At 61.3% G+C, this 57,671-nt stretch carries 46 protein-coding genes, 3 tRNA genes and 4 pseudogenes (1 of these 53 running past the window's edge); 41 read left to right on the top strand and 12 right to left on the bottom strand.

Annotated elements, in window-relative coordinates; all coding sequences use genetic code 11:
• Both murB and L4G42_RS16865 read left to right on the top strand, forming a co-directional pair.
• Positions 1–516, top strand: the 3' portion of a protein-coding gene (gene murB, locus L4G42_RS16870) for a UDP-N-acetylmuramate dehydrogenase (RefSeq protein WP_237253054.1). 504 nt of this gene lie to the left of the window's left edge; the window shows 516 of its 1,020 coding nt (coding positions 505–1,020); its start codon lies beyond the left edge, outside the window; its stop codon occupies positions 514–516.
• Between the two features lie 73 nt (positions 517–589).
• Entirely contained in the window at positions 590–1,186 is a 597-nt protein-coding gene (locus L4G42_RS16865) for a nucleotidyltransferase family protein (RefSeq protein ID WP_237253053.1), read from the top strand.
• A 99-nt stretch (positions 1,187–1,285) separates the two neighbouring features.
• Here the strand turns inward: L4G42_RS16865 and rne are convergent, their stop codons facing one another.
• Positions 1,286–4,630 carry a ribonuclease E gene (gene rne / locus L4G42_RS16860; RefSeq protein WP_474001585.1) on the bottom strand — a complete coding sequence of 1,115 codons (3,345 nt, stop codon included), beginning with the start codon at positions 4,628–4,630 and terminating at the stop codon, positions 1,286–1,288.
• Positions 4,631–5,343: 713 nt separating this feature from the next.
• On the opposite strand from rne, the gene rluC reads away from it, so the two are divergent.
• The 3 genes from rluC to L4G42_RS16845 are packed head-to-tail and all read left to right on the top strand — an operon-like array spanning position 5,344 to position 7,970.
• A complete protein-coding gene (gene rluC, locus L4G42_RS16855; protein WP_237260959.1) occupies positions 5,344–6,300 on the top strand; it encodes a 23S rRNA pseudouridine(955/2504/2580) synthase RluC in 957 nt (318 codons plus the stop codon).
• Positions 6,290–6,970, top strand: coding sequence for an HAD-IA family hydrolase (locus L4G42_RS16850; protein ID WP_237253050.1), 681 nt, complete (start codon positions 6,290–6,292; stop codon positions 6,968–6,970). The genes rluC and L4G42_RS16850 overlap by 11 nt, the downstream gene beginning before the upstream one ends.
• A gap of 7 nt (positions 6,971–6,977) precedes the next feature.
• Positions 6,978–7,970: a S49 family peptidase gene (locus L4G42_RS16845; protein ID WP_237253049.1), complete on the top strand. Its 993-nt coding sequence runs from the start codon at positions 6,978–6,980 to the stop codon at positions 7,968–7,970.
• A 74-nt stretch (positions 7,971–8,044) separates the two neighbouring features.
• On the opposite strand, the gene L4G42_RS16840 is transcribed toward L4G42_RS16845, so the two are convergent.
• Entirely contained in the window at positions 8,045–8,623 is a 579-nt protein-coding gene (locus L4G42_RS16840) for a Maf family protein (RefSeq protein WP_237253048.1), read from the bottom strand.
• A 106-nt stretch (positions 8,624–8,729) separates the two neighbouring features.
• On the opposite strand from L4G42_RS16840, the gene L4G42_RS16835 reads away from it, so the two are divergent.
• The 31 genes and pseudogenes from L4G42_RS16835 to L4G42_RS16685 all read left to right on the top strand — a co-directional run bounded on the left by L4G42_RS16835 (position 8,730) and on the right by L4G42_RS16685 (position 37,385).
• Positions 8,730–9,257, top strand: a complete 528-nt coding sequence (locus L4G42_RS16835) for a YceD family protein (protein WP_133777399.1) — start codon at positions 8,730–8,732, stop codon at positions 9,255–9,257.
• A gap of 13 nt (positions 9,258–9,270) precedes the next feature.
• The gene (gene rpmF, locus L4G42_RS16830) at positions 9,271–9,453 is read left to right on the top strand and encodes a 50S ribosomal protein L32 (protein ID WP_003179396.1); all 183 of its coding nucleotides are present in this window, start codon (positions 9,271–9,273) and stop codon (positions 9,451–9,453) included.
• Positions 9,454–9,457: 4 nt separating this feature from the next.
• Positions 9,458–10,465, top strand: coding sequence for a phosphate acyltransferase PlsX (plsX, locus tag L4G42_RS16825; RefSeq protein ID WP_237259735.1), 1,008 nt, complete (start codon positions 9,458–9,460; stop codon positions 10,463–10,465).
• Between the two features lie 138 nt (positions 10,466–10,603).
• The gene (gene fabD / locus L4G42_RS16820) at positions 10,604–11,542 is read left to right on the top strand and encodes an ACP S-malonyltransferase (protein ID WP_237253046.1); all 939 of its coding nucleotides are present in this window, start codon (positions 10,604–10,606) and stop codon (positions 11,540–11,542) included.
• Positions 11,543–11,557: 15 nt separating this feature from the next.
• The gene (gene fabG / locus L4G42_RS16815; RefSeq protein ID WP_237253045.1) at positions 11,558–12,295 is read left to right on the top strand and encodes a 3-oxoacyl-ACP reductase FabG; all 738 of its coding nucleotides are present in this window, start codon (positions 11,558–11,560) and stop codon (positions 12,293–12,295) included.
• A 186-nt stretch (positions 12,296–12,481) separates the two neighbouring features.
• Complete coding sequence (gene acpP, locus L4G42_RS16810; RefSeq protein WP_016973676.1) at positions 12,482–12,718, top strand: acyl carrier protein; 237 nt, start codon at positions 12,482–12,484, stop codon at positions 12,716–12,718.
• A 107-nt stretch (positions 12,719–12,825) separates the two neighbouring features.
• The gene (fabF, locus tag L4G42_RS16805) at positions 12,826–14,070 is read left to right on the top strand and encodes a beta-ketoacyl-ACP synthase II (protein ID WP_065993132.1); all 1,245 of its coding nucleotides are present in this window, start codon (positions 12,826–12,828) and stop codon (positions 14,068–14,070) included.
• The gene (gene pabC / locus L4G42_RS16800; protein ID WP_237259746.1) at positions 14,070–14,885 is read left to right on the top strand and encodes an aminodeoxychorismate lyase; all 816 of its coding nucleotides are present in this window, start codon (positions 14,070–14,072) and stop codon (positions 14,883–14,885) included. The genes fabF and pabC overlap by 1 nt, the downstream gene beginning before the upstream one ends.
• 3 nt (positions 14,886–14,888) lie before the next feature.
• Complete coding sequence (gene mltG / locus L4G42_RS16795; RefSeq protein WP_237253044.1) at positions 14,889–16,112, top strand: endolytic transglycosylase MltG; 1,224 nt, start codon at positions 14,889–14,891, stop codon at positions 16,110–16,112.
• 43 nt (positions 16,113–16,155) lie between these two features.
• A complete protein-coding gene (gene tmk / locus L4G42_RS16790) occupies positions 16,156–16,800 on the top strand; it encodes a dTMP kinase (protein WP_237253043.1) in 645 nt (214 codons plus the stop codon).
• Positions 16,793–17,779 (top strand): DNA polymerase III subunit delta', encoded by a 987-nt coding sequence (locus tag L4G42_RS16785; RefSeq protein ID WP_237259734.1) that lies wholly within the window; start codon positions 16,793–16,795, stop codon positions 17,777–17,779. The genes tmk and L4G42_RS16785 overlap by 8 nt, the downstream gene beginning before the upstream one ends.
• A 43-nt stretch (positions 17,780–17,822) precedes the next feature.
• Positions 17,823–18,179: a PilZ domain-containing protein gene (locus L4G42_RS16780; RefSeq protein WP_037011754.1), complete on the top strand. Its 357-nt coding sequence runs from the start codon at positions 17,823–17,825 to the stop codon at positions 18,177–18,179.
• 14 nt (positions 18,180–18,193) lie between these two features.
• Positions 18,194–18,979 (top strand): TatD family hydrolase, encoded by a 786-nt coding sequence (locus L4G42_RS16775; protein WP_237253041.1) that lies wholly within the window; start codon positions 18,194–18,196, stop codon positions 18,977–18,979.
• Between the two features lie 466 nt (positions 18,980–19,445).
• Positions 19,446–20,132, top strand: a complete 687-nt coding sequence (locus L4G42_RS16770; RefSeq protein ID WP_237253040.1) for a TetR/AcrR family transcriptional regulator — start codon at positions 19,446–19,448, stop codon at positions 20,130–20,132.
• 117 nt (positions 20,133–20,249) lie between these two features.
• Positions 20,250–20,855 (top strand): DUF4823 domain-containing protein, encoded by a 606-nt coding sequence (locus tag L4G42_RS16765; RefSeq protein ID WP_237253039.1) that lies wholly within the window; start codon positions 20,250–20,252, stop codon positions 20,853–20,855.
• Positions 20,856–20,865: 10 nt separating this feature from the next.
• Complete coding sequence (locus L4G42_RS16760) at positions 20,866–21,429, top strand: DUF1285 domain-containing protein (protein WP_237253038.1); 564 nt, start codon at positions 20,866–20,868, stop codon at positions 21,427–21,429.
• Positions 21,430–21,526: 97 nt separating this feature from the next.
• Positions 21,527–22,537: an aspartate-semialdehyde dehydrogenase gene (locus L4G42_RS16755; RefSeq protein WP_237253037.1), complete on the top strand. Its 1,011-nt coding sequence runs from the start codon at positions 21,527–21,529 to the stop codon at positions 22,535–22,537.
• Positions 22,538–22,653: 116 nt separating this feature from the next.
• The gene (locus tag L4G42_RS16750; protein ID WP_237259733.1) at positions 22,654–25,470 is read left to right on the top strand and encodes a FimV/HubP family polar landmark protein; all 2,817 of its coding nucleotides are present in this window, start codon (positions 22,654–22,656) and stop codon (positions 25,468–25,470) included.
• A 211-nt stretch (positions 25,471–25,681) separates the two neighbouring features.
• On the top strand, positions 25,682–26,506 hold the full coding sequence (truA, locus tag L4G42_RS16745) for a tRNA pseudouridine(38-40) synthase TruA (RefSeq protein ID WP_237253120.1): 825 nt from the start codon (positions 25,682–25,684) through the stop codon (positions 26,504–26,506).
• A gap of 59 nt (positions 26,507–26,565) precedes the next feature.
• Positions 26,566–27,186 carry a phosphoribosylanthranilate isomerase gene (locus L4G42_RS16740; protein WP_237253035.1) on the top strand — a complete coding sequence of 207 codons (621 nt, stop codon included), beginning with the start codon at positions 26,566–26,568 and terminating at the stop codon, positions 27,184–27,186.
• Positions 27,187–27,513: 327 nt separating this feature from the next.
• Positions 27,514–28,434 carry an acetyl-CoA carboxylase, carboxyltransferase subunit beta gene (accD, locus tag L4G42_RS16735; protein WP_237253119.1) on the top strand — a complete coding sequence of 307 codons (921 nt, stop codon included), beginning with the start codon at positions 27,514–27,516 and terminating at the stop codon, positions 28,432–28,434.
• A pseudogene (gene folC / locus L4G42_RS16730) lies at positions 28,431–29,737 on the top strand (bifunctional tetrahydrofolate synthase/dihydrofolate synthase). Before accD ends, folC begins: the two are co-directional and overlap by 4 nt.
• Positions 29,721–30,419, top strand: coding sequence for an SPOR domain-containing protein (locus L4G42_RS16725; protein ID WP_237253034.1), 699 nt, complete (start codon positions 29,721–29,723; stop codon positions 30,417–30,419). The pseudogene folC and the gene L4G42_RS16725 overlap by 17 nt, the downstream one beginning before the upstream one ends.
• Positions 30,420–30,853: 434 nt before the next feature.
• Positions 30,854–31,441: a CvpA family protein gene (locus L4G42_RS16720; protein ID WP_037011737.1), complete on the top strand. Its 588-nt coding sequence runs from the start codon at positions 30,854–30,856 to the stop codon at positions 31,439–31,441.
• Positions 31,442–31,453: 12 nt separating this feature from the next.
• Positions 31,454–32,962: an amidophosphoribosyltransferase gene (gene purF / locus L4G42_RS16715; RefSeq protein ID WP_237253033.1), complete on the top strand. Its 1,509-nt coding sequence runs from the start codon at positions 31,454–31,456 to the stop codon at positions 32,960–32,962.
• A 21-nt stretch (positions 32,963–32,983) separates the two neighbouring features.
• On the top strand, positions 32,984–34,195 hold the full coding sequence (locus tag L4G42_RS16710) for an O-succinylhomoserine sulfhydrylase (RefSeq protein ID WP_237259732.1): 1,212 nt from the start codon (positions 32,984–32,986) through the stop codon (positions 34,193–34,195).
• A 162-nt stretch (positions 34,196–34,357) separates the two neighbouring features.
• Positions 34,358–34,433, top strand: a tRNA-Val gene (locus tag L4G42_RS16705).
• Between the two features lie 74 nt (positions 34,434–34,507).
• Positions 34,508–34,584 (top strand) — tRNA-Asp (locus tag L4G42_RS16700).
• 122 nt (positions 34,585–34,706) lie between these two features.
• Positions 34,707–34,783: transfer RNA gene (locus L4G42_RS16695), tRNA-Asp, on the top strand.
• Between the two features lie 196 nt (positions 34,784–34,979).
• Entirely contained in the window at positions 34,980–36,245 is a 1,266-nt protein-coding gene (gene aroA / locus L4G42_RS16690; RefSeq protein ID WP_237253031.1) for a 3-phosphoshikimate 1-carboxyvinyltransferase, read from the top strand.
• A 261-nt stretch (positions 36,246–36,506) separates the two neighbouring features.
• On the top strand, positions 36,507–37,385 hold the full coding sequence (locus L4G42_RS16685; protein WP_237253030.1) for a DUF2242 domain-containing protein: 879 nt from the start codon (positions 36,507–36,509) through the stop codon (positions 37,383–37,385).
• Positions 37,386–37,629: 244 nt separating this feature from the next.
• Here the strand turns inward: L4G42_RS16685 and ilvA are convergent, their stop codons facing one another.
• The 3 genes from ilvA to L4G42_RS16670 form a co-directional block, all read right to left on the bottom strand.
• Positions 37,630–39,183, bottom strand: coding sequence for a threonine ammonia-lyase, biosynthetic (ilvA, locus tag L4G42_RS16680; RefSeq protein ID WP_272904008.1), 1,554 nt, complete (start codon positions 39,181–39,183; stop codon positions 37,630–37,632).
• A gap of 760 nt (positions 39,184–39,943) precedes the next feature.
• Positions 39,944–40,984 carry an AraC family transcriptional regulator gene (locus L4G42_RS16675; RefSeq protein WP_237253029.1) on the bottom strand — a complete coding sequence of 347 codons (1,041 nt, stop codon included), beginning with the start codon at positions 40,982–40,984 and terminating at the stop codon, positions 39,944–39,946.
• A 3-nt stretch (positions 40,985–40,987) separates the two neighbouring features.
• Complete coding sequence (locus L4G42_RS16670) at positions 40,988–42,139, bottom strand: carbon-nitrogen hydrolase family protein (RefSeq protein WP_237253028.1); 1,152 nt, start codon at positions 42,137–42,139, stop codon at positions 40,988–40,990.
• 349 nt (positions 42,140–42,488) lie between these two features.
• Between L4G42_RS16670 and L4G42_RS16665 the strand changes: the two genes are divergently transcribed.
• Positions 42,489–44,528: an NADPH-dependent 2,4-dienoyl-CoA reductase gene (locus L4G42_RS16665; protein ID WP_237253027.1), complete on the top strand. Its 2,040-nt coding sequence runs from the start codon at positions 42,489–42,491 to the stop codon at positions 44,526–44,528.
• 83 nt (positions 44,529–44,611) lie between these two features.
• Here the strand turns inward: L4G42_RS16665 and L4G42_RS16660 are convergent.
• The 6 genes and pseudogenes from L4G42_RS16660 to L4G42_RS16635 form a co-directional block, all read right to left on the bottom strand.
• Positions 44,612–45,250 (bottom strand): annotated as a pseudogene (locus tag L4G42_RS16660) (DUF2931 family protein).
• Positions 45,251–45,347: 97 nt separating this feature from the next.
• Positions 45,348–45,986, bottom strand: a complete 639-nt coding sequence (locus L4G42_RS16655; RefSeq protein WP_237253026.1) for a DUF2931 family protein — start codon at positions 45,984–45,986, stop codon at positions 45,348–45,350.
• Positions 45,983–46,345, bottom strand: coding sequence for a hypothetical protein (locus L4G42_RS16650; RefSeq protein ID WP_237253025.1), 363 nt, complete (start codon positions 46,343–46,345; stop codon positions 45,983–45,985). The genes L4G42_RS16655 and L4G42_RS16650 overlap by 4 nt, the downstream gene beginning before the upstream one ends.
• A gap of 298 nt (positions 46,346–46,643) precedes the next feature.
• Entirely contained in the window at positions 46,644–47,282 is a 639-nt protein-coding gene (locus L4G42_RS16645; protein WP_237253024.1) for a DUF2931 family protein, read from the bottom strand.
• Positions 47,279–48,094 (bottom strand): annotated as a pseudogene (locus tag L4G42_RS26390) (phospholipase effector Tle1 domain-containing protein); the annotation flags it as partial. The gene L4G42_RS16645 and the pseudogene L4G42_RS26390, both read right to left, overlap by 4 nt.
• 774 nt (positions 48,095–48,868) lie before the next feature.
• Positions 48,869–51,211: pseudogene (locus L4G42_RS16635) on the bottom strand (type VI secretion system Vgr family protein); the annotation flags it as partial.
• 241 nt (positions 51,212–51,452) lie between these two features.
• Between L4G42_RS16635 and L4G42_RS16630 the strand changes: the two are divergent.
• From L4G42_RS16630 to L4G42_RS16615, 4 genes are all read left to right on the top strand, one after another.
• Positions 51,453–52,481: a 1-aminocyclopropane-1-carboxylate deaminase/D-cysteine desulfhydrase gene (locus L4G42_RS16630; RefSeq protein WP_237253023.1), complete on the top strand. Its 1,029-nt coding sequence runs from the start codon at positions 51,453–51,455 to the stop codon at positions 52,479–52,481.
• A gap of 150 nt (positions 52,482–52,631) precedes the next feature.
• Positions 52,632–53,972, top strand: coding sequence for an MFS transporter (locus tag L4G42_RS16625; RefSeq protein WP_237253022.1), 1,341 nt, complete (start codon positions 52,632–52,634; stop codon positions 53,970–53,972).
• Between the two features lie 151 nt (positions 53,973–54,123).
• Positions 54,124–55,353, top strand: coding sequence for an MFS transporter (locus L4G42_RS16620; RefSeq protein ID WP_237259731.1), 1,230 nt, complete (start codon positions 54,124–54,126; stop codon positions 55,351–55,353).
• Complete coding sequence (locus tag L4G42_RS16615) at positions 55,347–56,630, top strand: arsenic transporter (RefSeq protein ID WP_237260957.1); 1,284 nt, start codon at positions 55,347–55,349, stop codon at positions 56,628–56,630. The genes L4G42_RS16620 and L4G42_RS16615 overlap by 7 nt, the downstream gene beginning before the upstream one ends.
• Here the strand turns inward: L4G42_RS16615 and L4G42_RS16610 are convergent.
• Positions 56,593–57,579, bottom strand: coding sequence for a DUF1853 family protein (locus L4G42_RS16610; RefSeq protein WP_419789381.1), 987 nt, complete (start codon positions 57,577–57,579; stop codon positions 56,593–56,595). The two genes, L4G42_RS16615 and L4G42_RS16610, sit on opposite strands and share 38 nt — an antisense overlap.
• Positions 57,580–57,671 lie beyond the last annotated feature (92 nt).

The raw sequence follows: 57,671 nt of genomic DNA, 5'->3' as shown, positions 1-57,671 counted from the left end.
CTGTTCAAGCATCAGCCGAACCGCTGGCTGATCCTGCGGGTTCGCTTCAAGCTCAGCTACTCGGCGAGCCTTCATCTCGATTACGGTCCGGTGCGTCAGCGGCTGGAAGAGCAGGGCATCAAAGAGCCTTCGCCGATGCACGTGAGCCGGGCGATCTGCGCCATTCGCAGTGAAAAACTGCCGGACCCCTCGACGCTGGGCAATGCGGGGAGCTTCTTCAAGAACCCGCTGGTGTCCGCCGAGCGTGTTGCTGTCATCAAACTCACGCACCCTGGCGTGGTCGGCTACCCTCAGGCCGATGGCCAGGTAAAGCTGGCGGCCGGCTGGCTGATCGAGCAAGCGGGCTGGAAAGGCTTTCGTGATGGCGACGCTGGCGTTCATGCGCTGCAGTCGCTGGTGCTGGTCAATTACGGCGAGGCATCGGGCGGGCAATTGCTCGGCCTCGCGCAGCGGATTCAGACGGACATCCTCGAGCGCTTCGGTGTTGCGCTCGAAATGGAACCTAACCTGTACTGATCGAAGACAGGGATCGGAGATCGCCTTTCCCCGGTCTGAGTTTCAGTCAGCGTGTATCCCATGGGGGTTGAACATGAGTGAAACCCTGTGTGCCATCGTGCTGGCGGCGGGCCTCGGCAGCCGTTACCGAAAGGTGGCGGGCAACCATCGCAACAAGCTGCTGGCGCAATGCCTCGGGCGTGACGGCACGGAGCGATCGGTGCTGGAGCAGGTGCTTGCCAACGTAAAATCCCTCGCCGATAAAACCGTTCTGCTGACCCGAGCCGACTACTGCAGCGTTGCCGAGATGGGCCTGCGCCACGGCTGTGAAGTGGTGGTGCTGGACTCACCCGGCATGGGCGACAGCATTGCCGCCGCCGTTTCGGCCGAGCCTGCCCATCGCGGCTGGTTGATTGCGTTGGGCGACATGCCTTTTATCAATGCAGAAACACTTGAACGCGTGGTCCGCTCGGTGGAGGACGACGCCATCAGCGTGCCGGTCCATGGCGGACGGTATGGGCATCCGGTCGCTTTTGGCCGAACGTTCGGGCCAGCGCTCATGGCGCTGGCCGGGGAGAAGGGCGCCAAGCGGCTTTTCCAGGGCGCGCGGATCAAGGAAATCGAGGTCGACGATCCGGGCGTGTTGTGGGACGTGGACGTGCCTGCTGCGTTGATCTTTCAACCGCGCTGATCTCGATCAAGCCAATCCGCGCTAAATGCCACACCCTAACCGCCAGACACAAAAAAGCCCCACCTGCTCACACAGGTGGGGCTTTTTGGTTACGGCCGATTAGACGAGCGGTTTAGGCTCATCCGAGGCTTGCGCCTCTTTCTGCTGACGCTCGGCTTCCAGACGACGGCGGCGCACTTCACGAGGATCGTTTGGTGCACGGCCATTGCTGGCAACCGGCAGCGCAGGCGCCTCTTCGGCGACAGGTTCTGCAACCGGTGCCTGAGGAGGTTCGACAGCCACTGGCGCAGCGACGATTTCCGGTGCTGCGGTCTGAGCGGCTGCTTCGCCGGCTGGCGCGATGAACGGATCAGCGGCCGCAGGCTGTTGAACAACCGGCTCGACCACTTTCGGCGCCTGAATTTCCGACGCCCTGGTCTGCGCTGGCTCTTCAGCCTGAGCCGGTTCAGCAATCTGAACGAGCTCAGAAGCGCTGGCAGGCTCGGCAGCCTGAACAGGCTCAGCCGCCTGGACGCGCTCGGTTTTAACAGGCTCAACAACGTGAACCGGCTCAGCGACGGCTACTTCAACCGCCTCATGCACCAGCGCAGGAGTCGGCATAAAGGCCGGAGCTTCCACGACCGCTGGCGCTTCAACAGCGACCGGGGTCTCGGCATCCGCTGGCGCGTCGGTCGATTCGGCTTCCGCGGCTGCTTTCACCTGACGTTCGAACGGGCTCAGCGAGGCGTCGAATGTTGCCACTTCCACTTCCGGCATCACCGAACGCTTGGTTTCAGGCGCAGGGGTTTCGACGACCGGCGCTTCTGGCGCTGCTTCGTAGCCTTGGGCGACCGGTGCTGCTTCAGTCGCGCTGGCTTCAACGGACGTGTTCGCACTTTCAGCCTGACGGTGGGCATCGGCTTCGGCGGTGGCGCTGATCACGCGCTCCGCGACAGCAGCAACGCTTGCACCGGTGGCGACATCGCCACGGTCGGCGTTCGCGTGCACGTCGTCATGGGACTCATGACCGTGCTCGTTGCCTTCGCCGTCAATGGCTTCAGAACCTTCTGAGCCCTCAACGCCTTCGCTGCCTTCGATCTCATTGCCGTTGGCATCACGCTGACGCTCGCGACGGTTGCTGCGACGACGCTGACCGCGTGAACGACGACGAGGGCGATCGCCTTCGGCGTGCTCCTGGTTGTCATCCTGTTGCTCTTCAGTGGTCAGCAGGGTTTCGTCTTCGGCAGCAACAGCAGCCTGTTCAACGCGTGGTTGACGCTCTTCACGCGGCGCACGTGGCTGACGCTCTTCACGCGGAGCGCGCTCAGGGCGTTCTTCGCGGGGCAGGTCGACAGCCGGTGCAGCGTCGATCGGCTCACGCAGTTCACGCACACGCTCTTCACGAGGCTTGCGGTCTTCGCGTGGGGCACGTGGCTGACGCTCTTCCCGTGGCGCACGGGCCGGACGCTCTTCGCGCGGTGCGGTGGTTTCTTCACGGGCTTCACGCGGTGCACGCTCTTCACGAGGCGCGCGTTCCTCACGTGGGGCACGTTCTTCACGCGGTGCGCGTTCTTCGCGATCGGCACGCGGCGCACGTTCTTCACGCGGCTTGCGTTCTTCGTCACGACGGCCGTTACGGCTGCGACTCTGCTGACGGCCATTACGGCGCTCGTCGTTGCGCGCAGGACGCTCGGCAGCCGGTTTTTCGACCACAGCGGCAGGCGCGGCAGCAGGCTCTTCCTTGGAAGCGAACAGGCTGACCAGCGACTTCACCAGACCCTTGAACAGGCTTGGCTCATGGGCGACCGGTGCGGGCGCAGCGGCAACTGGCGCAGCGGCTTCAACCGGAACCGGTGCATTGGCGCGGGCCGGTGCGGTTTTGACTGCTGCTTCCTGGCGAACCAGGGTGCGGGTAGCGGCGGCAGGCGGTGCAACTTCTTCCACTTCAGCAGCGGCTGCAGCGATTTCGTAGCTGGTCTGCAGGTTGTGCGCTTCCGGACTGTCATCACGCAGACGCTGCACTTCGAAGTGCGGGGTTTCGAGATGGTCGTTCGGCAGAATGATGATGCGCGCGCGGGTGCGCAGTTCGATCTTGGTGATCGAGTTGCGTTTTTCGTTGAGCAGGAACGCAGCGACCGGGATCGGCACTTGAGCGCGCACTTCGGCAGTGCGGTCTTTCAGCGCTTCTTCTTCGATCAGACGCAGGATCGCCAGCGACAGTGACTCAACGTCACGGATGATGCCGGTGCCGTTGCAACGCGGGCAGACAATGCCGCTGCTCTCGCCCAGTGAGGGACGCAGACGCTGACGGGACATTTCCAGCAGACCGAAGCGCGAGATGCGACCGACCTGAACGCGGGCACGATCGGCCTCGAGGCTTTCACGGACCTTTTCTTCCACGGCGCGCTGGTTCTTGGCCGGGGTCATGTCGATGAAGTCGATGACGATCAGGCCGCCGATGTCGCGCAGACGCAGTTGACGGGCGATTTCCTCAGCCGCCTCAAGGTTGGTCTGCAGGGCGGTCTCTTCGATGTCGCTGCCTTTGGTGGCGCGCGCCGAGTTGATGTCGATGGACACCAGTGCTTCGGTCGGATCGATGACGATGGAGCCACCGGAAGGCAGTTCGACGACGCGCTGGAAGGCGGTTTCGATCTGGCTTTCGATCTGGAAACGGTTGAACAGCGGAACGCTGTCTTCGTAGAGCTTGATCTTGCTGGCGTACTGCGGCATCACCTGACGGATGAACGTCAGCGCTTCTTCCTGGGCTTCGACGCTGTCGATCAGCACTTCGCCGATATCCTGGCGCAGATAGTCGCGGATGGCGCGGATGATGACGTTGCTTTCCTGATAGATCAGGAACGGCGCGGAGCGGTCGAGGGAGGCCTCTTTGATCGCGGTCCACAGTTGCAGCAGGTAATCGAGGTCCCACTGCATTTCTTCGCTGCTGCGGCCAAGGCCGGCAGTACGAACGATCAGACCCATGTCGGCAGGGGCGATCAGGCCGTTCAGCGCTTCACGCAGTTCGTTGCGCTCTTCGCCTTCGATACGACGCGAAATGCCGCCGGCGCGCGGGTTGTTCGGCATCAGGACCAGATAACGGCCTGCGAGGCTGATGAATGTGGTCAGGGCAGCGCCCTTGTTGCCACGCTCTTCTTTCTCGACCTGAACGATGACTTCCTGGCCTTCGCTCAGCACGTCCTTGATGTTGACGCGGCCTTCGGGCGACTTCTTGAAGTATTCGCGGGAGATTTCTTTCAGCGGCAGAAAGCCGTGACGCTCGGAGCCGAAGTCGACAAACGCGGCTTCAAGGCTGGGTTCGATACGCGTGATCCGGCCTTTATAGATGTTGGCCTTCTTCTGTTCGCGGGCCCCGGATTCGATGTCCAGGTCGTAGAGGCGCTGGCCGTCTACCAGCGCAACACGCAACTCTTCGGGTTGAGTTGCGTTTATCAGCATTCTTTTCATGTAGTACCGTCGGTTTCCGGGCTGCCGGAAACGGCGTTCGGCACACACGACTTCTCACGGTCGGTGTCAGGGCACGTCAGGAGTGCTTGAACACTCCAGTGTCTAACGAGGTTCGGCCAGCGGGGCCGAGTCGCGACGACGTTCCTGCTTGCTGTGGTGACAAATGACACCCTGTCAGCAAAAGCTTGGTCAGGAGGAGGAATCAACCATCGGTAGCGGACGATATGAAGCGTCTTGAATAAAGCCTTGTGCTACACAGTCCGACGGTTGTGCGTCTCCACCCCACACGTATCCCTGATAATTCGGGTGCTGCCGCGCGCTGAATCCGCAGCGGGTTGCATTTATCGCAATCTTCCATGGGAAGTTCGCGCGTCATGGCTCAAATAAGGCATGGTTTCCGAAGCATTCGCCCGGAGCGACTGCCAGCGACTGCACTTTGTGAACTGGCCTTGAACGTGGGCCTCGATGGCGAGTGACTCACTCTGCGATCGGGCTTGTTTCAGGCCTCATGTCACCTGCGCTCGTTACGCTTGCATATCTTCCGTTGTCACCGAAAGCCCCGTAGGACGGCCTCGCGCCCTCGTGAATTGCGTTGGGCAGGGCCGGCTGTCATACCGTTTGTCCGCTGTCCAGGCCGCTTTTGGCGGCGTTCGCGACTATAGCAGCAATCATTAAGTGCTTCAAATCCATAAAAAATTGTTATGATTTGCGCCATGACAAATCTCACCCCCCCAACCCCCGGCGTCCGGCTGGTAGAGGTTGCGCCGGAATTTGCCGGTCAACGCATCGATAACTTTCTGATCACGTACCTCAAGGGCGTTCCCAAGACCTTGATTTACCGCATTTTGCGCAAGGGCGAAGTGCGTGTGAACAAGGGTCGGATCAAGCCCGAGTACAAGCTTCAGGCGGGCGATGTCGTGCGCGTCCCACCGGTTCGAGTGCCTGAGCGCGACGAGCCGGTGCCGGTTGCCCAGGGTCTGCTGCAGCGCCTTGAAGCCGCCATTGTCCATGAAGACAAAGGCCTGATCGTCCTCAACAAGCCTGCTGGCATCGCGGTTCACGGCGGCAGCGGCTTGAGCTTTGGCGTCATCGAAGCCTTTCGTCAGTTGCGGCCCGACGCCAAGGAGCTGGAGCTGGTCCACCGTCTGGACCGTGACACTTCCGGGCTGTTGATGATCGCCAAGAAACGCAGCATGTTGCGTCACCTGCACGAGCAGTTGCGCGGCGACGGCGTGGACAAGCGTTACATGGCGCTGGTCCGTGGAAGCTGGCCGACCGCGCAGAAGCAGGTCCGCGCGCCGTTGCTCAAAAGCAACCTTCGCTCCGGCGAGCGCATGGTCGAGGTCAACGAAGAGGGCAAGGAGGCGCTGACCCTGTTCAAGGTCCTGCGCCGCTTCGGAGAATTCGCCACCCTGGTCGAAGCCCGGCCGATCACTGGCCGTACCCACCAGATTCGCGTGCACGCCTTGCATGCCGGCCACTGCATTGCCGGTGACCCCAAGTACGGTGATGAGGATTTCAGTCGCGAAATCCGTGACCTCGGCGGCAAGCGGCTGTTCCTGCATGCGTATGCCCTGACCGTGCCGCTGCCGGATGGTGGCGAGCTGAAACTCGAAGCGCCCGTCGACGAGATGTGGGTCAAGACCGTGGAGCGACTGCTTGCGCCCTGATTACGAACTGCTGATCTTCGATTGGGACGGCACGCTGTCCGATTCCATCGGTCGTATCGTCGATGCGATGCAGGCCGCCGCGCAGCATGCCGGTCGCCCGGTGCGTGATGATGAGGCAATCAAGGGCATTATCGGGCTGGGTTTGCCGGAGGCGATTCGCACGTTGTACCCGGACATCACGGCCAATGACCTGATCGATTTCCGGCAATACTACGCCGACAGTTACATGGCCATGGACGTTGAGCCTTCGAAGCTGTTCGATGGGGTGCATGAGTCACTGGAGGCGTTTCGTGCCGAGGGCTATCGTCTGGCGGTCGCCACCGGCAAGGCCCGGCGTGGTCTGGACCGGGTCCTCAAGGCCCATGGCTGGCTCGACTTCTTCGACGCCACGCGCGCAGCGGACGAGACGGCCAGCAAGCCCGATCCGCTGATGCTCAATGAAATCCTGCAGCACTGCGGCGTCAGGCCTGAAAAGGCGCTAATGGTTGGCGATGCTTCGTTCGATCTGCTGATGGCGCGCAATGCCGGAATGGATTCAGTGGCTGTCGGGTACGGCGCGCAAGCGCTAGGCTCTCTGCTTCAGTACCAGCCACGCCTGGCGATCGAGCATTTTTCCGAACTGCGCACCTGGTTGGGTGCGCGGACTGCTGAAACTTCGTTGTTGGGGTAACTGATCTATGTCGGACGAATGGAAGTCCCCGTCTTCGCCAGAGCGCGACGACGCAGGGGATGCAAAGAGCTGGAAACTGCTGGAAAAGACCCTGCTCGCCAGCGTGCAGGAGCAGCGTCGGTCGCGGCGCTGGGGGATCTTCTTCAAATCCCTGACTTTTCTTTATCTGTTCGGCGCACTGGCGTTGTTCTCGCCGCTGATGGATTTTGGTAAGGGCGCCTCTCGCAGCACCAGCCACACGGCGCTGATCGAAGTGAAGGGCATGATCGCCGACACCGAACCGGCCAGCGCCGACAATATCGTTGGCAGCCTGCGGGCAGCGTTCGAAGACGAAAAAACCAAGGGCGTGATTCTACGCATCAACAGCCCGGGGGGCAGTCCGGTCCAGTCCGGCTACATCTACGATGAAATCCGCCGTCTGCGCGCGCAGAAGCCGAACATCAAGGTGTATGCGGTGATCACTGATCTCGGTGCGTCCGGTGCGTATTACATCGCCAGCGCTGCCGACCAGATCTACGCGGACAAGGCCAGTCTGGTGGGTTCGATCGGTGTCACGGCGGCCGGTTTCGGTTTCGTCGGCACGATGGAGAAGCTGGGTGTTGACCGTCGTACCTACACCTCGGGCGAGCACAAGGCGTTCCTTGATCCGTTCCAGCCGCCAAAGCCTGACGAGACCGCGTTCTGGCAGGGTGTTCTGGACACCACTCACAACCAGTTCATCGCCAGCGTGAAAGGGGGCCGCGGTGATCGCCTGAAAGACAAGGATCATCCGGAGCTGTTCTCGGGTCTGGTATGGACCGGCGAGCAGGCGGTGGGTCTGGGGCTGGTGGATGGGCTTGGCAGTGCCAGCTACGTGGCGCGCGACATCATCGGTGAAAAAGAGATGGTCGATTACACGGTGCAAGAGTCGCCGTTTGATCGCTTCTCCAAAAAGCTGGGCGCCAGCGTCGCCGAGCAGATCGCGATGTGGGCAGGTTTCAAAGGGCCGTCCCTGCGCTGATTGCTTCAGCCTTCACGTGTGATGAAAAGCCCGGCCTTTGGTCGGGCTTTTCGCATCGGTTTATTTTATCGAGATCAGGGCAGCTCGATGCCTTCGTTCATCAGCATGTCCACCAGGCGTATTAAAGGAAGGCCGATCAGGCTGGTCGCATCCGCGCCTTCGGTGCTGCGGAACAGGCTGACGCCCAGTCCTTCAGCCTTGAAGCTGCCCGCGCAGTCATAGGGTTGCTCGGCGTGGAGGTAGCGGCTGATGCGATTGTCGTCCATCTGGCGCATGTGGACGGTGAAAGGCACGCACTCAACCTGGCACTCACCTGTGCGGCTGTTGAAGAGCGCCAGGCCCGTGAGGAAGCTGACGCTGTTGCCGCTGCTCGCCTTCAGCTGTTCCAGGGCGCGCTCGAAGGTGTGCGGCTTGCCGAGGATTTGCTCGCCAAGCACTGCCACCTGGTCCGAACCGATGATCAGGTGGTCGGGGAATTGGCCAGCCAGTGCCATGGCTTTCTCGCGCGCCAGTCGGGTCACAAGGTCGATTGCCGGCTCGTTTGGCCGACGGCTTTCATCGATGTCGGGCGACGCGCAGACGAATGGCAAGCGCAGGCGATCGAGCAATTCGCGGCGGTAGGGCGAGCTGGAAGCAAGGAGTAGAGGCAGCATGGGTGGCTCCGAAACATGAAAGTCGAGTGTAATCAGCAGGTCAGGTTGCGAACAGGCCTGAATTTCCTTTGACAGTCGCAAGGGTCGTCCCTAGAATGCTGCGCCTATGTTGAATGACCCGATTCCACCTCACGTTGACCCGCGCAAATTAGCTGATCGTGGCACTACTCTTCAGGGAGAGATGCTGCTGGCTGATTTGGAGAGACTCTGCGACCCGCTTGCTGACAATCTCGGTACGGTGCAGGCGAAATTCGTTTTTGAGCGAGACGAGCAACGGGCTGTGGTTATCCACAGCGAAATTGACGTCGAAGTCAAAATGGTTTGCCAGCGTTGTCTTGAGCTGGTCACCTTTCCGATCCACAGCGAATGCAGTTATGCCGTGGTGAAGGAGGGTGCAAACACCCAGTCGATGCCGAAAGGCTATGACGTGCTGGAACTCGGCGAAGATCCCATGGATCTGCTGGCTTTGATCGAGGATGAGCTTCTGCTCGCCTTGCCCATTGTTCCAACTCATGATCCGAAAGAATGCCAGCCGCCGGCGGACCTTAATGAGTCCGAACCGAGCGAGGACGAGGTAACGCGGTCCAACCCGTTCAGTGTATTGGCGCAGTTAAAGCGTGACCCAAACGTTTAGGAGTTAATCAATTATGGCTGTTCAGCAGAACAAAAAATCCCGCTCTGCCCGTGACATGCGTCGTTCGCACGACGCTCTCGAGGCTAGCACTCTGTCTGTAGAAAAAACCACCGGTGAAGTTCACCTGCGTCACCACGTATCGCCAGAAGGCGTATACCGTGGCCGTAAAGTGATCGACAAGGGCGCTGACGAGTAATTTCTTGTCTGCTCCGGTCATCGCGATCGACGCAATGGGCGGGGACTTCGGTCCCCGCAACATTGTTCAGGCCAGCATTGCCTGCCTGCTTGCCACTCCCTCGCTACACCTGACCCTCGTCGGTCAAGCCTCCCTTCTTGAAGAACTCATCGCACTCCACTCCGGTGTTGATCGCTCGCGCCTGCACGTTGTGCATGCCAGTGAAATCATCACCATGGATGAGCGTCCGTCCCAGGCCTTGCGGGGCAAGCCTGATTCGTCGATGCGCGTCGCGTTGGGGCTTCTCGCCGATGGCAAGGCCCACGCCTGTGTCAGTGCAGGCAACACCGGTGCCTTGATGGCGCTGTCCCGATTCGTACTGAAAACCTTGCCGGGCATCGACCGCCCGGCCATGGTCGCAGCGATTCCGACACAGCGCGGTTATTGCCAGCTGCTGGATCTGGGCGCGAACGTGGATTGCACCGCCGAGCATCTTTATCAGTTCGCCGTGATGGGTTCGGTGGCGGCTGAGGCGCTGGGTGTGGTGCGACCCAGAGTCGCACTGCTGAACGTCGGCACCGAAGACATCAAGGGCAATCAGCAGGTCAAGCTGGCGGCCAGTCTGTTGCAGGCTGCGCCGGGGCTGAACTACATCGGTTTTGTTGAAGGCGATGGCCTGTATCGGGGTGAGGCGGATGTCGTGGTCTGCGACGGTTTTGTCGGCAACGTGCTGCTGAAGTCCAGCGAAGGCCTGGCATTGATGATTGGCGAGCGGATCGAGCGGCTGTTTCGCCGCAACGTGCTGTCGCGACTGGCGGGTTTGATGGCAAGGCCTGTGCTCGGCCGACTCAAGGCCGATCTGGCCCCGGCGCGGCACAACGGCGCCAGCTTCCTGGGTCTGCAGGGCATCGTGGTGAAGAGCCACGGTTCGGCCGATGCGCACGGTTTCCAGAGCGCGATACAGCGGGCGTTGATCGAGATTCAGGAAAACCTGCCGCAGCGCTTGCGCGGTCGTCTTGAGGATCTGCTTTAGGGCTTCAATGCGAGTCTTGGGCTAGAATGTGACGCCTGTGACCGCATGGTCATCCAACTGTCCATCGCAACACATTGAATTACCTCGCGTTCGGCCCGCCGGACGCTCATTTTGACGAGAATAATCAGGGGCTTGTTAATGTCTGCTTCCGTCGCATTTGTCTTTCCGGGCCAAGGCTCGCAGTCCCTCGGCATGCTGGCCGAGCTGGGCGCGCAGCATCCGCTGGTGCTGGAGACGTTCAAAGAAGCTTCCGATGCTCTGGGCTATGACCTCTGGGCGCTGACCCAGCAGGGCCCCGAAGAGCGCCTCAATCAGACCGATAAAACCCAGCCTGCCATCCTCACCGCCTCGATTGCCTTGTGGCGTCTGTGGCTGGCGGAAGGCGGGGTGCGTTCGGCGTATGTCGCCGGCCACAGTCTGGGTGAGTACAGCGCGCTGGTCGCGGCCGGCAGTCTGACTCTTGCGGACGCTGTGAAGCTGGTCGAGCGCCGAGGTCAGTTGATGCAGGAAGCCGTGCCTGCGGGGCAGGGCGGCATGGCGGCCATTCTGGGCCTGGACGATGCGGTGGTCATTGCTGCCTGTGCCGAAGCGGCTCAGGGCGATGTGGTCAGCGCGGTGAATTTCAATTCGCCCGGACAAGTCGTGATTGCCGGTGCCAAGGCCGCCGTGGAGCGTGCCATCGACGTCTGCAAGGCCAAGGGCGCCAAGCGTGCCTTGCCGTTGCCGGTGAGCGTGCCTTCCCATTGCGAACTGATGCGCCCGGCGGCCGAACGCTTCGCTGAATCGATCGCTGCCATTGACTGGCAGGTGCCGCAGATCCCGCTGGTGCAGAACGTGACCGCGAGTGTCGTGTCCGACCTCGAGACGCTGAAAGCCGATCTGCTGCAGCAGCTCTACAAGCCAGTGCGTTGGGTCGAATCGATCCAGACGCTGGCGGCCCAGGGCGCCCTGCAACTGGTCGAGTGCGGCCCGGGCAAGGTCCTCGCCGGATTGAACAAGCGTTGCGCCGATGGCGTGGCCACCCACAACCTCAATACCCCAGACGCCTTCGCCGCCGCTCGTGCGGCGCTGGCCTGATTAGGAGACGCCTGCATGAGTCAGGGTAAAGTTGCACTTGTCACCGGCGCAAGCCGTGGCATTGGCCGGGCGATCGCCCTTGAACTGGGTCGTAACGGCGCCATCGTCGTGGGCACGGCAACGTCCGAGTCCGGGGCCGAGAAGATCACCGCTTATTTCAAGGAAAACGGCATCGAAGGCTTCGGCCTGGCGCTGGACGTGGGCAGCGACGAATCCGTTGCCGCCGCGCTGGCCCAGATCACCGAACGCGTTGGCGCGCCGTTGATCCTGGTCAACAACGCCGGTATCACCCGTGACAACCTGATGATGCGCATGAAGGATGACGAGTGGCATGACGTCATCAACACCAACCTGAGCAGCCTGTTCCGCCTGTCCAAGGGCGTCCTGCGCGGGATGACCAAGGCGCGCTGGGGCCGGATCATCAGCATTGGTTCGGTTGTGGGTGCCATGGGCAACGCAGGTCAAGTAAACTACGCCGCCGCCAAGGCGGGTCTGGAAGGCTTCAGTCGTGCCCTGGCACGTGAAGTCGGGTCGCGCGCAGTGACGGTCAACTCGGTGACGCCGGGCTTCATCGACACCGACATGACGCGCGAGTTGCCAGAAGCGCAACGTGATTCCCTGACGGCACAGATTCCTCTGGGCCGACTGGGGCAGGCAGAAGAGATCGCGCATGTTGTCGCTTTTCTTGCCTCAGAAGGTGCAGGCTACGTTACCGGGGCTACAATCCCCGTCAACGGCGGCATGTACATGTGACCGGTCGTATCGAAAAAATGTCATACGGGCTGTCTAAAATCCGTTATAAAGCTGAAATCTTTTAAGGGGCAGAGGGCTGTTGGGCGTAGCGGGAATTGCGTTTAGCTTGAAATGCGCAAAACCTCTTCTATACACTTACCCATCGGCCAGCTGCCTGAATTTGTCCACTAGGAGTTAAAACACGGTATGAGCACCATCGAAGAGCGCGTCAAGAAAATCGTTGCCGAACAACTTGGCGTCAAGGAAGAGGAAGTCACCAACAGTGCTTCCTTCGTTGAAGACCTGGGTGCCGACTCCCTTGATACCGTTGAGCTGGTAATGGCTCTGGAAGAGGAATTCGAGACCGAAATCCCTGACGAAGAAGCCGAGAAGATCACTACTGTTCAAGCGGCTATCGATTACGTTACTGCCCACCAGGCGTAAGATTTTGTAATCGTAGTTTGCTGTCCTGGAGAAACCGCACTGCCCCTGGCGTGCGGTTTTTTCTTTGAATAGGGCAGCGTTTCATCAATAGAAGAAAGGAGAGTCCTGTGTCGCGTAGACGCGTCGTGGTCACCGGTATGGGTATGCTGACGCCTTTGGGCACGGATGTCCCGAGCACCTGGCAAGGCATTCTGGCTGGCCAGAGTGGCATTGGGCCTATCGAACACACGGACCTGTCCCAATACACCACCCGCTTTGGCGGTTCGGTGAAGGGATTCAACGTCGAGGAATACCTGTCGGCCAAAGAGGCCCGCAGACTCGATCTGTTCATCCAGTACGGGCTGGCTGCCAGCTTTCAGGCCGTGCGCAACTCCGGTATCAAAATCGATGACACCAATCGTGAGCGCGTCGGCGTGGCGATGGGATCGGGCATCGGGGGCCTCACCAATATCGAGAACACCAGCCGGCTGATGCATGAGCAGGGACCAGGCAAGATCTCCCCGTTCTTCGTACCGGGGTCGATCATCAACATGATTTCCGGGTTTCTGTCGATCCATCTTGGCGCACAGGGCCCCAACTACGCCATCGCCACCGCTTGCACCACGAGCACGCACTGCATCGGCATGGCCGCGCGCAACATCGCGTACGACGAAGCCGACGTGATGATTGCCGGCGGCGCTGAAATGGCGGCCTGCGGCCTGGGCATGGGCGGCTTTGGTGCCTCCCGCGCGTTGTCTACCCGCAACGATGAGCCCGCGCGCGCGAGCCGTCCGTGGGACAAGGGCCGCGACGGCTTCGTGCTGTCCAACGGGGCAGGCGCCATGGTCCTCGAAGAGCTTGAGCACGCCAAAGCGCGGGGCGCGACCATTTACGCCGAGCTGATCGGCTTTGGCATGAGCGGCGACGCGTTTCACATGACCTCGCCGCCCGATGACGGTGCCGGTGCCGCGCGCTGTATCACCAATGCCCTGCGCGATGCCAAGATTCGCCCCGAGGACGTGCAATACATCAACGCCCACGGCACCTCCACGCCTGCGGGCGATCTGGCCGAAGTCAGTGCCATCAAGAAGGTGTTCGGCGAGCACGCCTACAAACTGGCCGTCAGTTCGACCAAATCGATGACGGGTCACCTGCTGGGCGCCGCCGGTGCGATCGAAGCGATTTTCAGTGTGCTGGCGATCAAGGATCAGGTCGCGCCACCGACGATCAACCTCGACGAGCCCGATGAAGGCTGCGACCTGGACTTCGTTCCCCACGAGCCGCGGAAAATGCCGATCGACGTGGTGATCTCCAACTCCTTCGGTTTTGGCGGCACCAACGGTTCGCTGGTCTTCCGCCGTTACGCCGAATGATCGTGAGCAGGATCGATGGCCTTGCAGCGGACTCCCTGGCCGTCAAGGATCGGGGGTTGGCGTACGGCGATGGTCTCTTCGAGACCGTCCTCGTCAAGGCCGGACAGCCAGTGCTCTTCCCGCGTCATCTGCAGCGTCTGGCAGTGGGCGCGCAGCGGCTGGCACTGAACCTCGATCTGGCGCTGGTCGACGAGGAATGCTGCCGCTTCGCCGCTCAGTTGGGTGAAGGCGTGATGAAGCTCATCGTCACCCGTGGCGATGGCGTGCGTGGCTATGCACCCGCGTCGGACGCGCTGCCGCGACGCATCCTTCAGGCGGGTCCGCTGCCGGCTTACCCTGAAAGTCATGCAGAGCAGGGCATCAAACTGTTCGCCTGTGAGACCCGCCTCGCCGAGCAGCCGCTGCTGGCCGGGCTCAAGCACCTCAATCGCCTTGAGCAAGTGCTGGCCCGTGGGGAATGGCAAAGTGCCGAGTACGCCGAAGGGCTGATGCGGGACGTGTCGGGGCGCATCGTCGAAGCGGTCTACAGCAATCTGTTTATGGTCAAGGGCGGGGTGTTGCTGACGCCCGACCTGCGCCGCTGTGGCGTGGCCGGTGTGATGCGGGCGGAGATCCTTGCGCTGGCAGAGCGCGAGAACATGCCGGCCCGTGAGCTGGACCTGCAGATGTCCGACCTGCAAAAGGCCGATGAGGTGTTTGTCTGCAACAGCGTGTACGGCATCTGGCCGGTGCGTGGCGTCGAGCATATGAACTGGCCGGTTGGGCCGCTGACCCGTAAACTCCAACACCTTGTTCGCGGGCTTCTGGATATCTGATTCGTGATCCGAAAATTACTCGTCTTGCTGGAAACAGGTGTGGTTCTGGCGGGGCTGTTGCTGGGTGTGGCTTATTGGCAGCAGAACAGCGCGCTGCAACAGCCCCTCAATCTGACCCAGGAAAAACTGCTGGATGTGCCATCCGGCTCGTCGCCGACCGGCGTGCTGAATCGGCTGCAAGCCGACGGCGTCATCAAGGACGCGTTCTGGCTGCGGCTGTACTGGCGCTTCAATCTGCAAGGCCAGTCGCTGCACAGTGGCGAATACCGCATGGCGCCCGGCATGAACGCCGAGTCGCTGCTCGATCTCTGGCAAAAAGGTGAAGTGGTTCAGTACAGCGTCACCCTGGTGGAGGGCTGGACATTCCGTCAGGTGCGCGCGGCGCTGGCTAAACAGGTCAAGCTGGAGCAAACGGCGAGCGATCTCAGCGACACCGAATTGATGGCGAAGCTGGGACATCCGGACGTCTTCCCGGAAGGCCGGTTTTTCCCGGACACCTATCGCTACGTGCGCGGCATGACCGACGTAGAGCTGCTCAAACAGGCCTACAACCGCCTGGATGAAGTGCTCCAGGATGAATGGGAGAAACGCGCTGCCGATGTGGCGTACGCCGATCCTTACCAGGCGCTGATCATGGCGTCGCTGGTGGAAAAGGAAACCGGCGTGCCTCAGGAGCGCGGCCAGATTGCCGGCGTGTTCGTGCGTCGCTTGCAGCAGGGCATGTTGCTGCAAACTGATCCGACCGTCATTTATGGCCTCGGCGAGCGATACAACGGCAAGATCACCCGGGCATTGCTGAAAGAACCTACGCCGTACAACACCTATGTCATCTCCGGCTTGCCGCCAACGCCGATTTCCATGGTCGGGCGTGAAGCGATCCATGCGGCGATGCATCCGGTGGCCGGCAACAGCCTGTACTTCGTGGCGAGAGGGGACGGCAGTCACGTATTCTCTGCCGATCTGGATGCGCACAACGCGGCGGTGAAGGAGTTCCAGCTCAAGCGTCGCGCGGACTATCGTTCCAGCCCGGCGCCTGTCGCTGCACCCGCGCTGCCTGCAGAATCCGTCGATAAGCCCGCGTCCGAGCAGCAGCCCACAGATCCACAACGTGCTGATCCGCAGCCGACCGAGTCCAGGTCTGAAGAGCCGGGCGCGAGCGAGCAGCCGCCGAAACCGCAGACAGACGCTGCAGATCCGTCGACCCCAGCCAATGCCCCCGGCAAATGACAACCGCGAGCACACTCGCCCTGAAACTGACCAAGGACTGCCCGTGACCGGTTTGTTTATTACCCTGGAAGGCCCCGAAGGCGCCGGCAAAAGCACCAACCGCGACTACCTGGCCGAGCGCCTGCGCAGCGAGGGCATTGATGTCGTCCTGACCCGCGAGCCGGGTGGTACGCCATTGGCCGAGCGTATCCGCGAGCTGCTGTTGACGCCCGGTGACGAGCAGATGTTCGTCGATACCGAGCTGCTGCTGATGTTTGCAGCCCGCGCGCAACACCTCGCGGCCTTGATTCGGCCGGCGTTGGCGCGGGGCGCCGTGGTGCTTTGCGACAGATTCACCGATGCCACGTATGCATACCAGGGAGGCGGCCGTGGCCTGCCCATCGAGCGCATCGCCGTGCTGGAAGATTTCGTCCAGGGCGCGCTGCGTCCGGATTTGACCCTGGTGTTCGATCTGCCCATCGAGATCGGTCTGGCCCGCGCATCCGCGCGTGGTCAGCTTGACCGTTTCGAGCAAGAGGGCCGAGCGTTCTTCGACGCCGTGCGCAGCACCTACCTGTCGCGCGCCGCCGCGGCCCCCGAGCGCTACCGCCTGGTGGACGCGTCACTTGCGCTGACCGAAGTCCAGGCGTCCCTCGATGTGCTGGTTCCCGATTTGATTACGCTGCTGGCGGCTCGCCGGCATGGCTGAGGCGTATCCCTGGCAGCACGGCCTGTGGCAGCAACTGGCAGGCCGCAAGCAACATGCTCACGCCTATTTGCTGCACGGCCCGGCCGGCATCGGCAAGCGGGCGCTGGCCGAGCGTTTGATGTACCTGCTGCTGTGCCAACGCCCGGCAGGCCTTGAGGCGTGCGGCCAATGCAAATCCTGCTCGCTGCTGGCGGCCGGCAGTCACCCCGATCATTACGTGCTGGAGCCTGAAGAGGCGGACAAGGCGATCAAGGTCGATCAGGTGCGCGATCTGGTCAGCTTCGTGGTGCAGACCGCGCAAATGGGCGGGCGCAAGGTGGTGCTCATCGAGCCGGTCGAGTCGATGAACGTCAACGCCGCCAACGCCCTGCTGAAAAGTCTGGAAGAGCCTTCGGGAAACACCATTCTGTTACTGGTCAGCCATCAACCGAGTCGGCTGCTGCCCACGGTGAAGAGCCGTTGCGTGCAACAGGCGTGTCCGCTGCCCAGCGACGTCATGAGCATCGCCTGGCTGGCTGATGCACTGCCCGATTGCACCGAGCAGGAACGCGTCGATCTGCTGACCCTCGCGGCCGGTTCGCCATTGGTCGCGGTCAAGCTGCAGGCCCAAGGTGTTCATGAGCAGAGGGCGCTGGTGGTGGAGGGCGTTAAAAAGCTGCTCAAGGGCCAGCAATCGCCGACCCAGCTGGCCGAAGGCTGGAAAGACATTCCGCTGTTGTTGCTGTTCGACTGGTTCTGCGACTGGTCGAGCCTGATCCTGCGCTATCAGCTGACCCAGGACGAAGAAGGCCTGGGCCTGACCGACATGCGCAAGGTCGTGCAGTATCTGGCGCAGAAATCGTCCCAGCGCAACGTGCTGGCGATTCAGGACTGGGTGCTGCTGCAACGCCAGAAGGTCATGTCAAAAGCGAACCTGAACCGGGTTTTGTTGCTCGAAGCGTTATTGGTGCAGTGGGCAGGCCTGACCGGACAGGGTTAGACTGGCCATCTGCATGACATCATGAATTGCCTGAGGAAACGAGATGAGCGTGCCACTGAGTCCAGGTCCACGTAACGGCATTCTGTCCCTGACTATCAAGGACAAGTCCGTCCTGTACGCCGCGTATATGCCGTTCATCAAAAACGGCGGCCTGTTCATTCCCACCAGCAAAAGCTACAAGCTGGGCGATGAAGTGTTCATGTTGCTCAACCTGATGGACGAGCCTGAAAAGATTCCGGTCGCGGGCAAGGTCACCTGGATCACGCCGAAGGGCGCTCAGGGAAACCGCGCCGCTGGCGTTGGGGTGCAGTTCAACGATGGCGACAATACCGCGCGCAACATGATTGAAAACTACCTGGCCGGAGCGCTGAAATCCGACCGTCCTACCCATACGATGTAAGTTGCCCCGCCCCCATGCTTGTAGATTCCCATTGCCACCTTGACCGCCTCGACCTCAGCGCCCACGACGGCTCCCTCGACAACGCCCTGCAAGCGGCGAGAGAGCGGGGCGTCGGGCATTTTCTGTGCATCGGCGTCAGCGCCGAGAACTCCGGTGCCGTGAAGGCGCTGGCCGACCGCTACGACGACGTTGATTGCTCGGTCGGCATTCACCCGCTGGACCTCAAGCCCGGCGAGGCGCCTGCGCTGGAGTGGCTGCTGGGCGAGCTGAATCATCCGCGCGTAGTGGCCATCGGCGAAACCGGTCTGGATTATCACTACGAACCTGAGGCGGCCGAGTTGCAACAGGCCTCGTTCCGGCTTCATTTGCAGGCGGCCGCCGTGACCGGCAAGCCGGTCATCGTCCACACCCGGGGAGCGCGCGCCGACACGCTGGAGCTGCTACGCGAAGCCGCGTTGCCTCAAGCCGGCGTGCTGCATTGCTTCACCGAAGACTGGGACATGGCCAAGGCCGCGCTGGATCTGGGGTTCTATATCTCGCTGTCCGGCATCGTCACTTTCCGCAACGCCGACGCGCTGCGGGATGTCGCCAGCAAAGTGCCTGCCGACCGGCTGCTGGTCGAGACTGACTCGCCGTACCTTGCGCCGATCCCTCATCGGGGCAAGCCGAACCTGCCTCAGTACGTGCGTGAGGTGGCCGAGTTTCTGGCGATGCTGCGTGGCGAGACCTACGAGCGTTTCGCCGAGCAGACCAGCGAGAACTTCAAGCGGCTGTTCCCGTTGGCGCGCGTTAAAGGCTGATCCGCCGTGCATGGCGGTGCTCGCCTAGCCCCCGGCGCCCACCAAATCCTAGGCAAAAAAAACCCGGGTTCTGGGGGGGGAATCCGGGTTAAGACCATTAGGAGTAAAACAAAGACACGCTATCCATTGGTGTCCTTACCAACGCTGGCACTTGGGGGAGATGCTGCATTGGCGAATATAAGTATTGGCTATAATCCGCCGGCGTCCAGCCGACCGCTGTACGATTTTTAAACAGTTTTGGAATACCTGGCGGCCTGCTGATACCGCAATCCCACTGACCCCCCGAATTTTTGACCGCCCATCCCATCCCGCTAAAAAACGCGACTGCCCAGGCCTCGCGCGTTTCCTTTCTGCCTGCTGATGGCGAAATCCGTCAGAAAACGGATGCAGGTCGGATGATCCGTGCATTCTGCTGCGGGATAGGCATAATGTGCGGCTCCGATTTTCGAATCTACAGTCCCCTCCTATGCAGAAAGAACCTCGTAAAGTCCGTGAGTTTCGCCGCCGTGAGCAGGAGATTCTCGACACCGCGCTTAAGCTTTTCCTCGAACAGGGCGAAGACAGCGTCACCGTCGAGATGATCGCGGACGCCGTGGGTATCGGCAAAGGCACTATCTACAAGCATTTCAAATCCAAGGCGGAGATTTACCTGCGCCTGATGCTCGACTACGAGCGTGATTTGAACGAGCTGCTGCATTCGGCGGATGTCGACAAGGACAAGGAAGCGCTGTCCCGCGCTTACTTCGAATTCCGCATGCGCGACCCCCAGCGCTACCGCCTCTTTGATCGGCTCGAAGAGAAAGTCGTGAAGGGCAATCAGGTGCCGGAGCTGGTCGAGGAGCTGCACAAGATCCGCGCCTCGAATTTCGAACATCTGACCTTGCTGATCAAGGGCCGGATTTCCGAAGGCAAGCTTGAAGACGTCCCGCCGTACTTCCACTACTGCGCCGCCTGGGCTCTGGTGCATGGCGCGGTGGCGTTGTACCACTCGCCGTTCTGGAGCAATGTCCTCGAGGATCAGGAAGGTTTCTTCCAGTTCCTGATGGACATCGGCGTGCGCATGGGCAACAAGCGCAAGCGGGATGTCGATCATACGCCCGAGGCCAAACCCGGGCTCCGACTCGACTCCCAGCCCGACCCGGCTGCTGAATAAAGCGCAGCTGCGTAAGCCCGATTCATCGAGCTAAACCTTCTTCAGGTCCGACATGGCGCAAAAGCTGCATTAACCGGCCATTCGCCGGTTTTCCGTCGCCGGACTTTGGAGATAAAAATGCGTAGCCTGGTTTTACTGCTGGCTCTACTGGCGTTGAGTGGCTGCATGCACGTCAGCGATCTGGCACAAGGCGCTCACGATGAGTTCAGTGACGCCGGGCTGCTGGATCACAGTTCAACCCGTCGGTTGAACAACTTTCGCGTGCAACCCGACTCGTTCATCTATATCGCCCAGGGTGCCTTCGTTCCGCCGGGCGGTGCCTACCCGCGTCCCAACGTCGTGGCCGAAGAAGCCTTCAAGGGGTTTATCGAATACTTCCCGATGGTCCGCCGCGCTCGCGCTCCGGAAGGTCTGGATGACGCGATGAACGAGGCCCGGGCCGCAGGCGCTCATTATCTGCTGTACACCCGCTTCGCCAAGGCCGATGACCGCATCGGCACGTTTGACGAGTGGTCGGACCAGGAAGCGGTGGACCGTCTCGGCATCGACAACGGCGTTATCCAGCTGATGCTGATCGAAACCAACACCCGCTACCTCATCGATTCGGCCCGCATTCACACCCGTGGCGGCCTGCTGACCTTGTACGACACCAAACCCGAGGATTTGCTAGGACCCCCGATGGAAGCTTACGCTCGCGGTTTGCTGGGCGTTGAAGCCCGCTGAGGAGTGGCGTATGAGTGGGCAGGACAAAGCCAATAATCTGTTGGCCCAGATTGCCAAGAGCGGCAAGGGCTTGCCGCCCGTGCACCTGTGGAACCCGGATTTCTGCGGTGACATTGACATGCGCATCGCCCGCGATGGCACCTGGTTCTATCTGGGCACGCCCATTGGTCGCAAGCCGATGGTTCGGCTGTTTTCCACCATCATCCGCCGCGACGGCGACGATTACTTTCTGATCACCCCAGTCGAGAAGGTCGGCATCAAGGTCGACGACGCACCTTTTGTCGCGGTCCTGCTGGAAGTTGAAGGCCGCGGGGAGTCGCAGTTGCTGCGGTTCACCACCAATGTCGAAGACGTGGTGGAGGCGGGGGCTGAACACCCGTTGCGTATCGACGTCGATCCGCAGACCCAGGAGCCGGCGCCCTACCTTCATGTGCGCAACAACCTCGAAGCGCTGATCCACCGTAACGTCTTCTATCAGTTGGTGGACCTTGCTGTTGTGCGTGAAATCGACGGCCAGCGCTGGCTGGGGGTGTGGAGCGGTGGCGAGTTCTTCCCCATCGGCCTTGAGCCCTGATCGATCCCTTTCCATTCGGCTATCCGCTTGCGGCCAATTGCCTGACTACCACCGGGCAGTTACAGTGCCGCCCCCCGATTTTTCCTGAGGTTTTTCCATGAGTCAGTCCTTTGATATCGCCGTGATCGGCGCCACCGGTACTGTCGGCGAAACCATCGTCCAGATGCTCGAAGAGCGCGACTTCCCGGTCGGCGATTTGCACTTGCTCGCCAGCGTCGAATCGGCTGGCAGTTCGGTGCCGTACCGTGGCAAGAACGTCCGTGTGCGTGAAGTCGACGCCTTTGATTTCAACAAGGCCAAAATTGCCTTCTTCGCAGCAGGTGCCGCCGTGACACGCAGCTATGCCGAGCGCGCCACGGCCGCCGGTTGTGTGGTGATCGACCTGTCCGCCGGGTTGTCCGTCGATCAGGCGCCGAATGTGGTGCCCGAGGTCAATGGCGCCCGCCTGGCTGATCTGGCCAAACCGCAGCAGGTTGCCTGCCCGAGTTCCAGCGCCGCCGCCCTCGCACTGGTGCTGGCCCCGTTGCGCGCACTGCTGAACATCGAGCGAATCACTGTGACCGCGTGCCTGGCCGTGTCGAGCATGGGTCGCGAAGGGGTCACCGAACTGGCCCGGCAAACCGCCGAGCTGCTCAACGTTCGCCCGCTGGAGCCCAAGGTGTTTGACCGGCAGATGGCATTCAACGTGCTGGCCCAAGTGGGCAAGCCTGACGCCGAGGGTCATGTGCCACTGGAAAAACGTTTGGTCAGCGAGTTGCGCGAGTTGCTCTCGCTGCCTTTAATCAAGGTCGGCGTGAGTTGCATCCAGGTGCCGGTGTTCTTCGGCGACAGTCTGAGCGTGTCGGTGCAGACCCGCGAGGCGGTCGACATCAAGGCGGTCAATGCCGCGCTTGAGACTGCCGAGGGCATCGAGCTGGTTGAGGCCGGAGATTACCCGACGCCGGTGGGCGACGCCGTAGGACAGGATGCTGTCTATGTAGGACGTTTGCGCGGGGGCGTTGACGACCGTTGTGAACTGAATTTCTGGGTCACGCTGGATAATGTGCGCAAGGGCGCAGCGTTGAACGCTGTGCAGGTGGCTGAGTTGTTGATAAAAGACGTTGTGTAAAAGATACTTGCCCACAATTCGAAGAATCATTCTAGCTGCGGCGTGTCGATACGCCCTACACCCGAGCAGGCATTATCTTCGCGATTGCCGGGGAAATTTCAAACAAGGGATGGGCTATGGTTCAGGTTCGTAAACTCGTTTTAGCAATCGCTGCGGCTTCGGCGCTGTCATCGGGAATGGCCCAAGCGCTCGGCCTCGGCGGTCTGACCGTGAAGTCGACCCTGAATCAGCCGCTGTTGGCCGAAATCGAGCTGACGGAAGTGCAGGACCTCAATGCCTCCCAGGTGGTGCCGAGTCTGGCGACCTCTGCGGAGTTCGCTCAGGCCGGCGTTGGCCGGGTGGCCATCCTGGATGACCTGACCTTTACCCCGGTCGTCAATCCCGGCGGCAAGAGCGTGTTGCGCATCACCTCCACCAAGCCTATCCGCGATCCCTATGTGAAGTTTCTCGTTCAAGTGCTCTGGCCCAATGGTCGTGCGCTGCGCGAGTACAGCCTGTTGCTGGACCCGCCGAAACTCTCGCCGCAGGCCGCTGCGGCCGCCGCGCAATTGCCCTCGACAGCACCGAGCGCCGCACCTGCCCCGGCACCCGCCGCCGAGACACCGGCCGCAGCGCCTTCGACGCCCGCTCCAGCGCCGGCCCCGGAACCCAAGTTCACCCAATACACCACCGCCAATAACGACACGCTCTGGGAAATTGCCGGGCGCGTGAAAAATGGCGGGACTGTGCAGCAGACCATGTTGGCGATCCAAGCGTTGAACCCGGATGCCTTTATTGCCGGCAATATCAACCGGCTGAAGAAAGGCCAGGTGTTGCGTCTGCCGTCGCCGCAAGAATCAACCGCGCTGGCTCAGCCTCGCGCAGTGGCCGAAGTGGCCGAGCAGAATCGTGCCTGGCGCGAAGGCCGACGCCTGCCGAGCGGCGCGCGTCAGGTCGATGCGACACGCCGCGACCGTGCTGGCGCTGCGCCGTCGCAGATTGACGCCAAGGACAATCTCAGCCTCGTCTCTGCCAATAAGGCGGGCGCGAAAGGCAAAGCGGGCGACAACGCCGATGTCGGCAACCAACTGGCGACTACCCAGGAAAGCCTGGACACCACGCGTCGGGACAATGCCGAGCTGAAAAGCCGCATGACTGACCTGCAAAGCCAGGTCGACAAACTGCAGCGCCTTATTCAGCTGAAGAATGATCAACTGGCGAAAATGCAGGCGTCCGGCGCAGCGGTTCCGCCGCCCATTGATGCCGCCAATCCTGCCAACCCGGCTGTCAGCCCCAACAGCGTGACCAACCCCAACAACGCCGCCAACCCGGCGATGCAGGCCCAAGTGGTGCCGAACGCTGCGGCGCCTGATGTCGCGGGCAAGGCACCCAACGAAATCGCCCCCGAAGACGCCTTGCCGGTTGATGGGGCGGCGGTCACCAGCGCAACGCCCGATCAAGCGCTGATCGTTCCGACTGAGCCGGTGGTCGATGAAGACAACCGCAGCGCCCTCGACAAGATCCTCGCCAGTCCGATGCTCATGGGCCTGATCGGTGGCGGCGCGCTGTTGGTGTTGCTGCTGCTTCTGTTGCTGCTGGCGCGCCGACGCAACGCGCTGATCGAAGCCGAACGGCATCGCCAGATGGCACGCGCCTTGTCCGAAGAGTCGGACTTCGCGTCCGACATGGACATGCCTGCCAGCAGCTTCGAAGGCCTGGAGGCGCCGGCGCCCCACGCAAAGACGCCGCCGGCGCCGACCGTCGCCGAGCCGGTCCGCGAACATCCGGCTGACGCGCTCGTTCAGGCTGAAATCCACATTGCATACGGCCGCACCAATCAGGCGGTCGCCGTTCTCGAAGAAGCCATCAAACATGAGCCGCAGCGCAGTGATCTGCGCCTCAAGCTGATGGAAGTCTATGCCGAGCAGGACAACAAATCCGGCTTTGTCGCGCAGGAGCGGCAACTGATCGCCACGGGAAAGAACCACGCTGAAGTCGAAGAACTGAAATCCCGCTATCCGTCCATGGCCGCTGCGGCTGTGGCAGCAGCAGGGGTGGCAGCAGCAGCGGCTTTGGCAGCGGAAATGGACGCGAAGTACGTTGAAGAGCTGCTCCATGACGAGCCCGAAGTCACCGCGCAGCCTGCCCCGGTTGCAGAAACGGTGACCGAAGTGCCGCTGGATGAAGAGTTCGACAACGCCTTTGACCTGAGCCTGGATGATCTGGACAGCGAATCGCCTGCTGCTGCGCCGAACCGCGCTGCGGCACAGGACAACGCTGCCCTTGACGATCTGGACCTGGACGCGCCGTTTGCCGGATCGGCTTCCGATGACCTGGACTTCGACGCGATCCTGCGCGAGCAGCAGGCGACATCCGGTCCCGCCAAGCCAGCGGATCTGGACGATTTTGACCTCAATCTGGCGGAAGATCAGCCAGCGTTGAAAGCCGAAGACGATTACTTGCTGGGGATGGAGGACGATCTGCATGATCTGCCCCCGTTCGAACAGCCTGCATCGTTCGGCGCCGCCGAGCCTGGGCTGGAAGACGACATCGAGTTGCCTGCCGATTTCGACCTCTCACTGGCTGACGAGATGGAAACCGATCAGGCCTCTGAGGCGTTCGCGTCCGAGATCGACGACGTCAACGCCGAGCTGGACCGTCTTTCCCAGAGCCTGGAGCAGCCGCCGATCGCCAAGCCGTTCGACACGGCGTTGGACAAGCCGGTGGAAGCATCGCCTCGTTTCACCGAAGACGACGCGCTGCTGGCGGACGACGAGCCGGAATTCGACTTCCTTTCCGGTACCGATGAAGCGGCCACCAAGTTGGACTTGGCCCGCGCCTACATCGAGATGGGTGACGCCGATGGTGCTCGCGACATCCTCGATGAAGTGTTGGCCGAAGGTGACGATGGCCAGAAGACCGAAGCGCGGGACATGCTGTCGCGCCTAGTCTGATCGGATTGATCGCTGCAAAAAACGACCGCTTCGGCGGTCGTTTGCGTTTCCGGTCCGGGCCTTTCGGCTTCTCCGCCGCACCGGGTGAACCGTTGGCCACTGGCGATGGCGTCTTTTTTTTCGATCCGTATAATGGCCGCCCTTGCGCACATCGACAGGCTTTAAGCTCTTGGCAACTACAGACACCGAGGCAGAAACAGCGGCAGCCGAACTGGCCGCCGAAGGTTTTTCCAGAATCGCGCTGGGCGTGGAATACAAAGGCTCGCGCTACAGCGGCTGGCAGCGCCAGTTGACCGGCGTGCTGACCGTCCAGGAAACGCTGGAAAATGCCCTGTCGAAAGTGGCGGATTCGCCGGTGTCGCTGATGTGTGCCGGGCGCACCGATGCGGGTGTCCACGCGTGCGGTCAGGTGGTGCATTTCGACACCCGGGCCGAGCGCAGCATGAAAGCCTGGACCATGGGCGCCAATATCAATCTGCCCCACGACATCAGCGTGACCTGGGCCAAGGTCATGCCCGCGCACTTTCACGCGCGCTTCAAGGCCATCGCCCGGCGCTATCGCTATGTGATCTACAACGATCAGATCCGCCCGGCCCACCTGGGCCACGAAATCACTTGGAACCATCGCCCGCTGGATGCCCAGCGAATGGCGCTGGCCGCCGAGCATCTGGTCGGCACCCACGATTTCAGTGCGTTCCGTGCCGGTCAATGCCAGGCCAAATCGCCGATCAAGCAGCTTCACCACCTGCGCGTCACCCGCCACGGCAAGATGATCGTCATCGATGTCCGCGCCAATGCCTTCCTCCATCATATGGTGCGCAATATTGCCGGCGTGCTGATGACCATCGGGGCAGGGGAGCGGCCGATCGAGTGGGCGCGCGAGGTGCTGGAGAGTCGGGTACGACGCACGGGCGGTGTGACGGCTCATCCTTTCGGCCTGTATCTGGTTCAGGTGGAATATCGCGACGAGTTCCCATTACCGGATCGCTACATCGGGCCGCATTTTCTCACTGGCTTCACGGAACTGGACGGCTGACGCAGGTGACTGCATTTGCTACCATCCGTGACTTTCGCAAGGCTTGAGGTCTCCACTACATGTCAGCCGTTCGCAGCAAGATCTGCGGGATTACCTGCATAGAAGATGCGTTGGCCGCCGTCGACGCGGGAGCCGACGCCATCGGGCTGGTGTTCTACCCCAAGAGCCCGCGCTTCGTGACGATTGAGCAGGCCCAGGCGATCGTCGCTGCGCTGCCGCCCTTCGTCAGCACCGTCGGCCTGTTCGTGAATGCCGAGCGCGCTGACTTGAAAGCGCTGCTAGACGTCGTTCCCCTCGACCTGATTCAGTTTCACGGCGATGAAACCCCGGAACAATGCGAGGGCTATAACCGCCCGTACATCAAGGCGCTGCGCGTCCAGGCCGGCGACGACATTGCGGCCAGCTGCGACGCCTACGCCAACGCTTGCGGCATCCTGCTCGACACTTATGTCGCCGGTATTCCGGGCGGAACGGGTGAAACCTTCGATTGGGCGCTGATTCCAAAACACCTGAGCAAGCCGGTGATTCTCGCCGGCGGCCTGACCTCGGCCAACGTTTCTAAGGCTATCGCGCAGGTGCATCCCTACGCGGTTGACGTGAGCGGCGGTGTGGAGAAATCCAAAGGCCTGAAGGATCACGACAAGATCCGTGCGTTCATGAGTGCAGTACACGGCGCCTAGGGCGTTTGTCCAGCGACGTCGTTGTCTGGAAGGTCTCGAAGGCCTCGACGTGGCCTGGACGTGGCCAAGGATGTGACGGGGGACCAACGGTGGCCGTCCACTAGCCTGCCATCCGCTGATGCGCGTGGCCGAATTGATTGAGCGAAGACGTCTTGCGTCTCGTGATGGAAGTTGAGAGTGGTGTTCGTGAGTGTTGTCTCGGCAGGTCAGGCCTCGCGCCGATCGTTGTACAACATTTCACGACACCGTACATGACATTGGTTTAAGGGCATGCGCATGGCACCGATTGCCATAGCGTTCGAGCCATCGGTACTGGAGAAAGAAAGCATGAGCAACTGGTTGGTAGACAAACTGATCCCTTCGATCATGCGTTCCGAGGTCAAGAAGAGCTCGGTGCCCGAAGGTCTGTGGCACAAGTGCCCGTCCTGCGAAGCGGTGCTGTATCGCCCTGAGCTGGAAAAGACCCTGGACGTCTGCCCGAAGTGCAACCACCACATGCGCATCGGCGCCCGTGCCCGTCTGAATATCTTCCTGGACGCCGAAGGCCGTCAGGAGATCGGCGTTGATCTGGAGCCGGTGGACCGTCTGAAATTCCGCGACGGCAAGAAGTACAAGGATCGCCTGGTCGCCGCGCAGAAGCAGACCGGTGAAAAGGACGCGCTGATTTCCATGAGCGGCACCCTGCTGGGCATGCCGGTGGTGTGCAGCGCATTCGAGTTCTCCTTCATGGGCGGCTCGATGGGTGCGGTCGTGGGTGAGCGCTTCGTGCAAGCCGCCAACTACGCGCTGGAAAACCGCTGCCCGATGATCTGCTTCGCGGCATCCGGCGGTGCGCGCATGCAGGAAGCGCTGATCTCGCTGATGCAGATGGCCAAGACCTCGGCCGTCCTGGCGCGTCTTCGTGAAGAAGGCCTGCCGTTCATCTCCGTGCTGACCGACCCGGTCTACGGCGGCGTTTCCGCCAGTCTCGCGATGCTGGGCGACATCATTGTCGCCGAGCCCAAGGCGCTGATCGGCTTCGCCGGCCCTCGCGTGATCGAGCAGACCGTGCGCGAGAAGCTGCCGGAAGGCTTCCAGCGCAGCGAATTCCTGCTCGACCACGGCGCCATCGACATGATCATCCACCGTCAGGAACTGCGTCAGCGTCTGGGTAACGTGCTGGCGCAGATGATGGGGCTGCCGACGCCGAAATTCGTGGCGCCGAAACTTGAGCCGATCGTTGTGCCGCCTGCTCCGGCGAACATATGACCGCACGCTCTTTGAGCGACTGGCTCAGCTATCTGGAACAGTTGCACCCGTCGGCCATCGACATGGGGCTGGAACGTTCGCAGCAAGTGGCGACGCAGATGGGCCTGACCCGGCCGGCGCCGAAGGTGATCACCGTCACCGGCACCAACGGCAAGGGCTCGACCTGCGCATTCGTTGCCTCTTTGTTGCAGGCCCAGGGCCTGAAGGTCGGCGTCTACAGCTCGCCGCACCTGCTGCGCTACAACGAGCGTGTGCAGGTGCAAGGCGCTGAAGCCACCGACGCCGAGCTGTGCGCGGCGTTCGACGTGGTTGAGCGCGGCCGTGGCGACGTCTCCCTGACTTACTTCGAAATGGGCACGCTGGCGGCGTTCTGGCTGTTCGAGCAGGCCGGGCTGGATGCGGTGGTGCTGGAAGTGGGTCTTGGCGGGCGGCTTGATACGGTCAACCTGGTCGACGCCGACATGGCGCTGGTCACCAGCATTGGCGTCGATCACGCCGAATGGCTGGGCAATACCCGCGAAACCGTGGCATTCGAGAAGGCCGGGATATTCCGTGAGGGACGCCCCGCGCTGTGCGGCGATCTTGATCCACCGCAGCCGCTGCTCGACAAGGCGCACGCACTGAATTGCCCGCTGTCGCTGCGCGGTCGCGATTTCGATCTGCAGATCGACGCGAAGGGGTGGGACTGGTCGGGCACCGACGCGACCGGCCGGAAGGTCGAACTGCACGCGCTGCCGTTGCTCGACCTGCCCATGCAGAACGCGGCCCTGGCGTTGCAGGCTTACCTGCTGCTGGATTTGCCGTGGGATGAGGCGACCCTTCGCGATGCGCTCGTCAATACGCGCGTGACCGGTCGCCTTGATCGTCGCAGCATCGACTGGCAGGGCAAATCGTTGAGCCTTCTGCTGGATGTCGGGCATAACCCCCATGCGGCAACGTTTCTCGCCCAGCGCCTGAATCAGCGACCGGTGGCGGGCAAGCGTCTGGCGGTGTTCGGTCTGCTCAGTGACAAGGACCTGCCAGGCGTTCTGGCGGAATTGAGCGAAACGTTCAGCAGCTGGGCAGTCGCACCGCTGCCAACGCCGCGCAGTCGTCCGGCGCAAGAGATCGAACAGGCGTTGCAGAACCTTGGCGCTCGCGTGACGTCTCACCCGAGTATCGCGCTGGCACTTGAAGCTCAGTGCGCCCACGCGACAGCCGACGACGAGATTGTTCTGTTCGGGTCTTTTTACTGCGTAGCCGAGGCCCTGGAATGGCTTGCTGGCGCGTCACGGAGGAAGTGACACATGGCTTTGCTGGATAAAGCGTACAAACAGCGCATGGTTGGGGCGTTGGTGCTGATTGCCATCGCGGTGATTTTTCTGCCGATGCTGTTTTCGCGTCAAGACGAAGCCCGCCGTGTGCAGGTCGATGCGCCTGCCGCTCCGCAAGCGCCAGCCACCTCGCAGCTCAAGGTCGAGCCCGTCAGTGTGCCTGAACAGCAGCCATTACCGCAGGAACCGGTGCCGACCGATGATGAACTGACGCAGCCTGCTCAGCCCATTCAACAGCGCACCAGTCAGCAGCCGCCTGCCATGCCCATTGCGCCTGCGCCTGCGCCTTCCAAGCCTGTGGCTGCCGCACCGAAACCCGTTCAAGCCGCGCCCGCGAAACCTGCTCCGGCGCCGACACCGACACCGGCACCGGCTCAAGCGCCAGCGCCAGTTGCATCGGCGGCTGACACCAGCCGGGTCGATGCCAATGGTCTGTCGGTCACGTGGGCGGTGCAACTGGCGAGCCTGTCCAACCGCGCCAATGCCGACAATCTGCAGAAGACGCTGCGCACTCAGGGCTACAACGCGTACATCCGCACCTCCGATGGCGTCAACCGCGTCTTCGTCGGCCCGGTGATCGAACGTGTCGAGGCTGATCGCCTGCGTGACACGCTGGAAAAGCAGCAGAAGATCAAAGGCATCGTCGTGCGTTTCCAGCCGGAGCGTAAGTAAGTCCTGTTCGTCTGCCACAACGCTTTCCTCAGTAGGACCGGTTTCAGCCGGGAAGGGGCCGGATCAGCCACCCTCGATTTTGCAGTGTGGCAGCGGACGTCTTCCCGGCTAAAGCCGGTCCTACTGAAGTACGCGGTGCCTCGGTAGGACCGGCTTCAGCCGGGAAGGGGCCGGATCAGCTACCCTCTATTTGCAGCGTGGCAGCTGACGTCTTCATGGCTAAAGCCGGTCCTGCGGAATGTACGCGGTGCTTGGTGGGACCGCTTCAGCCGGGAAGGGGCCGGATCAGCCACCCTCTATTTCGGGTTTAACTCACCCCGACCTTAAACAAAGTCCAATAGTTCGCCTTAATTGGCCTTCATCCGCAATCGCTGCTTACCGGCAGGCGAGTGCTCTGCTAAAATCCGCCGCCTTATCAGTCTGTAGGCTGCGACGTGTCATTTACTCCGGTTGACTGGGCGATCATTGCAATTGTCGCCATCTCCGCTTTGATCAGTCTCAAGCGCGGCTTCGTCAAAGAAGCACTGTCCTTGCTGACGTGGATCATCGCAGGTGCCGTCGCCTGGATGTTTGGCGGATCGCTGGCCCAGTATCTGGTCAACTACATCGAAGCACCTTCGGCGCGCGTGATTGCGGGCTGCACCATTCTTTTCGTCGCCACCCTGCTGGTCGGCGCCATGGTCAACTTTCTGATTGGAGAACTGATTCGCGTCACCGGGCTGTCCGGGACCGATCGTTTTCTGGGCATGGTCTTCGGCGCGGCGCGCGGAGCCTTGCTGGTTGTCGTCGCGGTCGGGCTGTTGAGCCTGGGCCCGGTGCAACAGGATCAATGGTGGCAGCAGTCAAGGCTGCTCCCGCAATTTGTCATGGTCGCTGACTGGTCGAAAAACCTGATTCTCGGGATGTCCAGCAAGTGGCTAGCCAGCGGAGTCAGCGTACCTGTTGACATCCCGTTCAAGGATCACCTCCTGCCGCCTACAACGCCGCCGGAAGTGTTCGGTAAATCCAGTTCCACTAAGTAGGGGTTGTGTCGCATGTGTGGCATCGTCGGTATCGTCGGCAAGTCGAACGTCAATCAGGCGCTTTATGACGCGCTCACCGTCCTCCAGCACCGCGGCCAGGACGCTGCCGGTATCGTGACCAGCCATGACGGCCGGTTGTTTCTACGCAAGGACAACGGTCTGGTGCGTGACGTGTTCCACCAACGCCATATGCAGCGTCTGGTCGGGCACATGGGCATTGGTCACGTACGTTATCCAACGGCGGGCAGCTCGACGTCAGCCGAAGCCCAGCCGTTCTACGTCAACTCGCCTTACGGCATTACGCTGGCGCACAACGGCAACCTGACCAACGTCGAGCAACTGGCCAAGGAGATTTACGAGTCCGACCTGCGCCACGTCAACACCAACTCCGACTCTGAAGTCCTGCTCAACGTGTTCGCCCACGAGCTGGCGGTGCGCGGCAAGTTGCAGCCGACCGAAGAAGACATTTTCGCTGCCGTTGCCGACGTTCATAAGCGCTGCCGTGGCGGTTACGCGGTCGTGGCGATGATCACCGGTTATGGCATCGTCGGTTTCCGCGACCCGGACGCCATCCGCCCGATCGTCTTCGGTCAGCGTCACACCGACGAAGGCGTCGAGTACATGATCGCGTCCGAGAGCGTTTCGCTGGACGTGCTCGGTTTCACCCTGATTCGTGACCTCGCCCCGGGCGAAGCGGTGTACATCACCGAAGACGGCAAGCTGCACACCCGTCAGTGCGCCACCAACCCGAAATACGCCCCGTGCATCTTCGAACACGTCTACCTGGCGCGTCCGGACTCGATCATCGACGGCATCTCGGTCTACAAGGCGCGCCTGCGCATGGGCGAGAAGCTGGCCGACAAGATCCTGCGCGAGCGCCCTGATCACGACATCGATGTGGTCATCCCGATCCCGGACACCAGCCGTACCGCAGCGCTGGAGCTGGCGAACCACCTGGGCGTGAAATTCCGCGAAGGCTTCGTCAAGAACCGCTACATCGGCCGCACCTTCATCATGCCGGGCCAGGCCGCGCGGAAAAAATCCGTGCGCCAGAAGCTCAATGCGATCGAGCTGGAATTCCGTGGCAAGAACGTGATGCTGGTGGACGACTCCATCGTTCGCGGCACCACGTGCAAGCAGATCATCCAGATGGCCCGTGAAGCCGGCGCCAAGAACGTGTATTTCTGTTCCGCGGCCCCGGCCGTGCGCTTCCCCAACGTCTACGGCATCGACATGCCGAGTGCCCATGAGCTGATCGCTCACAACCGTTCCACCCAGGACGTGGCCGACCTCATCGGTGCCGACTGGCTGGTCTATCAGGAGTTGAATGACCTGATCGAGGCGGTGAGTGGCAGCAAAAAGATCAAGATCGACAATTTCGACTGCTCGGTCTTCGACGGCAAGTACGTGACCGGTGACATCGACGAGCATTACCTGAACAAGATCGAGCAGGCGCGCAACGACGCCTCCAAGGTCAAGACTCAGGCGGTGAGCGCGATCATCGATCTGTACAACAACTAATCCAGACAAGGAGCAGGCGGCATGACTCAGGAATGGGACGCCGGTCGACTGGATAGCGATCTCGAGGGTGTCGGTTTTGACACCCTCGCGGTTCGTGCCGGTCAGCACCGCACGCCGGAACGCGAGCACAGCGATCCACTGTTTTTCACGTCCAGCTATGTGTTCCGCACGGCAGCCGAGGCGGCCGCGACCTTCGCCGGAGAGATCCCCGGCAACGTCTATTCGCGCTACACCAACCCGACCGTTGCTTCGTTCGAAGAACGCATGGCCGCGCTGGAAGGCGGCGAGCAGGCGGTGGCGACGTCCACCGGGATGTCAGCGATTCTCGCTACGGTGATGAGCTTTTGCAGCGCAGGCGACCATGTGCTGGTATCGAAAAGCGTGTTCGGTTCGACCATCAGCTTGTTTGAAAAGTATTTCAAGCGCTTCGGGGTCGAGGTTGATTACGTCCCCCTCGCCGAATTGTCCGGCTGGGACGCGGCGATCAAGCCGAATACCAAAATGTTGTTTGTTGAATCGCCTTCCAACCCGTTGGCGGAGCTGGTCGACATCAATGCACTGGCGGAAATTGCCCACGCCAAGGGCACGCTGCTGGTAGTCGATAACTGCTTCTGCACACCGGCCCTGCAGCAGCCGCTGCGCATGGGTGCTGACGTGGTCGTGCACTCGGCGACCAAGTTCATTGACGGTCAAGGGCGCGCCATGGGTGGCGTGGTGGTCGGTCGCAGCGAGCTGATGAAAGAGGTCGTCGGGTTCCTGCGCACTGCGGGGCCGAGCCTGAGCCCGTTCAATGCCTGGCTGTTCCTCAAGGGGCTCGAAACCCTGAACATCCGCATGCGTGCCCATTGCCAGAGCGCCCTTGAACTGGCGCAGTGGCTCGAACAGCAGAAGGGCATCGAGAAGGTGCATTACTCCGGCCTTGAGAGTCACGCGCAGCATGCGCTGGCCAAGCGTCAACAGAAGGCGTTCGGCGCGGTGGTGAGCTTTGAGGTGAAGGGTGGCAAGGACGGCGCATGGCGTTTCATCGATGCCACGCGGTTGATCTCGATCACCGCGAACCTGGGCGATACCAAGACCACCATCACCCATCCGAGCACAACGTCTCATGGTCGGCTGTCGCCGCAGGAACGTGAGGCGGCCGGCATTCGTGACAGCCTGATCCGCGTCGCGGTAGGGCTGGAAGACGTCGCCGACCTGCAGGCGGATCTTGCGCGCGGTCTGGCTGCGTTGTAAGCCGGGTGTCTGAACACGAAAGCGAGCCTCGGGGCTCGCTTTTTTGTTCCTGATGTGCAGCTTCGTGCTTCCTGCGAAAAATGGCTCTTTTTAAAAAAACTTCAAGCAGGCTATTGACTTAGGTTCGTCACCTGCGTAAATTTCGCGGCCTCAGCGAAGCAAGGGTGATTAGCTCAGCCGGGAGAGCATCTGCCTTACAAGCAGAGGGTCGGCGGTTCGATCCCGTCATCACCCACCATCGTTGAGTGTTTCACAGCAGCATCAGACGCTGAAGGATACTGAGATTCAGCAGGACGAAAGTCCACGCAATGCGCAGCGGTAGTTCAGTCGGTTAGAATACCGGCCTGTCACGCCGGGGGTCGCGGGTTCGAGTCCCGTCCGCTGCGCCATATTTTCCGAATCGGGTTTTCCCGGTTTGAGATTGAAAGCCAAGGTTTTCAGTCAGTGTTTTACGAAGCAGGCCCAAGGGTCGGTTTCAACAGCGTTAAGCAGATGAAAGTCTGTGCGACAAGCAGCGGTAGTTCAGTCGGTTAGAATACCGGCCTGTCACGCCGGGGGTCGCGGGTTCGAGTCCCGTCCGCTGCGCCATACATAGCTTCGAGGCCCTTGAACTCCTTGAAGCAACAGAGAAAGCGATCCCAGGATCGCTTTTTTTGTGCCTGCGATTTGGTGAAAGCTTCGCCTGTCGCGCTGGATGCTGCAGAGCTCGGCGATAAATGCCATGATCGCCGGCTGTTAACGCGGCGCTGTGCGGTGCCTGATTTCGAATTTGGAGAGCTGGACCATGGGCATGAACCAAACCATCACTGTCATCCCGCCGGGCGTACCGCTGACCGGCCATGTGTCGCCGCCCGGCTCGAAGTCCATCACCAACCGCGCGCTGCTCCTGGCTGCCCTTGCCAAGGGCACCAGCCACTTGCGCGGCGCGCTAAAAAGCGACGACACCCGGCACATGTCCAATGCCCTGCGGCAGATGGGCGTGACCATCGACGAGCCAGACGACACCAGTTTCGTCGTCACCAGCAGCGGGCACCTTGAGGCGCCCAAGGACGCGCTGTTCCTCGGCAATGCCGGAACGGCGGTGCGGTTTCTGACAGCGGCGGTCTGCACGGTGAATGGCAGCGTCACGCTGGACGGCGATCACTACATGCAGAAGCGCCCGATCGGCCCGTTGCTGGAGGCATTGCGCAAAGGCGGCCTGAACGCGGAAAGCGCCACCGGTTGCCCACCGGTCGTGGTGCACGGGACGGGTTCGATCACCGCCACACGCTTCGAAATCGACGGCGGACTGTCGAGTCAGTACGTCTCCGCGCTGTTAATGGTGGCGGCCTGTGGTGATGCGCCGATTGAAGTGGCGCTGACCGGCAAGGAAATCGGCGCGCGCGGCTACATCGACCTGACCATCGCCTGCATGCGTGCGTTCGGCGCTGAGGTCGAGGTGCTGGATGACGCGTTGTGGCGCGTTGCGCCGACGGGTTACACCGCCTGCGATTACCAGATCGAGCCCGATGCCTCGGCCGCGACCTATTTGTGGGCCGCCGAAGCGCTGACTGCTGGCAAGATCGACCTCGGCGTGGCGGGGGAGGCGTTCACTCAGCCAGACGCCAAGGCCATGGAAGTGATCGCGCAGTTTCCGAAGATGCCTGCAGTCATCAATGGCTCTCAGATGCAGGACGCGATTCCTACGCTGGCGGTGCTGGCAGCCTTCAACGAGACGCCCGTGCGCTTCGTCGATCTGGCCAACCTGCGGGTCAAGGAATGCGATCGCGTTCAGGCGCTGCACGATGGCCTGAATCAAGTCCGGCCTGGGCTGGCCTCGGTAGAAGGGGATGATTTACTCGTCGCGTCTGATCCGAGTCTGGCGGGCACCAGCAGCAACGCCTTGATCAACACTCACTCCGACCATCGCATTGCCATGTGTTTCGCGCTGGCCGGCTTGAAGGTGACAGGCGTGCGGATTCAGGATCCGGAGTGTGTCGGCAAGACCTACCCCGGCTACTGGCGGGCGCTGGAATTCCTTGGCGTAAAACTGGTGCACGGCGAGGTCTGAGGCGCAGGGCATGCCGGGCCCGGAGCCGTCGACTGATCGACGCCAGGCCAGGCGTGCCGACTTTTCCAACCCTGTTGCGGTCTTATCAGCGCAATCTGCGCTTCCCTGACAGGCCCACGCGTGCAGGCCCCGTGCACAGTTACCCTTTAGATGTATCCACACGGTTGCAAACTCTGCGTTGATCCCATGGCAAGCTTGTTGCAGACTTACCGGCGTTTTCTCCGGTCCACTTTCAGTCGACCAATTGCCCCAGGATGTTTGATGCCTAAATTACTGAGCTTTCGTACCGCATGCTGGGTCATCACCCTGCTGGCTGCCGCAGGCTGCTCGTCGAAGAAACCGACGGTCTATGAGCATGAGAATTTCGACGATGCCGGGACGTTCTCCCGCAACTATCCGGTGTCGGATGCCGCCACCTGCGAAGCGGCCCGACGGGCACTGCTGAGTCAGGGTTACATCATCACCAGCAGCGATCCCAAAGTGATCAGTGGCCATAAAAGCTTCCAGCAGACCGGCGAAACCCACATGGAAATCAGCTTCAATGTGGTGTGTGCGCCGGACGGCAGTGCCGACAACCGGACCACGATGTTCGCCAACGCGCTGCAGGATCGCTATGCGCTGAAGAAGGTCAACAACTCCGCGAGCTTGGGGGTGGGCGTGCTGGGTTCGGTGTCGATGCCGATTGGCTCGACCGACGACTCGATGGTTAAGGTCGCCAGCGAGACCGTGGCGTCGTCCAAGTTCTATGATCGCTTTTTCGCACTGGTGGAAAACTTCCTGCCGCCTGAACTGAAGAAGGCCGCGCACATTGAAGAGAAGCCTAAAACCGACCTGGGCATGCCCGAGCCGGTACCGGGCAAACCGGCGGCGTTGACGGAGCAAAAACCCGCTGCTGAGCCTGCCTCAGCAGCGCCAACTACGGCAGCGCCCGTGGCACCAGCGCCATTGGCGACCCCTGCGACTCCGCCAGCGGCCGCTGCCGAGCAAAGCAGCGAACCGATGCCTGCGCCTGCCGAAGCAGAACCGTTGAAGGCCGAAACAGCGACGCCTGCCGAGGCCGCGCCAGCCACAACGCCCGCGCCAGCAACGACCACCGAACCGAGCGCTGCGCCAGCGGCTGAGTCAACGCCGGCGCAGTGAGCCCTGTAGGCGCGTGGCTTGTCCCGCGATCTGGCCGTGTTTGAAGCGTAGCAGCCGGTCGCATGTCGCCGTCATGATGCAGGTTTAGGGCTCAACCTACCTCGTAGGAGCCGGCTTAATGGCGAATGCGTCGGGCAATCAATTTATGCGGTGGATGATCAACCGCGTTCGCCAGCAAGCCGGATCTTACAGTCAGCTGGCGTCATTCAGATGGCACCGGGCCGCTGGCAACCGCGCAGTGGCATCACCCGAGAAACAGTTTGTACGCCGGGTTCTTGGTTTCATCCCAATACGGGTACCCAATCTCCGCCAACGCCTGGGGCACCAGATGCCGCTCATCCTCCGGCACCACCAGTCCGGCCACCACACGCCCGTCTGCCGCGCCATGGTTGCGGTAGTGGAACATCGAGATATTCCATTTCCCGCCCAGTTTGTTGAGGAAGTTGAACAGCGCACCCGGACGCTCCGGGAATTCAAAGCGCAGCACCACCTCGTCACTGACCCGCTCCGAATGCCCACCCACCATGTGCCGCAGGTGCAGCTTGGCGAGCTCGTTGTCGGTCAGGTCGAGCACCGGAAAGCCCTGCTCCGTCAGGCTCTCGATCAGGGCTTTGCGCGGGTCCGTGTCGGGGTGGGTCTGCACGCCGACGAAGATGTGTGCCTCGCGGTCGGTGTGGTAGCGGTAGTTAAATTCGGTGATCTGCCGTTTGCCGATGGCCTCGCAGAAGGCTTTGAAGCTGCCCGGCTGTTCCGGAATGGTCACGGCAATGATCGCCTCGCGGCCTTCGCCCAGCTCTGCGCGTTCGGCGACGTGGCGCAGGCGGTCGAAATTGACGTTGGCGCCAGAATCGATGGCGACAAACGTCTGCCCGGTGACTTCGTACTGTTCGGTGTACTTCTTGATCCCGGCCACGCCCAGGGCGCCGGATGGCTCGGTGATCGAGCGGGTGTCGTCGTAGATGTCCTTGATCGCCGCGCAGATTTCATCGGTGCTGACGGTGATCACCTCGTCGACGTAGTCCTTGCAGATCTCGAAGGTGTACTGCCCGATCTGCGCTACCGCGACGCCATCGGCAAACAGCCCGACCTGTTGCAATACCACGCGCTCGCCATAGGCCATGGCCTGTTGCAGACAGTTGGAATCGTCCGGCTCGACGCCGATCACCTTGATCTCCGGGCGCAGGTATTTCACGTACGCCGCGATGCCGGCGATCAGCCCGCCGCCACCGACCGGCACGAAGATCGCGTCCAGCGGGCCCTGATGCTGACGCAGGATTTCCATCGCCACGGTGCCTTGCCCGGCAATGGTGTCAGGGTCGTCGTACGGGTGGACGTAGACGTAGCCGTGTTCCTCGACCAGCTTCAGGGAATACGCCAGCGCTTCGGGAAAAGAGTCGCCATGCAGTACGACTTTTCCGCCCCGGGAGCGCACGCCTTCGACCTTGATCTCGGGGGTGGTCTTCGGCATCACGATGGTCGCCGACACGCCCAGCGTCTTCGCCGCCAGCGCCAGGCCTTGGGCATGATTGCCCGCCGAGGCTGTCACCACGCCCCGCGCCAGTTCTTCCGGGCTTAGCTGCGCCAGCTTGTTGTACGCGCCGCGAATCTTGAAGGAGAACACCGGCTGCAAGTCTTCGCGCTTGAGCAGCACGTTATTGCCCAGGCGCTCGGACAGTCGGCGAGCAGCGTGCAGCGGGGTTTCCACGGCAACGTCGTAGACGCGGGAAGTGAGGATCTTTTTGACGTAGTGATTGAGCAGGTCGCCCTGAACGAGGGGATAGGCCGGCAGCTGACTCATCGTGTGGGCCTCGTGGGAAGGCGTGCGATGATCAGGCTGGCGGCGAGGCAGGCGAGGGAGGGGCGGATGATCATGTCTGGCTCCTGAGGTGGTTTTTGGCCCGGGAGACAGAGAGAAAAAACCCGCCTCTAGGGCGGGTTGGGTGCAAACGTCGGCTAACCCGCCATGACTGGAATGGCGGTAATAATTATCTGGCCGACGAAGTGCTTGGGTGCGTTCATGGCGTCGAGACTATTGCGAACACGGGGCGGTCGTCAAGTGTGCCGCCGTCATGAACGCTGCTTTCGCGGAGCAAATCGGCAGCACGGCAAACAGCAGGCAAGGCTCAGCAACGCCGCCCGAATCATTGCCGTCCATACGGCGAGGCTGAATTGCTTGAATGTAGGAGCGCGCTTGCCCGCGAATGGGGAGGGTCAGATGGCGTTGATGTCACTGAAATGACGCTTTCGCGGGCAAGCGCGCTCCTACAAGGACCTCAGTGTCGTCGAGTGTTCAACGGGCCTTCATTTTTTGTTCATGAGGGCACTTTAGGGTGAGGCTTGTAGTCAGTGAATCTGTCGCTGGCTATCGACAGACGGCAGCACGCAGCGACACAAGAACACCATCGATCTCAAGAACCCATCGATCACAGGAACCTGCCACGAGGGCGCGAAAAATGGACGAGTACCAAGAAGAACTGCTGGAATACCAGGCGTACGAGATGGACCCGCTGGAACCAGCAGAAGACGCCACCGAGTTGTAAAAAGCGCGCGCCTGCCAGTCAGAGCGACTGGCGCTGGCTGCGACGAAACGCACCGGGCGTCTGTTCGGTCCAGCGTTTGAAGGCCCGCTGAAAGGCTTCGGCCGAAGCAAATCCCAACAAGTAAGCGATTTCGCCAAAGGCCAGTTCGGTGTCCCGGATGTAGGTCATGGCGAGGTCACGCCGGGTGTCATTGAGGATCGCACGAAACTGCGTGCCCTCGTCCGCGAGCTTGCGGCGCAGGGTCCAGGTGGGCAGCTTCAGTCGCGCTGCCACTTCTTCAAGATCCGGTTCCCGCCCCCTGTTCAATAACGGCCCCAGCAATTGGGTGATGCGCTCGCGCAGGCTGCGGGTGCGCGTGAGCTGTTCCAGTTCACGTTCACACACGTGCAGCAGATGCCGCCAGGTACTCGGCACGTGATCGGGGTTGCGCAGGCCAAGCTGATGCTGGTTGAGGCGCAGCTGATTGACGCCCGCTGCGAAACTCACGGGCTGCTCGCAGAGCGCGGCGTATTCAGCGGCGTAGGCGGGGGCATCGAACTCGATCTCCAGACGTTCGGCCAGCAGCGTCTTTCCGCTCAGCGTCGACAGCTGGTGCAGCCAGCCGCTGAGAATCGAATCCACCACGAAGCGGTTGTAGTCGTTGTACGGGCTGATGGAATAGAAACGCAGCCAGGCGCCGTCGCTGTCTTCGTGCAGGCTCGACTGGCCGCGATAATTCGAGCCGTACAGCGCTTCAAAGCGAATAAGTGTGCGTGCCGCTTCACGCACAGTGGGCGCCTGCGCGGCGGTGATGCCGGCCAGACCGGCGTGGCTCAAACGACTGGATTGACCCATCCGCAGCCCCAGCGCAGGCACGCCGGTCAGCTCGATGGCGGTATGGCCCAGGCGCATGTAGCGCGGGATCGACAGCCGGGCGCCTGCCTCACCCAGTCGTGCGGCATCCAGGCCGTATTGCTGCAGCAGCGGTTGCGGGTCCTTGCCTTCGTTGCGAACAGCGTCGGCGAGGCTGTGGACGAAACCCACGGACAGATCGCCCAGACGCACGCGAGGGGAGGTCATCGGTCACAACCACAGATTGATCAGGCGCGCGCCATGACCGGGGCGAACGCCTTTCGGTGCGGCGCTGATGGATTGCTCGGCGATGCTTTGCCCGCCGCGACTGGCGAAACTGTGGCCGGCGCTGCCCTTGTCCCAGAACTGACCGCGCATGAACACGCTGATGCCTGCTTTCGCCGTGCTGGGCGGTGTCAGGGCCAGTCGACGCCAGGCTTCACCCTGGGTGATGGGTTTGGCGCCCAGGTTCAAATGGGCCGCCAGCGCGTCATGCTTGTCGCTGCGCCACGGTTGCGACCAGCCATCCGTGCCGGCGACGTAGGCCGGCACCGCAATCAGCTCGACGCCGCGGGCGTTGAGGCGCGCGTAGTTGTCGGGGTACCAGCTGTCACTGCCGATCAAAGTCGCCAAACGGCCGGCCGGGGTGTCGATCACGTTGAGCGGCGCGTCCTTGCCGGGACGGATGTAGCCCCGCTGGTTCCAGCCCGGGAACAACTGACGCTGGGGCTGTCCCAAGGGCAGGCCGTCGGGGCCGAACACCAGGCTGCTGTTATAGAGCGCGCCACGGCCGATGCGCAGTTCACCGTTTTCCACTTGCGGGCTGGGCAGCACGATCGAGCCGGCCACCAGCGTCACGCCGAATTCCTTCGCCAGCCCGCCAAACACGTTTTGATAATCCTGCGCCATGCTCAGCGCCTTCATGCGCAGGCGTGCGTCCTCGAAGCGGCTGCTGCCCCGCGCGTGAATCACCGCGTCGATAAACAGCAGCGGGTTGCTGAACGCCAGCCAGTTCATGGCCTCTTCAAGGGTGGTGGCCTGGTAGAACTGGGCTTTTTCGTCCACTGCCAACAACCAAGTGCCGATGTGCTCGGGCAGCACCACGATGGTTTTATCGTTGAGCAGCCCTTGGTCGCGGGCCTGCACCAGATAAGACGCGAGCTTGCGGTGCAAGCGTTTGACGCTCGAATAATCGGAAGGGAACAGTTCGGGCTGAATGCCCAGCAGGTTGCCGCGTTCGCCGGGTTGCCCGTCGTTGATCACCAACTGAATGCGCAGGTCCGTCAGGTAATGCCCGACATGACGCTTGCCCGTCCACAGCCCGTAGCTGACGAGAAGAATCACCAGCACTGCCGCGGTAAGTGAGCCGAGAACTTTGCGCATGAAGAAAGGAGAACTGCCTCTGAAGAAAGCGCGCACGGCGCCATGACGTTGCGGGAAGGCTACGGCAAAACGGCGACGCGGAGAAGGTTTGGCGCGCCGCCAGGTCGTGAATGATCCGGTCGCACGCACGGCGGTCACGCGCACTCCCTTACCCAATGGGGCGGATAACTGCATACGCCTCGTCATAGATGCACAATTTGATCATTAATTTGTCACTTCGAGTCATTGAGCATGACCGGGCGGCTGTTTACTGTTTGCGCCATGTACAAGGCGCTGGTCCATGGCCCTGACTGATTCGACGGGCGCCACAGAGCGCCCGCGCCCCGTGATGATGCTCGATGGAGTTTTTATGGCCGCCCCTCACTACCCGCATTTGCTCGCTCCGCTGGACCTGGGTTTCACCACATTGCGCAACCGCACCCTGATGGGCTCGATGCACACCGGGCTCGAAGAGAAGCCGGGCGGGTTCGAGCGCATGGCGGTGTATTTCGCCGAGCGCGCGCAGGGCGGGGTCGGCTTGATGGTCACCGGCGGTATCGCACCGAACGCCGAAGGCGGGGTGTATTCCGGCGCGGCCAAGCTGTCGACGCCGGAAGAGGCGGCCAACCATCGCGTCGTCACCAAAGCCGTGCACGAGGCCGGCGGCAAGATCTGCATGCAGATTCTCCACGCCGGCCGCTACGCCTACAGCCCCAAGCAAGTGGCACCGAGCGCGATCCAGGCGCCGATCAACCCCTTCAAGCCCAAAGAGCTGGACGAAGAGGGCATCGAGAAGCAGATTCAGGATTTCGTCACCTGCGCGACCCTGGCGCAGACCGCCGAGTACGACGGCGTCGAGATCATGGGCTCCGAAGGCTATTTCATTAACCAGTTTCTCGTCGCCCACACCAACCATCGCACCGACCGTTGGGGCGGCAGCTACGAAAACCGCATGCGCCTGCCGGTGGAGATCGTGCGCCGCGTGCGTGAAGCCGTCGGCCCGAATTTCATCATCATCTATCGCCTGTCGATGCTCGACCTCATCGAGGGCGGCAGCACCTGGGAAGAAGTGGTGCAACTGGCCCAGGCCATCGAGCGTTCGGGCGCCACCTTGATCAACACCGGCATCGGCTGGCACGAAGCGCGGATTCCGACCATCGCCACCAAGGTACCGCGCGCTGCGTTCGCTAAAGTCACCGCGAAAATGCGCGGCTCGGTGTCGATCCCGCTGATCACCACCAACCGCATCAACACCCCCGAGGTCGCCGAGCAGGTGCTGGCCGAAGGCGACGCCGACATGGTCTCCATGGCGCGCCCGTTTCTCGCCGACCCCGAATTCGTCAACAAGGCCGCGGCCGGCCGCAGCGACGAGATCAACACCTGCATCGGCTGCAACCAGGCGTGTCTGGATCACACCTTCGGCGGCAAGCTCACCAGCTGCCTGGTCAACCCCCGCGCCTGTCATGAAACCGAGCTCAATTACCTGCCGGTCACTCAGGTCCGCAAAATCGCCGTCATCGGTGCCGGTCCTGCGGGCCTCGCTGCCGCCACCGTCGCGGCTCAGCGCGGGCATGAAGTGACGTTGTTCGACTCGGCCAGCGAAATCGGTGGGCAGTTCAACATCGCCAAGCGCATTCCGGGCAAGGAGGAGTTCTTCGAGACCCTGCGCTACTTCGGCCGGAAGCTGCAAACCACCGGCGTCGACCTGCGCCTGAACACCCGCGTCACGGTCGATGACCTGCTCGGCAAAGGCTATGACGAAGTGATTCTCGCCACCGGTATCGCGCCACGAACGCCCGCCATCCCCGGCGTCGACAACCCCAAAGTGCTGAGTTACCTCGACGTGATCCTCGGCCGCAAACCGGTTGGCAAGTCCGTGGCCGTGATTGGCGCGGGCGGCATCGGCTTTGACGTGTCGGAATACCTTGTGCATCAGGGCGTCTACACCAGCCTGGATCGCGATGCGTTCTGGGACGAGTGGGGCATCGACACGCATCTGGCGGCGCGAGGCGGTGTCGCCGGGATCAAGCCTCATCCTCATGCGCCAGCGCGTCAGGTGTTCCTGCTGCAGCGCAAGGCCACCAAGGTCGGCGACGGCCTCGGCAAAACCACCGGCTGGATTCATCGCACGGGGCTTAAGAACAAACAGGTGCAGATGCTCAACAGCGTGGAATATTTGAAGATCGACGATGCCGGTTTGCACATTCGGATCGGCGCGGACGGCGAGGAGAAACTGCTGCCCGTGGACAACGTGGTGATCTGCGCCGGGCAGGATCCGCTGCGTGAACTGTATGACGGGTTACAGGCGGCGGGGCAGAGCGTGCATTTGATTGGCGGGGCGGATGTGGCGACTGAACTGGATGCCAAGCGGGCGATTGATCAGGGGTCGCGGTTGGCGGCGGGGTTGTGAGGGAGTTGGTTTCTGGCGGGTGGGGTTGACGGGGTTGGATCGCGTCCCGCCAGGGCTGTGGTGACTCTGGCGGTTGGGGGCGGTTACCAGCTGCCGTAGGGGATTCCGTGCTGGTCAATCCAGGCTTGGGCTGCTGGGTTCGGGGTTCGGTAAAACAGCCCTTTTCCGTCTTGGTTGGGGCCCAGCGGCTCGATTTTCGCCTGGTAACGGCCGACTTCTTTAAAGCCCAGGCACGATCCGCCTAACCACACTTTTACAATTCCCCCTGGCGCCATTCCTAAGGTGATGGTGTCGCGAAAGTCTTCTTTCCACTCGCCAGCCCAGAGGCAAAATCCTTTCTCTGGTTTGATCATCTCATCACGGACCCACTGCGGTATCCGAATGCTGATTTTGTAAGCTTGAGGCCCCACTAGTGACTGCTAGCGCAGAAGGAGTTGGTCTGGTAAGTCGACGTTGTTGATAGGTTTTCCGCCAGATGTGCCCTTGTGCCAACCCTCGGGCTTACGCGTGTAACCGGCGACCCCATCATGCACATTGAAGAAAACGTATCCTCGCTGATCGAGCACGTCGACTCTTTCCACCCACACCTCCATATGCCTGGGCGCGGCGAACCCTATGTACCACGCCGGATAAGGCAGCTTGACGGGCGGGGGTACTGACCCTCCCGTTGCACAGGAACTCAAGCTGATCAGCAATCCGACCGCAAAGACCAGACGCCTCATTCGGGAAACCCAGTCTGCAACTGGAAGCCTTGAACAAAGCCGCAAATGCGCTAGCCGTCGCGTGTCGTGATGCTCCTTGTTAGCACTCATAGCCGAATCACCAACTGCCATAGGGAATGCCGTGTTGTTCTACGTAGGCTTTGTTCTCAGGCTCGAGTGGGATGTACTTGCCCTTGCTTGCGCCACGGTAGGGACCGAGCGGCTCGAGATTGGCTTGGTAACGACCGACTTCCTTGAAATCCAAACACGATCCGCCTAGCCACACTTTTACGATTCCGCCGGGCGCCATGCCCAGCGTGATCGTCTCTCGGTAGTCTGTTTTCCATTGCTGATTCCACTGGCACAGAACACGCTCGGGCCTGATCATCTCATCACGGACCCACTGCGGAATCCGTATGCTGATTTTGTAGGCTTGAGGTTCCGCAAGTGACTGCCAGCGCAGAAGGAGTTGGTCCGGCAAGTCGACGTTGTTGATGGGTTTGCCCCCGGATGTGCCCTTATGCCAACCCTCAGGCTTACGCGTGTAGCCGGCGACTCCGGCATGCACATTGAAGAAAACGTATCCTCGCTGATCAAGCACATCGACGCTTTCCACCCACACTTCCATGTGCTTGGGCGCGGCAAAGCCTATGTACCACGCTGGATATGGCAGCTTTACAGGTGGAGGTACTGACCCTCCCGTTGCGCAGGCACTTAGGCTGATGAGCAAGCCCGCTGCGAAGACCAAACGCTTCATTCTGGATACCCCTTTTGCGGGCGGTTGAGATGCACATTCCTAAGATTCAGCAGTGCCGGCTTGCTAAGCAAGAAGGGGCCTCGTGGGGTCCAGTGCGCGGACATGTGGCTGTAACGCGCTCGCAGTAACGCCTCTTGCGCAGGTTCAAGTCTTACGAGCCGGTCCGCCATGACCAACTGCAAGATTCGCTTGGCGATAGGCATGAGCTCGTCGGGCACTGTGAGTTCAGGCCGCCCTTCCAGATCCTTAAACGGGACGCCGTGACGCATCCCCAGTTCACGCATGACACGCAAAGCAATAAGGCTCAGTTCGCCATGCACTGGGCGTTCGAGCAGCACTGTTATCCAGTAGTCCTGCATGGTCTGCTCAGCTTTGCCACGAGGGTTAGTTGCTACAGGCCACGCCTTCACCGCAATGTAGCCCTCGCGGGCCACGCCTGATTCGCGCAGTACGTTGGCGTCCGCCGCTGCACGGGCCCATTCGGCATGGGATTCAACCCTTTGACCGGTGGGAACGCTGGCTTTGCAAGGCCGCGTCATCCATAGCTTTTCTCGCGCTCGTGGGAGATACCCCGCGCCGACATCCGAATGCGCGCCGCACGGGGGGTTAAGACGTTCACTTGTGCAGTGGCGTGATGGGTGCGAAGCCGCAGCAGCGTTACCAACTTCCATAGGGAATGCCGTGCTGGTCGACGTAGGCTTGTGCCGCTGGATTGGGGGCTCTGTAGTACAGCCCTTTATCGTTCAGATAAGGGCCACGGGGCTCGACTTCGGCCTGAAAGCGGCCGACTTCTTTGAAGCCTAGACATGAGCCGCCCACCCATACTTTAACGACCCCGCCTGGTGCCATGCCTAGCGTGATCGTCTCTCGATAGTCTTCCTTCCACTCGGCTGCCCATCGACAAAACGCTCGCTCTGGCCGAATCATCTCTTCGCGTACCCACTGGGGTATTTGTATTTTGATCTTGTAAGCCTGAGGCTCTACCAGTGACTGCCAACGCAGGAAAATCTGGTCGGGTAGATCGACGTTATTTATAGGTTTTCCTCCCGACACCCCTTGGTGCCAGCCCTCGACTTTCCCTGTATAACTCGCGACGCCGCCGTGCACCCTGAAGAAAGCGAGTCCACGCGTATCCAGAACATCGACGGTTTCCACCCAGACTTCCATGTGCTTGGGTGCAGCGAAACCTATGTACCAGACCGGATACGGCAGCTTGGGGGCTGGTGGTAATCTTGGCCCACTCGCGCAGGCGCTGAGATTGATCAGTAAACCAACCGCAAATATCAGATGCCTCATTCGGGGTAACCTTCTTGCGGACGGTTGAGATGCACATTCCTACGATTGAGTGGTGTCGGTTTGCTGAATAGGAAGGGACCCTCAGGGGTCCAGTGCGCGGACAGGTGGATGTAACGCGCTCGGAGTAATTCCTGTTGCGCAGGTTCAAGTCGTACAAGCCGGTCTGTCATTACCTGCTGCAAGATTCGCTTCGAGATTGGCATGAGTTCATCGGGCAACATGAATCGTTTATCCGTATCGGTGATGACGTCGAATGGAACGCCGTGACGTATCCCTAGCTCACGCATGACCCGTAGTGCAATCAGGCTCAGTTCGCCATGCACGGGGCGTTCGAGCAGCACGGTTATCCAGTAGTCGTCCATGACCGACGCGGCTTTGCCGCGAGGGTTAGTTGCTGCGGGCCAGGCTTTCACCGCAACGTAGCCATTTCGGGCCACGCCTGATTCGCGCAATACCTTGGCGTCCGCCTCTGCACGGGCCCAAGCCGAGTGGAACTCGACCCTTTGGCCGGTCGGAACGCTGGCCTTGCAGGGCTGCGTCATCCACAACTTTTCTTGTGCTCGTGGCAGGTAGCCCCCGCCGACATCCGAGTGCGCTCCCGGCAGGCCTATCTGAAGGTGTGTGTGGTGTACGTTCTTGAGAGAAAAGTCGGCTCGATATTCATTGAGGGCATGCAACTGAATGACCTGTCTGGCGCAATCGGGAGGAAGATAAAGATTAACGCCGCGATTGATGTCATCGCCGGGACTGAAGTCGCCGCTCAAAGGGGTCGAGATTGCGGCCACCGTATCGAACAAACCGACCAGGTTTATGCAGGTGTCGGATGCGGGATCGAAGCTTTTTAAAAGGCCGGGTCGGCCACCTTTTAGCAAATCTGCAAATACACCGCGCTGAGGCTTAAGCAGTTCGTTAGTGCAATGACGTGCGGCAGCCGCCCCGCGGCTGAAACCGACGATGTCGAACTCGATGCGTTTAACAATGGCATTGGGGTTAGTTTGAAAAAAACGTTCAAACTGTTTAGCAGCAATTGCGGGCGCCTGTCTTACCCGAGCAACTACCCCAGTCTCTCCCTGCCCGAGAGCTTGCCCAATCAGCACGTCATCTTTGCCACCGCTACGGGTACCAATTCCTTCGATGTATGCCCTGATGTAACCAATCTTCGAATCCTTACTGACAGGCGTCGCAGTGTTATCCGGATACAAGTCATACAAATACGCCACATTACTCGGCGCATTCCCGTAACTGTTATTCGGCGCGCTGTTAAACGCGCTCCCATCAAACTCCCCAAACCCATACTGCTTGCACGTCGCGGCGATGCTCTCCAGCTCCTCACTGCTAAAACTGTTCAAATCCGATTGTCGGCACTGCGCGGTAGCCGCCGCATTGCTCTGATTATTCCCGGTCCCGTCAAAGAACAACCCGATGCGCAGAGTGATCCCTTCAACGATTTCCTCCTCCTCTTCTTCCTCCTCAAGTGGCTCGGGCTGTTTAACCGGCGCGGCATTTTTGATCATGCTCCGCTCGTAGTGAATGTTGCCGCCGCTGCAGCTGGGCCAGAACTCGTGCAGTTCAGGGGGAATATCCAGCAGCGGTGGCAAGGCTGGCATTTCAACCGGCTGTGCCGCTTTGGGTTTGAAATCGAAGTGCGCGGCCTTGATCAGATAGTCGCCAGCGGTGCCGGACTCGATGCGGCATTGCTCGATGGCGAGGTAGCTGCCGCCAGCATTCAAGACGATGCGCTTCTTCGCGGTGATGTGAATTTCGTCTTCGGTGCTGGTGATGTTTATTCCCTGGCGCGCTAGCAATTCCAGACGATCGTTCTGCGCCTGGATGCTCACCGGGCCTTCGTTGGAAATCAGCTTGAGCCCGACCTTGCGCACGAACAGGCTCAGGCCCTGGCCGATACCCATGAAGAGTTTCTTGACCACGCTGATGTCGGCGTGGCCGCCAGCGTTGAGCATCAGGTTGTCTTGGGCGGCCAACTGCAAGTGCTTGCCGCTGGTCAGGGCGATGCCCTGAGGAGCGCTGAGCAGCAGGACCGAGGATTTGAGCGCGTCCAGGTCCTGTTTCAGCAGATCGAATTGCGCCTGCACGTCAGCAGGATCGGCGTGACTGATGGCCGCATCTGCCGAGATTTTTTCCAGCTGTTCCCCGGCTTTCTGCAATCGACCGACTGCGGCATCCATGTCGAGCTGCTGCCCGTGGGCTTTGGCCTGTTCATCCGCACTGATAACCACCCCACGCCCCGCCCGAATAGCGCCCCAGCCGTCCGTGCGCAATTCAAAGCCTTCGCCGCGTTTGAGCTTCTCGTCATCCACCAGATGGCCGAGATTCAGCTGGCTCTTGCCGCTGTGTTCGGTGCTGAGCTTGATGTGTTCCTTGCCGCGATCATCTTCCATGCGCAGCTTGTTGTTGGCGGGGGTGCGCAGCACGTTGCGTTTGTAATCACTGCGCAGCAGCGTCACATGGTCAGGATGTCTACTGTCGTGAAGGGCATGAGCGATGTAGGGCCGATCCGGATCGCCTTGCTCGAAAGCAATGGCCACTTCGGTGCCGCAGATCAGCGGCAAGTGCAGGCCGTGGGTATTGCCGGCATAGGGTCGGGCCAATCTGAGCCACAGACTTTCCTCACCCAGCTTCCAGCTGTCGCGGTCAAACAGAAAGCTGACCTTGTAACGGCCTTCGCTGTCGATGTGGCTATAGGGATCGTTGGCCAGTGAACTGGTGACCCGCGCTGGCAGAGTGCCATCTATCTCAGGCTTGGCCAGCAACGGCGGCCGAAAGCAGACACTCTCGGAATACGGAATCGCTTCAAAGCTCAACTCAAAACTGCGATCCCGCGCCGCACACAACCGTAGCCTTGTGAGCACCGCCCCCGGCTCAAACGCCTGAGGCGCACCACCGGAAATCGCCAGCACCTGCGCCAATCCCAACGAAGCACTGCTGCTAACGCCACTTAAGCGAGTCTGGTCATTCAGGTACCGCTCATGCCGCAACCGCCCATAGAAAAACCCGCTTTCTCCCAACAGATCCTCGTCCTGATCCAGCTTGTCGCCCACTACGCGATACGGCTCCGCATAGTGATACGCCTCGCCATAAGTCGTGGTATCACCCCGCGTCTGATCAACATTTCCATCCAGCCAGGCACTGGCGTCACGGTGGTGATAAGCCCGAAAGTGAAGGTTCTTCTCCACCACTTCATGACTGACTTGCAGCCCCCAAACCCCGTCGGCTCCGCTGCTGCCCAACCCCGACTGAGGCCGATACGGCAAGCTCACTCGCGGCCGAACGTAATGCCGCTGATCGTCATGAAACTCTACGACCGCGATACCCAACCGCTCGTCATTACTAAAGCGATACCAAATCCCCACCTCGGCTAACAGGCGGGAAATAAACGCCAGATCACTTTCGCCGTACTGCATCACCTGCTCGCGCTTCGGATACTCCCGAACCAAAGTGAACAGAAAATCCTGCCCCTCAAAGTCATGCCGACTACGCAAAATACTCTCGACAATCTGCGGCACCGATTGATGCTGATAGATCCGAAACTGCCGCCCACGGGCCAGCAATGCCAAGCGCGGCTGCAAAGTAATCTCGTATCTGGCCTCGTCAGCCGAACCGGAAAGCCGTTTAAAACCCGTCACCACCCCATGCAGCGTTCGCAACGATTTAACCGAAGGCACCGGCAAACCACGAATCGCAACAGGCAACGTATGGGGCGCCGCATGCAGGCTGAACTGCGCTGTCTTGCCCAGCATCCGCTCGGCACCGATGTCCGGCTCAACCGAAGTGAATTCAACGCGATAAAGAAACGGTTGGCTCAGCTGTTCTTCACCTTCAAAGGCTAAAACGTCGAGCGCGACAGGCAGGCCATGAACAACAAGTTTGTGGCGACTGTGATCGAAGAAAGGCGGTAATACGGTGAGCATGAATGAGCGTCCCTGGCAGGAGAAAGCGCCCCTGACCGGTCTGCAGAAAACCGGGTCAACTCGTCCATGAGAAAGGGCTGAAGCGGGCGAAGATGAGGCATTCCTCACCGTCATTCCATAGGGAAAACACGAACCGGACGCTTCCTAACGAAGATCAAGAATCCCCCTACACAGCCCCCAAATCGAGACTCCAGCAAGACGAGTGCTAGACTCCCGCACCGTCCATTGCCCGACCGATTTCATGTTTACTCCCTCATCACCGCTGCCTCCTGCACCGCTGCAACCCCTCCATTTCGATTGGCTCCAGGCAGCCGGTGTGCAGGCGGCGATCCTGCGGCTGGACCTCGTCGATCCGCTGATCACCGGCAATAAATGGTTCAAGCTCAAGCACCATCTGGCGGCGGCTGAACGAGCCGGCGCGCGGGGCGTTATCAGCCTTGGCGGCGCACATTCCAATCACCTTCATGCGCTGGCGGCAGCGGGCAAGCGCTTTGGTTTTGCCACGGTGGGGCTGGTGCGGGGGCATGCGGTCGAGACGCCGACGGTGCTGGATCTGCAGGCGTTCGGCATGGAGTTGCACTGGCTGGGCTACGCCGGTTATCGCGCGCGGCATGACGCTGATTTCTGGGTGCCGTGGCGCGAGCGTTATCCGCATCTGCTTCCGGTGCCTGAGGGTGGCGGCGGCCTCAACGGCGCAGTGGGCTGCGCTGAAATCGTCGAACAGGCGCGCAGCCAGCTCGGCAATCTGCGTTGGGGGGATTACGACGCCTGGTGGCTGGCGTGTGGCACTGGCACAACGCTGGCGGGATTGGTGCTGGCGGAGGCGGGGCAGCATGAGGTGATCGGCGCGATGGCGGTGCCCGAAGGTCATGGGGTCGAGGGCAATGTAGAGGACATTCTTGCGTCCTTCGCGAGCAAGCTCGCTCCCACAGGGGCTGCGTCGTTGTCGAAATCATCGACCGTGGCCCAACGTGATCAACAGCCGCTTAACGCCACTTTGCCTGCCAGCTGTAAACCTCAGGGTTACCGCTTGCTCGACGCCAGCCGTGGCGGCTTTGCTAAGACCGATGCCGCGTTGCTCGATTTCATTGCGCGCCATGGGGCTGAATCCGGTATCCCCCTCGAACCGCTGTACACCGGCAAGGCATTGCTTGCGCTGCATGAAGAGGTGATCTCGGGCCGGATCGCTAACGGAACACGGCTGATTTTCCTGCACACCGGGGGACTGCAGGGCAAACGGACCTTTGAATCTGCGCGGGAATATCGCTGACGCCCAGGCACGCATCCGGGCACTGGCACGAATCCTGCGACCCACACCTCCCGACAGGTCGGTCCTGAGTACGTCGGCGGCATTTCTGGAGTCAGGCGGGCAGGACGCTGTACCGATAATCGGATCTTTCCCACGCGCGCCGAGGTTTCCATGACCACTCCCGTCCTTGAGCAGGTTGATCCTGCCACTCTGAGAAAAGTCATCGTGGCGGCCGCCATCGGCAATTTCGTCGAATGGTTCGATTTCGCGGTGTACGGCTTTCTGGCCACGACCATCGCTGAGCAGTTCTTCCCCAGCGGCGATGCCAGCGCGGCGTTATTGAAAACCTTCGCGGTGTTCGCCGTGGCCTTCGCGTTTCGGCCCCTCGGCGGGGTGTTCTTCGGCATGCTGGGCGACCGCATCGGCCGCAAACGCACGCTGGCGTTTACCATTCTGTTAATGGCCGGGGCCACGACGATCATCGGTCTGCTGCCGACCTACGCGGCAATTGGCGTGATGGCGCCCGTCTTGCTCACTCTCATCCGTTGCGCCCAGGGTTTTTCTGCCGGGGGTGAATACGCAGGGGCGTGCGCTTACTTGATGGAACACGCACCACGCACGCAACGGGCGTGGTACGGCAGCTTCGTGCCGGTGTCGACCTTCTCGGCATTCGCGGCGGCGGCGATCATTGCCTACGCGCTGGAAGCCTCGCTGAGCACCGAGGCCATGGGCAGTTGGGGCTGGCGGCTGCCGTTTCTGATCGCGGCGCCGCTTGGGTTGGTCGGGCTGTACCTGCGCTGGAAACTGGACGAAACCCCGGCGTTTCAGGCGGTGAAACAGGAACACGCGGTTGCCCATTCGCCGCTCAAGGAAACCCTGCGCAACCACGGCGCGGCGATTTGCTGCCTCGGCGCGTTCGTCTCGCTGACAGCGCTGTCGTTCTACATGTTCACCACGTATTTCGCGACGTACTTGCAGGTGGCTGGCGGGCTGAGTCGTGCCACCGCACTGCTGGTGTCGTTGATTGCGCTGTTGTTCGCTGCGGCGATCTGTCCGGTAGCCGGGGCGTTTTCCGACAAGGTCGGGAGACGCAAGACGGTGCTCAGCACCTGTGTCCTGCTGATCGTGGTGGTTTATCCGTCGTTTTTGATGGCCAGTTCCGGTTCGTTTGTGGCGTCGATCGTCGGCGTGATGTTCCTGGCGATTGGCGCTGTCCTCTGTGGTGTGGTGACGGCGGCGCTGTTGTCGGAGACCTTTCCTACGCGTACCCGTTACACCGCTTCGGCGATCACTTACAACATGGCGTACACGATCTTCGGCGGAACGGCGCCGCTGATGGCGACCTGGCTGATCGGCGCGACGGGCAGCAACCTGGCGCCGGCGTTTTACCTGATCGTGATTGCGCTGCTGGCGCTGGCGGGAGGACTGGCATTGCCGGAGACGTCAAAAGTGTCGCTGCATGAGGTCGAAGGTTCGTTGACGGCGCGGGGGAGATTGCAGGCGGCGGTCTGACCTCCGTTCCTGCCGCAAGAAGCCCCACTCACAAATCAGAAACAAAACATGGCAGCGGCGCCCCAAAAAATGGCACATTGGCGACCCCTTGTGCCGCTGACATGTTCTGTAACGAGTCCGATGGCGCATCAACGTTCGATGGATGGACCCGATGGCCGTTCCCAGCCCTGCAACCGTGCCCGCGACCGATACCCAACCCGTTCCCGCTCCGCAATCAAGCCCCTTGGTGATGCGCATCATTGGCGCGGTGGCATTGGCGCACCTGCTCAATGACCTGATTCAGTCGATCCTGCCCTCGATCTACCCCATGCTGAAGGCCTCGTACGGCCTGAGTTTTACCCAGGTCGGGCTGATCACTCTGACGTTTCAGGTCACGGCGTCGTTGCTGCAGCCCTGGGTCGGTTATTACACCGATCGTCATCCCAACCCGTTGGTCCTGCCGGTAGGTTCGTTGTGCATTCTAGGCGGCGTGATGATGCTCGCGACCGTGGGCAGTTTTCCGCTGATCTTGCTCGCCGCAGGGTTGATCGGCATCGGCTCGTCGACCTTTCACCCCGAAGCCTCGCGCATCGCCCGGCTGGCTTCAGGCGGCCGCTTTGGTCTGGCGCAATCGAGCTTTCAGGTGGGCGGCAACAGCGGTTCCGCCATTGGGCCACTGCTGGCGGCGGCGATCATCATCCCCTTCGGCCAGGGCCATATTGCCTGGTTCGGGTTGGTGGCGCTGTTTTCCGTGGGGCTGCTGTACGCGATCAGCCGCTGGTATAAAGCGCACCTGGCGCTCTTCAAAATCAAGGCCGGGCAGGCGGCGACCCACGGGCTGTCGAAACGTAGGGTGACCAGCGCCTTGGTGGTGCTGGCGTTGCTGGTGTTCTCCAAGTATTTCTACATGGCCAGCTTCACCAGCTACTTTACGTTCTACCTGATCGACAAATTCCAGCTGTCCGTGGCCAGCTCGCAGCTGCACTTGTTCATGTTCCTGGCGGCGGTGGCGGCGGGCACGTTTTTCGGCGGGCCGATCGGTGATCGCATCGGGCGCAAGGCGGTGATCTGGTTCTCGATTCTGGGCGTGGCGCCGTTCACCCTCGCGCTGCCCTACGCCGACCTGTTCTGGACCAGCGTGCTCAGCGTGATCATCGGTTTTATTCTGGCCTCGGCGTTCTCGGCCATCGTTGTCTACGCCCAGGAACTGGTGCCGGGCAACGTCGGCATGATCGCCGGCATCTTCTTCGGCCTGATGTTTGGCTTTGGCGGCATCGGCGCGGCCTTGTTGGGTCACTTGGCGGACCTTCACGGCATCGTTTATGTCTACACGCTGTGTTCCTACCTGCCGCTGTTGGGCATCCTCGCCATCCTGCTCCCGAGAACTGCAAAAAGATGTTGATAGCCGTCGCGATTTTTCTGGTCACCATCACCCTGGTGATCTGGCAACCCAAGGGCCTTGGTGTCGGCTGGAGTGCAACGTTTGGCGCCGTGCTCGCCCTGCTTTTCGGGGTGGTGCACCTCAGTGACATCCCGCAGGTCTGGCACATCATCTGGAACGCCACCGGTACGTTCATTGCGCTGATCATCATCAGCCTGCTGCTCGACGAGGCCGGGTTCTTCAACTGGGCCGCGCTGCACGTGGCGCGCTGGGGCAACGGCAAGGGTCGGCGGCTGTTCGCGTTTATCGTGCTGCTCGGCGCGCTGGTGTCGGCGCTGTTCGCCAACGACGGCGCGGCGCTGATCCTTACGCCCATCGTCATGTCGATGCTGCTGGCGTTGCGCTTTTCGCCGGCGACCACCTTGGCTTTCGTCATGGCGGCGGGGTTCATCGCCGACACCGCGAGCCTGCCGCTGGTGGTCTCGAACCTGGTCAACATCGTGTCCGCCGACTACTTCGGCATCGGCTTCAATCGCTATGCTTCGGTGATGGTGCCGGTCAATCTGGTGAGCGTGGCCGCGACGCTGGCGGTGCTGATGCTGTTCTATCGCCGCGACATCCCGAAAACCTTCGACGCCTCGCAACTGGCCGAGCCGTCTTCGGCGATCAAGGACCGCGCGACCTTCATGACCGGTTGGTGGGTACTGGGGATTCTGTTGGTGGGCTGCTTCGCCCTGGAACCGCTGGGGATTCCCATCAGCGCGATCTCCGCCGGGTGCGCCGCGATCCTGTTGGGCATCGCTGCCAAGGGCCACCGTATTTCCACGCGCAAGGTGCTGAAAGACGCGCCGTGGCAGATCGTGATTTTCTCGCTGGGCATGTACCTGGTGGTGTACGGCCTGCGCAATCAGGGCCTGACCGATTACCTCGCGACCTGGCTCGATCGTTTCGCCGAACATGGCTTGTGGGGCGCGGCGATGGGCACGGGCGTGCTGACGGCGTTGCTGTCTTCGGTGATGAACAACCTGCCGACGGTGCTGATCGGCCTGCTGTCCATTGATGCAAGCCAGGCCCACGGCGTCCTCCAGGAAGCGATGATCTATGCCAACGTCATCGGCAGCGACCTGGGCCCGAAAATCACCCCGATCGGCAGTCTGGCGACCTTGTTATGGCTGCATGTGCTGGCGAAGAAGGGCGTGACCATCGGCTGGGGCTATTACTTCCGCGTCGGCATCGTGCTGACGGTACCGGTGCTGTTGATCACGCTGGCGGCGCTGGTGCTGCGATTGAGTCTGTAGCGCGGCGCGCGTCCGGCAGGTTCGGCCACAGGTCCGACACCAGGAATAGCCGCTCGGCCTCTTCCCAGTGGCCGTCGGCGTGGCGGATCAAACGCACCAGCAGTTGCGCCGGCGCCAGCGGGTCGAGGGCTTCCCGCCAGTCCTGAAACTGGCGCAGTGTCCAGGCCTCGTCGCAGCGCGCCGGTGCCAACCAGGCCGGACGCGGCAGCAATTGCCAGCGGCCCTCCGGAGTTTGTTCTGCGTAGCCCGGCCAGTCCTTTTGGTGCAGCCACTTTCCCCGCAAGTGCTCGGGGTGGGCGCTTTGAGGCGAAGCTGCGGTGTTCGGCCAGGGATAAAACAGATAACCCCCCAACCAGAGTGACGCGCTGAAGGTCTCCACACCTCGCGCGGCGAGGATGGCGGTGCTTTCCGTACGCCCCGACATGGGCAGTTGATGCTGATTCAGGTGTGCAAGCTTCAAATCCAGCCGGTCGAGGGCGCCGGGTCCGAGCCAGTGGGCCGGATCGTCGCCGTCCTGTTCCTGAGGCCCCAGGTACAGCTTGATCGCCAGTTCAATGTGGTGAACGCCTTCCTTGTCCCGCACCAGCATGTCCAGTTCGCCCAGCGTGCGGCCTTCGCCCTGAATCGGCAGATTCGCCGCGAGCAGCTCGACGCCTGGCGCGTGCTGGATTGCGAATTGCCAGAGTCGCTCGTAATACAGCCCCAGCCGGCGCGTCGAGCTTTTCGCCAGCCAGTCGTTGAGTGCGCTGTCGTCTCGGTCCAGCTGTCGCAGAAAGGTTGCAAGTGCTTCTGGGTGCTGCACCCAGTCACTGCCGCTGAGCGGGTGACGTTGGGGCCACTGAGTTTTCGCGAGCAGGGGCGGCGACAGGATCACCCACGCCAGGTCACGCACGTTGGGCGTACGCAGCTGACGGGGCAGGGCGCTCAGGGTCGGAAACGGGTTATTCATCGGGGCAGGATAGCGGGTGATGGGCGGTTGCGGCCACCGCATCATTATCGCCGCCTATGCCCCGCGCCATTTGCCTGTTTGACGCGAGTGTG

The sequence above is a fragment of the Pseudomonas petrae genome, assembly GCF_021728295.1.
GTDB classification, from domain to species: domain Bacteria; phylum Pseudomonadota; class Gammaproteobacteria; order Pseudomonadales; family Pseudomonadaceae; genus Aquipseudomonas; species Aquipseudomonas petrae.
This window is presented reverse-complemented; position numbering and strand designations above follow the sequence as displayed.

Excerpts from the sequence above, each read along its gene's own strand:
- L4G42_RS16650 (WP_237253025.1), bottom strand. The coding sequence starts at position 46,345 with ATGCAGGACTACTGGATAACAGTGCTGCTCGAACGCCCAGTGCATGGC.
- L4G42_RS16625 (WP_237253022.1), top strand. The coding sequence starts at position 52,632 with ATGACCACTCCCGTCCTTGAGCAGGTTGATCCTGCCACTCTGAGAAAA.
- L4G42_RS16615 (WP_237260957.1), top strand. The coding sequence starts at position 55,347 with ATGTTGATAGCCGTCGCGATTTTTCTGGTCACCATCACCCTGGTGATC.
- L4G42_RS16835 (WP_133777399.1), top strand. The coding sequence starts at position 8,730 with ATGTTGAATGACCCGATTCCACCTCACGTTGACCCGCGCAAATTAGCT.
- L4G42_RS16710 (WP_237259732.1), top strand. The coding sequence starts at position 32,984 with ATGACTCAGGAATGGGACGCCGGTCGACTGGATAGCGATCTCGAGGGT.
- L4G42_RS16770 (WP_237253040.1), top strand. The coding sequence starts at position 19,446 with ATGCAGAAAGAACCTCGTAAAGTCCGTGAGTTTCGCCGCCGTGAGCAG.
- fabD (WP_237253046.1), top strand. The coding sequence starts at position 10,604 with ATGTCTGCTTCCGTCGCATTTGTCTTTCCGGGCCAAGGCTCGCAGTCC.
- L4G42_RS16685 (WP_237253030.1), top strand. The coding sequence starts at position 36,507 with ATGCCTAAATTACTGAGCTTTCGTACCGCATGCTGGGTCATCACCCTG.
- L4G42_RS16610 (WP_419789381.1), bottom strand. The coding sequence starts at position 57,579 with ATGAATAACCCGTTTCCGACCCTGAGCGCCCTGCCCCGTCAGCTGCGT.
- L4G42_RS16755 (WP_237253037.1), top strand. The coding sequence starts at position 21,527 with ATGAGTCAGTCCTTTGATATCGCCGTGATCGGCGCCACCGGTACTGTC.
- purF (WP_237253033.1), top strand. The coding sequence starts at position 31,454 with ATGTGTGGCATCGTCGGTATCGTCGGCAAGTCGAACGTCAATCAGGCG.
- L4G42_RS16760 (WP_237253038.1), top strand. The coding sequence starts at position 20,866 with ATGAGTGGGCAGGACAAAGCCAATAATCTGTTGGCCCAGATTGCCAAG.
- L4G42_RS16775 (WP_237253041.1), top strand. The coding sequence starts at position 18,194 with ATGCTTGTAGATTCCCATTGCCACCTTGACCGCCTCGACCTCAGCGCC.
- L4G42_RS16780 (WP_037011754.1), top strand. The coding sequence starts at position 17,823 with ATGAGCGTGCCACTGAGTCCAGGTCCACGTAACGGCATTCTGTCCCTG.
- L4G42_RS16865 (WP_237253053.1), top strand. The coding sequence starts at position 590 with ATGAGTGAAACCCTGTGTGCCATCGTGCTGGCGGCGGGCCTCGGCAGC.
- ilvA (WP_272904008.1), bottom strand. The coding sequence starts at position 39,183 with ATGAGTCAGCTGCCGGCCTATCCCCTCGTTCAGGGCGACCTGCTCAAT.
- L4G42_RS16675 (WP_237253029.1), bottom strand. The coding sequence starts at position 40,984 with ATGACCTCCCCTCGCGTGCGTCTGGGCGATCTGTCCGTGGGTTTCGTC.
- L4G42_RS16645 (WP_237253024.1), bottom strand. The coding sequence starts at position 47,282 with ATGAGGCATCTGATATTTGCGGTTGGTTTACTGATCAATCTCAGCGCC.
- L4G42_RS16845 (WP_237253049.1), top strand. The coding sequence starts at position 6,978 with ATGTCGGACGAATGGAAGTCCCCGTCTTCGCCAGAGCGCGACGACGCA.
- L4G42_RS16670 (WP_237253028.1), bottom strand. The coding sequence starts at position 42,139 with ATGCGCAAAGTTCTCGGCTCACTTACCGCGGCAGTGCTGGTGATTCTT.
- rne (WP_474001585.1), bottom strand. The coding sequence starts at position 4,630 with ATGAAAAGAATGCTGATAAACGCAACTCAACCCGAAGAGTTGCGTGTT.
- L4G42_RS16655 (WP_237253026.1), bottom strand. The coding sequence starts at position 45,986 with ATGAAGCGTTTGGTCTTCGCAGCGGGCTTGCTCATCAGCCTAAGTGCC.
- L4G42_RS16620 (WP_237259731.1), top strand. The coding sequence starts at position 54,124 with ATGGCCGTTCCCAGCCCTGCAACCGTGCCCGCGACCGATACCCAACCC.
- L4G42_RS16665 (WP_237253027.1), top strand. The coding sequence starts at position 42,489 with ATGGCCGCCCCTCACTACCCGCATTTGCTCGCTCCGCTGGACCTGGGT.
- acpP (WP_016973676.1), top strand. The coding sequence starts at position 12,482 with ATGAGCACCATCGAAGAGCGCGTCAAGAAAATCGTTGCCGAACAACTT.
- L4G42_RS16840 (WP_237253048.1), bottom strand. The coding sequence starts at position 8,623 with ATGCTGCCTCTACTCCTTGCTTCCAGCTCGCCCTACCGCCGCGAATTG.
- L4G42_RS16765 (WP_237253039.1), top strand. The coding sequence starts at position 20,250 with ATGCGTAGCCTGGTTTTACTGCTGGCTCTACTGGCGTTGAGTGGCTGC.
- rpmF (WP_003179396.1), top strand. The coding sequence starts at position 9,271 with ATGGCTGTTCAGCAGAACAAAAAATCCCGCTCTGCCCGTGACATGCGT.
- aroA (WP_237253031.1), top strand. The coding sequence starts at position 34,980 with ATGGGCATGAACCAAACCATCACTGTCATCCCGCCGGGCGTACCGCTG.
- L4G42_RS16725 (WP_237253034.1), top strand. The coding sequence starts at position 29,721 with ATGGCTTTGCTGGATAAAGCGTACAAACAGCGCATGGTTGGGGCGTTG.
- rluC (WP_237260959.1), top strand. The coding sequence starts at position 5,344 with ATGACAAATCTCACCCCCCCAACCCCCGGCGTCCGGCTGGTAGAGGTT.
- L4G42_RS16750 (WP_237259733.1), top strand. The coding sequence starts at position 22,654 with ATGGTTCAGGTTCGTAAACTCGTTTTAGCAATCGCTGCGGCTTCGGCG.
- L4G42_RS16740 (WP_237253035.1), top strand. The coding sequence starts at position 26,566 with ATGTCAGCCGTTCGCAGCAAGATCTGCGGGATTACCTGCATAGAAGAT.
- fabG (WP_237253045.1), top strand. The coding sequence starts at position 11,558 with ATGAGTCAGGGTAAAGTTGCACTTGTCACCGGCGCAAGCCGTGGCATT.
- L4G42_RS16785 (WP_237259734.1), top strand. The coding sequence starts at position 16,793 with ATGGCTGAGGCGTATCCCTGGCAGCACGGCCTGTGGCAGCAACTGGCA.
- L4G42_RS16630 (WP_237253023.1), top strand. The coding sequence starts at position 51,453 with ATGTTTACTCCCTCATCACCGCTGCCTCCTGCACCGCTGCAACCCCTC.
- accD (WP_237253119.1), top strand. The coding sequence starts at position 27,514 with ATGAGCAACTGGTTGGTAGACAAACTGATCCCTTCGATCATGCGTTCC.